Consider the following 45,670-nt stretch of genomic DNA (forward strand, 5'->3'; position numbering starts at 1 on the left):
ACCCGAGCCATCGCTGCCAAAGTCGCTGTTGTCCAGCAGATTGGCCACGACCGTCGCCTCGCCTTCCACCACGCTGGCTGCGACGTCATCCGCCTCCGGCTGAGCATCGGCCACCGCGATGTTGAGCGCGGCACTGACCGCACTGCCGTCGGTGTCTTCTGCGGACAGGATGATCGGCAGCGCTAAGCTGTCGCTGCCTGGCGCATGGTCCAGCGGTGCCAGTGGCGTGATCGTCACTTGGATCTGACCGTCGCCATTGCCGTCGATGTTGACGTTTTCAATGGAGACTTGCAGTACCGGATCGCCGTTCTCATCCAATATGGTCAGCAAGGTTCCGTTGCCAGTCACCTGCAGGTTATCAAAGTCGAGCGGCACCCCGTCCGAGCTCAGCCCCAGCGCTGCCAAGGCATCGGCGGTGGCTTGCAGATCAAAGCCGACGCTGTCCGGATCCAGTGGATCTGAGCCGCGCTCGATGGTGACGGTCTGGCTGTCGTCACTGCCGTCGTCGCTGATATTGAAGTCGGTCACGGCGGCGATCGGTGCCGCGCCATCGGCCAGGGTGAGGGTCAACGTCGCATCGTCGCCATCAAAGTCGCTGTCCTCCAGCACAAACGGGATCTCAATAACGAGATCGCCACCGCTGTGATCCAAGCCATCCACCGCCACAAAGGTGTAGCTGCCATCCGGCAGCACGTATAAGGTGCCTTCATCCACCGTGATGGCGTAGTAGCCGTCAAACGCCCCGCCCACCTCGGCGGTCAGGCTCGACAGCTCGATGCCGTTCACTTCGGTGATCTGCCCTGCGCCATCCGCGCCGTAATCCGCGTCCGGCGCGGCGCTGTCGGGATGATCGTTGAGGTTGCCGGAGATCTGACTACCTCCCTTAGCTTCAACCAACACCCCTATGATGTCAGCCGCAGTCGGGCGATCATCTGCAACAAACACATTGAGCACAGAGATCGTTTCATCGCCATCTCTATCTGTGATCAGAAACTCGATCGGAATAACAAGCCCGTTGGAGCCCTCTTCATGGTCAAGAGGGGCCAATTGAGTCACTTCCACTTTTAGTTGAACCGATCCGTCATTACCGACGATTGCCTCACCAAGTTGGATAGCAAATACGGGGTTACCATCAGTGTCAAAAATCGTCAGCTTCCCATCCACTACTGACAGCCTGGCTGTATCCAGAGCTCGTCCCGATGACGTCAATTGAAGTAACTGCAAGCTCCGAGCGATCGACGCAAGATCTAAGTGCAATGACTCGACGGAAAGAGAATCCGACCCTTTGTCGAAGGAGACCGTTTGTATGCTTGTCATACCGACATCGGAAACAGCAACATCCGCTATCGCACCGGTAGGATCGGCACCATCAAGCAAAGCCCAACTCAAAGTAGTCTGTGAAAATGCACCGTTCGTATCAGCAAAAAGTACCGAGATATCGGCAAAGGAGATGCTATCTGACGTGCTGTGATCAAACTCATCGATCGCAACAAAAATAAAGTCACCGTTGGCATTTAGATATAATTGACCTTCAGCCAAGTCAATCCGATAAAAGCCCTCATAATCGCCAGATATGGTAAGTGGATAACTAGATAAAGGTTGTCCGTTAACTGAGTCTAGAAACTCCAGTCGGTTATCTAATGCACCCGTTAGCTCCAGTAGATTCCCACTATTTGTCTGCCCTTCGACAACGGTAAAGTCGAGAGGTGTCAAATCGATAACCCGGGTTGAGTCCGCCTCCTGTGTTTCAAGCCGTTCTATTACCGGAGCCTTTGGCTGATAGAGCGTGTCATAACCAGCCTCCGCCAAAGTCGCCTTGGCCGTTCTAAGCACCCACGCGCCATCCGAGTGCTCACCACCCTGCGAGAGTTCCGCCGGAGGTGCGATAACATCTGAAGGGTCACCATCCATTTCGATAAGAGCAATAATATCATCGGGCGCTAACACCTTTGATTGTATAACCAACGAATCTGGCCGTTCCGACGAGACGACTTTGCAGTACTGACATGCTTCGAGCGTCAATGGCTCTTCCGCAGTGCCCAAATTGACCAAAGCCCCCTGACCAAGAATGACCTCAGTACCCTCCACCAAGACCATCCCTTCGACGAGCGGATAAAGAGTCTGATCAGCTCCCACATACAGAGCTTGCCCGTTCACGCTGGTAACAATAAGTGTCTTTTCCATGTGACTTCTCTTTAGGATCCATCTATTCAATAACTTAAAGGTAGCAACTACCTTTTAGTTAGCACGTTGAGACTTAAAAATTTATCCAAAGATTAGATGCTTCCGATGATCACAAAGAACAATTTATTCAGCAAACACGAGTCGAACCAAGTAATGTAAAGGCAAGACCCTTAAACAGTTGGATCGACACAATGCTTCTGTCCCCTCTGATGACGTTATGCATGGTTGGTTTGCTGTCTTTGGTATGCCAATGGGCAGCATTTAGGATGAAGTTGCCGGCGATCCTACCACTGCTACTCACCGGTCTAATATTGGGTCCTGCAACAGGGGCGCTCGACCTTGAGCAATTGTTGGGTGATCTGCTGTTTCCTATCGTATCACTGGCCGTAGCGGTGATCCTGTTTGAGGGCAGCCTTACGCTTAGGTTCAGCGATCTCCAAGATCAATCGGCAATGGTCCGCAACCTGGTCGGCCCCGGTGCCTTGATCACCTTTAGCCTCGCGGCCGTATCCGCCTGGTGGTTGATGGCCCTACCGGCCGGGATCGCCGCGCTGCTCGGTGCCTTAGTGGTTGTCACCGGTCCGACCGTCATCGGCCCGCTACTGCGCAGCATTCGTGCCACCCCCAAGATCGCCACCATACTGCATTGGGAGGGGATCTTGATCGATCCCATTGGTGCCTTGCTCGCCGTGCTGGTGTTTGAGTATCTGGTGGTCAGTCAGACCGAAGCCTGGCAGGTGTTTGCTCTAACCGTCGCAACCGGCCTGATGATCGGCGCCCTCTCCGGCGTGCTGATGGCGCAGATGCTAAAACGACGCCTGTTGCCGCGTTACCTGGAAACCGTCGGCACCCTACTGCTCATGCTGACGGCGTTTGGGATCAGCAATGAACTAATGCATGAGTCTGGCTTGTTGACCGTGACCGTGATGGGGATATGGCTGGCCAACACGCGCGATCTGGATCTCGAGCCGATCATTGAGTTCAAAGAAACCTTATCGATCCTACTGATCTCCGCTCTGTTTATTCTACTTGCGGCCCGACTGACCCCCGCCGATATCCGCTTACTCGACTGGCGTGCCGGGCTTTGGCTGGCTGGCTTACTGCTGGTAGCACGTCCCATTGCGGTTTGGTTGAGCGCGCTGGGCACCGACGTTACTCTCAAAGAGCGCTTACTCATCGGTTGGATCGCCCCGCGCGGGATCGTTGCCGCCGCCGTATCCGCCCTGTTCGCGCTGAAGTTGGAGCAAAGTGGGATCGCCGGCTCAGAGCCCTTGGTCGCGCTGGTCTTTATGGTGATCGTCGCGACCGTCATCTTACAAAGCGTTTTTACCGGTACCCTGGTCAAATGGTTGGGACTGCAGGCGCCGGATCGCAATGGCTATCTGATCTTTGGCGCTAACCCTTTCGCCACCGCCGTTGCCGAAGCGCTGCACAAGATGGAGGTGCCGATCTTGCTGTCCGACACCAACTGGGACAACCTCAGCAATGCCCGTATGCGTGGTTTGCCGGTGTACTATGGCAACCCCGTATCGGAGCATGCCGATAATGCCATGGATCTCTCGCTGCTGCGGCGGGTGCTGATCCTCTCCCCCTATCGCCAGCTCAATACCGAAGTGGCCTACCACTATCAAGATCTGTTTGGCGAAGACAAAGTGTATCGACTCGCGGAAAATGGCCGCGAAAAAAGCAAACGCAAGATCAGCCGGGATCGCCACCAGAAACTGTTTGGTGACGATGTGCGCTATGCCACGCTGCTTGGCACTGTGCGAGAAGGCGGGCAGATCCGCTCCACTCGGCTCACCGAGAGCTATGGCTGGGTGGATTATCAACTGGAGAACCCCAAAGCCATCATGCTGTTTGCCCGCAATGACAAGGGCAAGTTGCGCACCTTCACCGCCCAATCGCCGTTCGAGCCCAAAGCCGACTGGGAGATCCTCGCGCTCCACCCCGCCGGGGTAGGACTCGGCGAGGCGCCGTGAGGCGATCGCGCTAAAACCCCAAGCGGGGGCCACTCAGGCCCCCGCTTTAGCGTGCTGTACTACACCGGATTCGGTGTATCCACAAAACTCACGTCCAGTTCGTGTTCGGCGGCCAGATACTCGCCAAGCGCCTGGATCCCGCCCCGCTCGGTGGCGTGATGGCCACACGCAAAATAGTCGATCCCCTGCTCCACGGCACTGTGATAGGTGCGCTCCGACACCTCGCCGGAAAGGAATGCGTCGATCCCCGCCGCCGCCGCCTCATCAATAAAGTCTTGAGCGCCGCCAGTACACCACGCCAAGGTACGGATAGGCCGCTGGTGCCCAGGGATATGCAGCGGATCACGAGCCAATTTCGCACTGATCAACTGCGCCAGCTCGACGCCGGTCATGGGCTGCGCCAACTCGCCTCGCAGCACGAGGCAGGTCTCGTTTCCGGCCTCCAGGGGACGAACATTCTCCACCCCAAGCAACTGCGCCAACTGCACGTTATTCCCTAGGCCAGGATGGATGTCTAACGGCAGATGGTAGCCGATCAGATTGATATCATTCATCAGTAAGGCCTTTAATCGACGATGCTTCATCCCAGTGATCACCGCAGGCTCACTCTTCCAAAAGTAGCCATGGTGCACCAACAAGGTATCCGCGCCGGCTTGAACGGCAGCATCCACCGCATGTTGATCCGCCGTCACCGCCGTCACGATCTTTTGGATCGTTTGACGCCCCTCGACTTGCAACCCGTTCGGGGCGTAATCCTTCACCAACCATGGCTTCAACAGTCCATCCAGGATCTGGAGCAACTCTTCTCTTTGCATTTCACATCCTATCTCTAAAACAGCTCGTTACCGGTGCGCCGACCGGAAAAGTGCGCTTCCACATTATTCAGTGTGGTCTGGGCGATCTCCGTCAAAGCCTCTCGAGTAAAGTAGCCCTGATGCCCGGTCACCAAAACATTGTGATAACTCAGCAGCAGGCCAAATACATCGTCGTGCATCACTCTATCCGATAAGTCACGGAAAAACAGTTCGCCTTCTAACTCATAGACATCCAGACCTAAATAACCGATCTTACCTTGTTTCATGCCATCGAGTGCATCCTGCGCATTAAGCAATGCTCCCCTTGAGGTGTTGATCAACATTACCCCATCTTTCATCTGAGCAATGCTGGTTTTATCAATCAAGTGATAGGTCGATTCCATCAATGGGCAGTGCAAAGAGATGATATCGCAGGTGCGAAACAGGGTATCCAGTGGCACATAGTCCGCCAGGGCGGCCGCTTCATCATTGGGATAGGGATCATGGCACAACAGGGTTGAGCCAAACCCCCTAAGTGCCCGTAATGCTGCCAATCCGATCTTACCGGTTCCGATCACCCCGATCGTGGCCTGCTGCATGTTAAACCCCATCAAACCGTCCAGATCAAAATTGTGCTCCTTGACGCGGTTATAGGCCTTGTTGATCTTGCGGTTGAGCGCCAACATCATCGCCACCGCATGTTCAGCCACCGACTCCGGAGAATAACTGGGCACCCGCGAGACTTGTACCCCAAGCCGTTGCGCCGCCGCCAGATCAACATTATTGAACCCCGCGCAGCGCAGCACGATCAGGCTGATCCCCATATCCACCAGACACTGCAGTACCGACTCGTCGACGATATCATTCACAAAACAGGAAACGGCATCGTAACCCTCAACCAGCTTGACTGACTCGCGTTTCAATCGGGTCTCAAAGTAGTCCAGCTGCATCCGAGTTGGAGTATTGGCCCGATCCAGGAACGCTTTATCATAAGGTTTGGTGGAAAATACCGCGATCTTCTTCATAGTTTCCCTCCCGTTTTGGCTCCACCCGTGATGGTGCCGCTACGTGATCGGTACAATTGATGATGGATCCTAACCTTAGGCCGACTTTACTTACCCAACCACGTCAAAAGACCGTCGACTAATTCCACAAATGTCCAGCAAAGAACGTCCGCACTATGATCCTGTCCACGCGCTCCGCCGATCGGTTGAATATGCACCGCCTAAAGTTGAACCCAATCGAGCGAACACGTATTATTGCGCGCTGATATTTCAAGCAATCACAGTCGATCCCATGTCAAAACTGAACAAGGAAGAGGTGATCGCGCAGTTCACTGCCGCGTACCTCGCCAAAAACGGCCAAGAGCCGACAATCGAGCAAAAGGGCAGCTGGTTCAAAGTCGACGGCGGCAAATCCGTTCGTCTGGGTGATCTGGCCGAAATGGCCGCAGAGTTGGCTGGTGAAGCCCCTGCAGCCCCAGCCGCACCAGCCCCAAAAGCTGAGAAAAAAGCTGCGCCAAAGGCCAAACCTGCTGCCACCGCAAAAACCGTGGTAAAATCCAGCAAGGGCGGCAAAACAGCGAAACAGCTGTGGGCAGAAAAACTGGGTAAGGGCAACAAGCTCCCCCGCGGCCTATAAGCCAAGATCGCCGACCTTCTGGGTCGGCTTTTTTATGCCCGAAACAGACGCGTATCCACTCCAGCACCCCATCCTGCGTGATCTTCAATGGTTGCTCAGCTCACCTTGTCTACTACGTCCAACCGATCAGATCGCCAGCACCGCCTTTCTCCAGCAATTTGCCGCACCACTGCTGCCCCGTCTGCCTCTGCTCGAACGGCGGCTGGATGAACTGCTGCCATTCCTCAATCGCCAAGGCCGCTTAGGCCACTACTACGAACGACTTTGGCTGCTGGCGCTTAAGCTCCACCCCGACTATCAAGTGCTCGCGCATGATCTGCACATCAAAGCGGGCAGACGAACACTCGGCGCATTGGATCTGCTGATCGAACACCTCCCAAGTCAGCAGATAGAGCATTGGGAGCTGGCGATCAAATTCTATCTCGGTGAAGGTGAGACCCAAGCGCTCAACAACTGGATCGGCCCGGGTAGAAAGGACCGACTGGCCAATAAATTGGATCGCCTAACCCAGCACCAACTGCCATTAGCGTTCTCCTCGGCCTGTCAACAAAGACTCCAACAGCAACAATGGCGCATAGACCAGCAGCGGATCGTGGTTCAGGGTCGTCTCTATCACCCCGACGGCTCCCCCACCCTGCCAACACAGATCGCCCCAGACGCACTGCAGGGTCGATGGTACCCTCACTCACAACTGCCCAACCGACGATGGCTCAGCCTATCCCGATACGACTGGCTCGCCGCTCGTCCTGTCGGCGTCCTGCCCCAGTTCCAACCCACAGCAGCACTAAGTTGGCCGCGCCACTTGTTGGATCCAGGCAGCCAGGAACGCATCTTCGTCGTCCCCGATAATTGGTCGCAGGCGCACAGCTTCAACGCTGATACTCAACCAGAATGAGCGTCACGGCAGCACTATCCGCTCCGTGTTGAGCACCAAATGACGATAACGGCGTCTGCCCCCACTCCAACACGTGAAGATCGCGCTTGCCCCATGTCCGTCAAATCAAAGGCTCACCCGCAGGGCCTGCAACTCTCAGCCCGCTCCCCATCACGGAAAGATCTGCTCAGCGCCTGTCATCGGTTGTACCACTCACACTCAATGTTTCGCCATTGGCTGGTTGGAATGGACTGTAAGCAAGCAAGGCAATCTAACGAAACGCGATTGGCTCTAAAGCGAAATGCCCTAACGCGAAATGCCCTAATGCGAAGTGGAGTCCATTGTCGCCAGAATTGGAAGCGACTCGGCGGCACGGGCTCGTTGTTGTGATTGTTTAAAGGGGCTGTAGCTGAGTTAGCTTGGTCGAAATGTTTCGCCTGGTATCTCAACCTTTAGCATCGATTCGGGCTCCTAAGGCGGCAAGCTAAGGGGGGATCCCTTCTGCTATCCCTCGCTGATGCCGCGTTCAAGAAGGATGCCGCTGTGCTTGCCGCGACACACCAACGCTCGGCGGCCTAAAACGCGTTAACCCCGAACTTGGATATCGGGCTTCAACAGTGACTGAAGACACACTCTTTAACAGCGGTGCACGGTTCTTGCGCAGCAACGCCGCGTACCTGAACCACTGAGGGCTTCTGAGCTGGGTAAAAGCCAGATGTGGTCGGTTTTATTGCCATCATTCACTGAACCGCAGATACGAAAAAGGGGAACCCAAACGGGCTCCCCTTTTCAACTGGTTAACTTAAGTCAGACTTAGGCTTCCAGAGCTGATTTCGCTTTTTCTACCAGAGCAGCAAATACTACTTTGTCGAATACAGCGATGTCAGCCAAGATCTTACGATCGATCTCAACAGAAGCTTTCTTCAGACCGTTGATAAAACGGCTGTAAGACATGCCATTCTGACGAGCAGCAGCGTTGATACGGGCGATCCACAGCTGACGGAACACGCGCTTTTTCTGGCGACGGTCACGGTAAGCGTATTGACCAGCCTTGGTAACGGCTTGGAATGCTACACGATAGATGCGGCTGCGGGCACCGTAGTAACCTTTAGCTTGCTTGAGAACTTTCTTGTGACGAGCGCGAGCAGTCACACCACGTTTTACACGGGCCATATTTTAACTCCTAACCAGTTTATTAAGCGTACGGCAGCATGCGCTGCACGGAAGCTACGTCTACTTTAGCAACCATCTCACCCTTACGGAGTTGACGCTTACGCTTAGTGGACTTTTTGGTCAGGATGTGGCGCAGGTGTGATTGCTTGCGCTTGAAGCCGCCAGAGGCGGTCTTCTTGAAGCGCTTTGCAGCGCCTTTATTGGATTTCATCTTCGGCATGGAAGAAACTCCGCATTGTTAAGTTAATGAACTGCAAGGCGAACAAAAACAGCCGAGGCATGCCCCGGCTGGCTTGCTACTTGTATGCCTTACTGTTTCTTTTTCGGTGCGAGGACCATAATGGCCTGGCGACCTTCCATTTTCGGGAAGGCTTCCACTACGGCCAGCTCTTCTACATCGGCTTTAATCCGATTCAGAAGGTCAAAGCCCAGTGATTGGTGCGCCATTTCGCGACCACGGAAACGCAGTGTTACTTTCACTTTGTCACCGTTTTCCAAGAAGCCACTCAGGTTGCGTAGTTTTACCTGATAGTCGCCTACGTCAGTCCCAGGACGGAATTTAACTTCCTTAACCTGGATCTGTTTGGTTTTCTTGCGCTGCTCGTTGGCAGCCTTGCTCTTTTCGTACAAGAACTTTCCGTAGTCCATGATCCGGCAAACCGGTGGCTCGGCGTTTGGACTGATCTCAACCAGATCCATGTCTGCGCCAGCAGCCATTTTCAATGCCACATCCAGAGTCTGGATACCAGCCTGTTCGCCAGCGGCGTTAATCAGTCGCACTTCACGAGCACGAATTTCGCCGTTGATACGGTTGCGGTCCTTGTTCACAGGACCCTGCTTTCTTCCGCCTTTAATCGCTTATTCCTCCAGCATATTAAGACTACGGCTATTGATCTCTGCGGCGATGGAATCGGCGAATTGCGCGATACTCATCTTGCCCAGGTCAACACCATTTCTTGTACGAATTGCGATCTCCCCATTTTCCATCTCTTGATCACCACAGACCAACAGATAAGGGACTCGCTTCAAAGTATGTTCGCGGATTTTAAAGCCAATCTTCTCGTTTCTCAAGTCCGCTTTTGCACGAATTCCACGGTCATTGAGTTCTTCGACGACTTTTTGTACGTAATCTGCTTGGTTATCAGTGATATTCATCACCTGAACCTGAGTTGGCGCCAGCCAAGTCGGCAACTTACCAGCAAACTCTTCGATCAGAATACCGATAAAACGCTCAAGTGAGCCAAGGATAGCACGGTGGATCATCACCGGCACCTTGCGTGTGTTGTCTTCCGCGACGTAGCTCACATCCAAACGCTCTGGTTGTGGCATCGAGAAATCCAATTGAATGGTGCCACACTGCCAGGCGCGATCCAGACAGTCATGCAAAGTGAACTCGATCTTAGGGCCATAGAAGGCACCCTCGCCCGGTTGCAGCTCGTAGGACAAACCGTTGGCTTCGAGGGATTCGATCAAAGCCTGCTCTGACTTATCCCAGATCTCGTCGGAACCAATGCGCTGCTCAGGACGGGTGGACAACTTAACGGCCACCTCTTCAAAACCAAAGGTCTTGTACGTGTCGTACACCATCTTGATGCACGAGGTCAGCTCATCGAGGATCTGATCGTCGGTACAGAATACGTGGGCATCATCCTGAGTAAAGGAACGCACACGCATCAAACCGTGCAGAGAGCCAGACGGCTCATTACGGTGCACCAAACCAAACTCGGCCATACGATATGGCAGATCACGGTAAGATTTCAGGCCTTGCTTGAAGATCTGCAGGTGACCTGGGCAGTTCATCGGCTTGAGCGCGTAGGTACGCTTCTCAGACTCTGTCGCGAAGATGTTCTCCGCGTACTTATCCCAGTGACCGGAGCGCTCCCACAAGGATTGATCCATCACCAGTGGCGTACGCACCTCTTCATAGTCGTACTTGCGCAGCTGTTTGCGCATGTAGTTTTCCAGCTCTTGATAGATGGTCCACCCATCATTGTGCCAGAACACCATGCCCGGGGCGTCTTCTTGCCAATGGAACAGATCCAATGCCTTGCCGATCTTACGGTGATCGCGTTTGGCCGCTTCAGCCAGGCGGTTCAGGTGCGCTTTTAGCTGCTTTTTGTCAGCCCAAGCGGTGCCGTAGATCCGCTGCAACATCTTGTTGTCGGAGTTACCACGCCAATAAGCACCCGCGATGCTCATCAGTTTGAAGTGATGACAATGACGCATGTTCGGCACGTGTGGGCCGCGACACATATCAATGTACTCTTCGTGATGGTATAGGCCTGGGCGATCATCTTTGCTGATGTTTTCGTCCAAGATCTCGACCTTGTAGGTCTCACCACGGGCTTCGAAGGTGTCCCGTGCTTCCTGCCAGCTTACGGTCTTTTTGATCACGTCGTAGTTGGTTTTCGCCAGCTCCAACATGCGCTTTTCCAGCGCCGCAACGTCTTCTTCGGTCAGCTTGTGATCCAGATCGATGTCGTAGTAGAAACCTTTATCGATCACCGGGCCAATGGCCATTTTGGCTTCTGGCCACAGCTGCTTGACCGCATGTCCCATCAGGTGGGCACACGAGTGACGGATAAACTCCAGGCCCTCATCATCACGGGTCGTGATGATGGAAACCTCAGCGTCGCTCTCGATCATTTCGCAGGCATCAACCAGTTCACCATTAATGCGACCGGCCAAGCAAGCTTTGGCCAAGCCAGGACCGATGTCCTTAGCCACATCCATCAAGGAAACTGGGTTATCGAATTGACGTTGACTGCCGTCAGGAAGGGTAATTATTGGCATAATAACTCCATCAGTGGTAACCCATACCAAGGGCTACATGAGTGTAATTTTATTAGGAAAGATCCTTTGGATGCTTGGCCTTACTAGAGCTAAGTTCACCGCAAAGGAGGTCAAAGTGTATCGGCTCTTCCGATCCGTCTCAAGTCGACCCGCAGAGAAAGGGCACGATCCGTCGGTTCAATGGCTCAACACAACCCGTATTCTGCTGCCCCAATCACAACGGCCCGTGCTGACACGCCCAGTCCAATGCCGGCTCTGGCGCCCGACAAGCCTGGTTCAGATAGGCACGCCACAGCCGTTCATGTTGGGTTGGACGATAACGTTTCAGGAGGGAAAACAAGACGGCCGCACTGTTCCTATCCGCCTCGCTGCTGCGACCCCAAGGCAAGAAATGCAGTTGAAATGCCGCTAACACTGCGCGCGTTTGGTGATCGAGTTGACCGCTGCTCTCCAGTTGGTAGCCGTAGGCCGCCAGTCCCTGTTGCAGCAAAGTCAATGGCACAGGGACAACGGCAAAGACCTGTTGATAGTGGGCCAGTGTCTCGGCGTCATACCAGGCCCCGATCCCATGTTGATGCAACAAGGCCCAGGGAAAGGCGGAGCCGGGATCGCGTTTGCGCAAGGGGGCAATATCCGCATGAGCAACAATGTCGGTCGATGTGATCTGAGGATGCGCGGCCAATAGTTGCTGCAGCAATCGGATCAGCAACTGGATCTGCGCCGGGTCAAACGGAGGATCATCGCAATGCCAACGGCTCACGCCACCTTCGCTCTGCTGGCTTAACCCATGGACAGGACATTGAGGCCGATAGACCAACTCAATGCCGATGGAGGTATCGTTCAGATTTGACCGTCCCCTCCAGTGACTCTGGCCGGCGTGCCAAGCGCGCTCGGAGTCTGGCACCAACCGATAGATCGACAGCTCGGAGCCAGAGTGACTGGGATCGCCGGTTTGCGGGATCAGATAATGCGCGCTGACCCGACCATCATGGCGAAGCAACCGGGACGACTCGGCGAAGTCTTCCGCCGTATAGTGGATCACAATCGAGCGGATCCGCTGATCGTACTGGCTACTGGGTCGTTCAACCACCGGCAGCGAAGCACTGCACCCCCACAGCAACCACGTTATCAATAGGCTGTTCCAGAGCCCTCCCACCCTATTCCGCACCACCACCTCCTCCGTCACCCAGTATCGCGTCCCTATCCTCAGGTGTACTACCGACTGCACCGGCGTTCCGCCATGGCCTCTGTCTTTACCGCTTAGGTATATCGAGGAGGGAACTGTCTCGGCAATGACTCTGTCACCTCGCAGTAAAGATGTCAGATCAATCAAGCGCAACTTGGTGCTTGGCAACCTCAATACATGTCGTAAGATGAGATGAGCTTAGACAACAAAGGGATCCGGTTATGTGGAATGCGATCAGCCTTCAGATCAGCGATGCGTTGGGCCGCGACTTCAATATTAGCGCTCGGCACAGTGTGACCGGCGGCGATATTCATCAGGCCTATAAGATCGAAGATCATCACTGCGCTTTGTTTGTCAAAACGAACCACAAAGACAAGCTGGATCTGTTTGAAACCGAAGCACATGGCCTTAAATTACTGGCGCAAAGCCCGACATTGGTTGTGCCGGAAGTGATCACCACAGGGAAGAGTGCCGATCACGCCTTTCTGGCGCTGCAATATCTCGAGTTCAGTCCAGGAACCAAAGCTCAATGGTTCCAGCTGGGTGAGGATCTGGCCCGACTCCATCAGGATCATTGCCAGTCCCAATACGGTTTCGATGAAGACAACTTTATCGGCGCGACCGTACAGCCCAACAAATGGAGCAAGAATTGGTCCGAGTTTTTCGCCGAGCAACGGCTGGGCTGGCAGCTCAAGCTGGCCCAAGATAAGGGCCATCAGATCGGCAACATCGCGCTTTGGATCGATCGCTGCGCTGAAGCCCTACGTGGGCATCAACCTGAGCCGTCGCTGCTGCATGGCGATCTCTGGCGTGGCAACATGAGTTTCGTCGAAGGACGAGGCTGCCTGTTCGATCCCGCCTGTTATTACGGCGACAGAGAAACCGATCTGGCCATGACAGAGCTGTTCTCCCCCCTGCCCAGCGATTTTTACAAAGGCTACGATGCTGAATGGCCAATCGACAAAGGCTACCAGCAGCGTAAAGCTATCTACCAGCTATACCATCTACTCAATCATCTCAACCTGTTCGGCGGCAGCTATCTGCAACAGTGCCAGCAACAGCTAAGCGAACTGTTCTGTGACTGAGCCAAACAAGGTCGCGCTCGTGACCGGCAGCGCCAAGCGTCTGGGCGCCGCGATCAATCGAGAGTTGCATCAGCAGGGCATGCGCGTGCTGATCCATTGTCGTCACTCCACCACAGCCGCACACGCGCTGATGACCGAGCTCAACCGAGCACGCCCAGACAGCGCCGCCGTGATCACCGGCTCACTGTCAGAACCAACCCAGATAATCGCCATCGCCGAGCAAGCCATCGCCCATTGGGGCCGTATTGACCTGCTGATCAACAACGCCTCCGCCTTCTATCCCACCCCCATCGGCGAGATCGATGACTCACATTGGCACGAGATCGTCGGCTCCAACATGCAAGGGCCCTTGCTGCTCAGCCAAGCGTTATCCCGCGAGCTGCATCGACATCAGGGAGCCATCGTCAATATGGTCGATATCCATGCCCAGACTCCGCTAAAACAACATACACTGTATTGCATGGCAAAGGCCGCGCTGGTAATGATGACCAAGTCATTAGCACTGGAGCTGGCACCCGACGTCAGAGTCAATGGCATTGCCCCTGGGGCGATCCTTTGGCCCGAAGGTGAGATCGCGGAGCAAACCAAGGCACAGATCCTCAAGCAGGTGCCGTTAGCCCGAATGGGACGTGCGCAGGACATCGCGCAGGCGGTGCGCTTTTTGGCCTTGGATGCCCCTTACATCACCGGGCAGATCCTCGCGGTGGATGGCGGGCGTTCGCTGTCCCCACTGGAGGGAGCCTGACGATAATACCCAGGTGACGAGGAGGCTCAGCGATGAAACTGGGCAACAATCAACACAACATCATCTGCCCGCACTGCGGCCATCACACCCGAGTCGATGTGGACTCCAGCGGCGGCGATCAAGAGTTTTACCAAGATTGCAGCGCCTGCTGCAGCCCCATCCATCTGCGTCTGCACATCGATGAGTTACACCAGCAGGTGCAACTCTTTATTGACGCCGATGATGAGCAAAATTACTGAACGTCAACCTTGGCGTTGCGCCAATACTCGTTCGACGGTATCGACGATGGTCTGGGTTTGGCTGTCGATCTCGATATTGATCCGATCCCCAACTTGGCGCTCGGACAGGTTGGTCACGGCCAGGGTTTCCGGGATCAAGTGAAGATCAAACCCATCATCATAGATCGTACCCACCGTCAGGCTGCAACCATCGACCGCAACAAAGCCTTTATGCAGGATGTACTTCATCCACTGTGGCGCGACTTGCAAGCGAATACGGCAATTGGTCTCCGTCTCCTCCCGGGCGGAAACCACCGCGCAGGTATGGACATGACCGGAAACCAAGTGGCCACCGATCTCCTTGCCAAACGTCAGCGACCGCTCGATATTGACGTGATCGCCCAGCGCCAACTCTGACAAGTTGGTTAAACGCAGAGTTTCTTCCATGACGTCGAAAAAAACCGTATCATTTCTTACTCTTGTCACCGTCAAGCAAACGCCGTTATTGGCGATGCTGGCGCCGATCTCCAAATCGTTTAACAACCGCTCAGGCAGCGTCACCCCAAAGGTACGCAGTCCGGGTTGCTCTGTCATTTCGGTAATGGGCGCAGTGAGCTGCACGATGCCAGTAAACATTCTTCGTCTCGTTCCATACAAACTTCAGCTAGTGGCCGTACAAAATGCATAACTCGGGCTATCAAGTCAAAAAACTCGTGCAACTGACCTTGCCCGTCCTCGCAGCGCAAGTCGCACAAACCCTGATGGGCTTTATCGATACCGTCATGGCCGGTCAGATCAGCGCGGTGGACATGGCCGCCGTCGCCGTCGGCTCCAGTCTCTGGTTACCGATCATCTTGCTGTTTGCTGGGATCATCATGGCCGTTCCGGCGTTAGTATCACACCTGCATGGCGCCGAACAGGAGGATGAGATCCGCCCGCTGATCCACCAAACCCTCTACCTTGCCCTCGTCTCCTCTGTGATCGTTATGCTCCTGCTCGCCAACGCCAGCTGGGTGCTCGGAAAAATGAACCTAGAGCCGGAGCTTGAGCGTCTCTCGAGCGGCTACCTCAATGCCGTCCTATGGGGCGCGCCAGCCTTCCTGCTGTTCCAGGCATTGCGCAGCTTCACCGAAGGCATGTCCTGGACCCTGCCCTCGATGCTGATCGGCTTTATCGGCTTGGCAGTCAACATCCCTGCCAACTACATCTTCATCAATGGCCACTTGGGCATGCCCGCCATGGGCGGCGCCGGCTGTGGTGTCGCGACCGCGCTGGTGTTTTGGTCTATGGCGATCTCCATGGCGATCTACGTAACCTGGGGCAAGCGCTTCAAAAGGTTTCAGTTGTTTGAACAATTTGGAAAAGTCGACTGGGCCGTACAAAAGCGTTTGCAGATCCTAGGTTTACCCGTCGCTTTAGCGATATTCTTTGAAGTGACCCTGTTTGCCTTTGTCGCCGTAATGATCGCCCCACTTGGCTCCGTGGTGATCGCCGGCCATCAGGTCGCAGCGAACTTCTCTAGCATCATCTTTATGTTGCCACTCTCCATCGGGATCGCCGTCACCATACGGATCGGCTACTACTTAGGACGCGGTCAACCTGAGATCGCCAAGATGGTAGCCACCATTGGCGTACTCATGGGTCTGGCGGTCGCGGCTTGTACCGCGGTCCTCACCGTATTTGGCCGCGAGTTGATCGCCGATCTGTATACCAATGACACCGCCGTGATCGGACTTGCCGTACAGCTCATGCTGCTCTGCGCCGTATACCAGCTTTCCGACGCCGTCCAGGTCGTATCCACCGCCTGTCTGCGCGGCTACAAAGACACGATGCCGATCCTGTGGATCGCCTTCTTCTCTTACTGGATCATTGGCATGTCCGTTGGTTATGTCGTCGGACTCACTGACTGGTTGGTGCCACGCATGGGCGCCCACGGTTTCTGGATCGGCTTTATCGCCGGACTGAGTATCGCCGCAGTATTGCTGCAGTGGCGTCTGCGCCACGTCCAAAGGCGCCATGCCCAGTCGGTCGCCTAACCGCACGATGCGGGCCTGTACCGATCAGGCCCGCTCACGTTACCGCCAGCCTCTCTCCCGGCCTCACTGCACGGCGAAAGATGTCACCTTCGGTCGAGCGTTTTTTGCCCTCTGCCGCTTCCCACAATCTCAGTGACGCCAAACCACACCGCCACTACCTTGCACCCTGCACCCAACCTAAAGCCAAAAAAGCCTAATTCATCATCGGGTTGAGCAACAACTCAGCAATCGGGCACAACAAAGTGAAAATCCCCTTGCCAGCGCCCGAGGGGGTCATTACTATACGCTTCGTTGTCAACGACAACCCAGTGCGTCCGTAGCTCAGTTGGTTAGAGCGCTGCCTTGACATGGCAGAGGTCGGTAGTTCGAATCTACTCGGACGCACCAATTTTTGATTAGATTATTCTGATCCCTGCGTCCTTAGCTCAGCTGGTTAGAGCGTTGCCTTGACATGGCAGAGGTCGGTGGTTCGAATCCACTAGGACGCACCATACAATTCAAGATTTTGCGCCCGTAGCTCAGTTGGTTAGAGCGCCGCCTTGACATGGCGGAGGTCGGTAGTTCGAGTCTACTCGGGCGCACCATATTCGCTAGTTTGCTAGCAACACAAATTGCGTCCTTAGCTCAGCTGGTTAGAGCGTTGCCTTGACATGGCAGAGGTCGGTGGTTCGAATCCACTAGGACGCACCATCTTGGCAAAAAGCCCGCTCATCTGAGCGGGCTTTTTGTTTCCTGAGTTCTAATAGATCCTCAGCGTCGCGTGGCGTCAACCTTGGCCGTTTACCTAAGCAGGCTCAAACAACGGCATTGGCCATCAAGTACACTGATCAGGCCTTAAACCTGAGTCTCGCGGTCAATAAGCAAGAAGCTGAGCCTGGCGATACGCCAACTCATACGCGGCCTTCGGTGATGGACTATGACTGATGGTCGCTTGAGCCGGTATGGTCAAATACAACAAGATCGGCTGCGTTGTTAACCCAAGCTCTGGCCCGGGACGGCCGTCGTTAGCCTCATACACCTTCAAAGTTGCCGTGATAACAAGAGCCCGCGAGCGCTCTCGATCGAACAGGTAACCTAGGGTGTGCAGAGGGTAGCGCGGATCCGTATCCTCATACTCACTGCCTGGCGGCACAATAAAGAGGTAGCTGTAGCCCCTGCGGGCAAACTGGGGATATTCAACCCTCAACCCCTGACGATAAAACTGACTGTTGGCGTCATAAAATGGGGTGGTTTCGGTGTCATAGGCAATGATGGAGGCCGCGCTATCGCAACGTTCCTGTCGCGCCAATCGATGAGCGAAGCGATAGTAGGCACAGGCTATCTCACCCGCCATGGCTCGGAGCCCATGATATAGCTGCGGATCGCTCACAATATGATCCAACTCCCGCTGCTTTCCGTCAGTCAGGTTCATCGCCATAATGCGTCGCACCGCTCCGGACTGACGCACCTCTGGCGCAACCCAGCTCCGATCACTGATCGCCGCATCCAATAAAGGCTGATGGCTCACCTGTGGATACAACTTAGGATAGGCATGGGATAGAACCGGCTTGCCCGCCACATTGGCACAGAACATCAGTGCCACGAGCGCGACCCAAACATCCATTTTCGGCATCGCGTTTCGCTCCCTTGCGCTTTTTCATCAGCCTAAGCGGCGCTGCCCTGCCCTGTCAACGACCCGTTCAGCCGCCACTACCCCTCACGGGCGTGTTGGTGACTCCAAGTCCTGAAAACCCCATCGGGCAGTCTCTCCAACTGGACGGGAAAATGACGCAAAACCCAGTTCGATAGAACAAGCTCTGCTCCCGCGCCCCCCGATCATCGCTCAAGCCCCAACCCGATAACTGCCGACTTGACCAAGCGACTTTCCATTTGTTGGTGATGGGCCGTGATCGCGCGTTCGAAGCAGTGACCGTGCTCGGCAAAGCCTTGTGCCAGTTTGGCCTTAGGGATCCGATAGGCCTTACTGGCAAAACTCAGTGCTTGTCGGTAGCTGTCAAAGATCTCACCAAACACCTCAAAGCGGTGACGGTTGACCATCAACGCGGGGAACTTGGCACCATCCAGCTCAAATTCATAACCTGAAAAGTCCAGTCGTTGTTGGGTCTCTCGGCCCAGTTTCACCCCGGCTTGGATGCTGATCCGCAGATCGTCAGAGAGCTCTTCGACCTCATCGGGCTCCCACATCTGATACACCGTCAATGCCTTACTGTACTGCTTGGCGATCGCCTGTTTGGCCTTGTCGATCCGCTGATCGATGTTGGGCGCGCGCTCTCGGCGCAATGCCCGATAACACTCACTGCAGGCGGGGATCTCATAACCCTCGATCTCGCTGTCGAAGCGAGACAGGAGTTCGCTAAAAGCACCGGGATAGACCAGATCAAACTCGCTCGCATCACAGCCACAGTAAAAACAGGTATGAAACCGTGCTGGTGAAACAGCGTACAGTCGCAGACGTGACGACTCAGACATGGCAATAGGCCCCAGAAACAAAAACAACACGGGATCCTATGACAGCACGGCGCTGATGTCTCGCTCGGATCCCCCCTTTGGCGAACAATTGCTCACGCGCTCGACTCAGCGCCGCATCCACAATGGGATAATCACTTAATTTTACGGCTGTTTTGGTCGCTAACCGACAACATAGGCGATGTGCCTTATCCGCTCAGTACGCCGTCAAGGTAAGGGATCTATGCACCACAGTGACAAGTTTAAACAGTTTATTTCTGAAATAGAGTATGCGACCGAAGCGGCTCAGGATCAGCAGGAGCTGATCGAGGTGATCCACCGGATCGGCGATTACGATGGGGTGCTGCGTTTTGAGGATAGGACCATCCGTTGGGTCGTTGCGGCGCTCCTAGGGCTTTACCTACCACTCATCAGCTATGGGGTACTGCTCGGCGCCAACACGCTCTGGTGGTGCACCTTCATTGGGCTCGGCTTGACCGCCGCCAGTCTAAGCTACCTGGCACACAGCCGAAACGCCTGGATCAGTCGCTTGTCCGATCGGATCTTTTACAAAGATGCCCTGCTCAACGATACCTTATTGCCGATCGCAGTGGATGGACAGATCAAGGCCCACGCCTTGGCCGCCCGATTCGATGAATTCAAACAACGCGACCAAGGCCAGATCGCCGCTTGGTATAAAGGCCGGTTTGATGGCGAGCATTGTGGCTTCGACTACTCCCTATTCCAACTCCGTTATCTATCGGCACAGAAGCTGGACGCTGCAAGCGGCGAGGAGGATGACACGTTCGCCGCAAGCGAATGCTATCGCAGTGGCTTCATCCTGCAGTTTGATCAGCCCAATGGCCGGGCCATCTCCATCCACTCCCGAGACGAAGACCACTTCGGTGTGGTTGGCTACCAAACCGATGACCCCCTGTTCAATGCCCGCTATCAGATCGTCGCCGACGAGGACGAGGACGCCAAAACATTGCTGTGCAGCAAGGTCATTGAGCTGTTTAATGATCTCTACGAGCAGCTCGAAAATCCCCATATTGAGCTCAATACCAAGGGGGAGCTGTGTCTCTCCTTCGATGACAATGGCTTGATCCCCAGCCAACGTCGATTCGGTGTGGATACGCCCCAGGCCTTTGCCGAAGAGATCGCTAGCCACCTTGCCATGCCCAAACTCACCTATTCACTGGACCAACTGCAAGCGTTGATCGAGCTGATAAATGAGCGTAACCGCGCACCAACAAACTCAGAAGCGGCTGAGCGTCCACAAGACGCAGCGCAGTGCCTCAAGGCAATGGCGGGGATCCAACACTAGGTCTCGCTCAATAGCCCGGTATACCTGGCTATTCATTGCCTATCGCTTTGCCTTGTTCAGCAATTGACTTACAGTGGAGATCTGCCACTGAACTAGGACACAAGCTATGCGTATTGGGATCCTCGATTGCGACTGCGTGGAGCCAGCGCTCGCCCAACGATATGGCCAATACAGCGATATGTTTACCCGTGCGCTGTCACCCTACCCGCTGTCATTCTCGGTCTATCGCGCGCAGAGCGATCCGCTGCCGCACCATGGCGGCTGCGCCGGCTGGTTGATCACCGGCAGTCGACACAGCGTAAATGAGCCTTCAGACTGGATACTGCAGCTCGCCCGCTGGATCGGATTGACGTATCAAAACGGCGGTCGGATCGCGGGGGTCTGCTTTGGTCATCAGTTGATCGCCCACGCGCTGGGTGGGCAGGTCGCTAGGGCTCGGCAGGGCTGGGGAGTGGGTCCGTATGAGAATGAATGTGTCGGCTCAGCGCCTTGGCTGACCCCATGCTCCAAGCTCACCTTGCTCTCCTCTCATCAAGATCAGGTGACAAGGCTTCCCATCGGTGCTCACCGGCTTTACCGCTCCAATTTCTGCCCCAACTACAGTTTCGCCATGGGGGATCAGATCTTTACCCTGCAAGGACACCCCGAGTTTAGCGTTGAATACAACCGCGCCCTCGCTATGCGTCGACGCCAGTTGCTTGGGGAAGATGTATTCCTGCGCGCGCAGCGGGCCTTCGTAAAACAAACCGATGCAGAGACAGCGCTGCAATGGCTGGCCCAATTTTTCCTCCACAAACACGTCCAAGTCGACTCTACGCAGCTATCCCCTGACGAAGCGTGCAAAAAATGAGGCTTTTTTAGCCGGTCGTCGCAGGACCAGCCGACACTCGGCGAAAAGCCGCGGCAAAAACCTGACTTTTGATAAAGATCCGCTAAGATAGGCGGTTTTTACCATCGGACGCCAAACCATGACCGAACAAGTACAGATCCCAGCCGAATTGCAACAACTGATCTCCTACATGGAGCTGGAAGAAACCCAAGCCACCGGTCTGATGAGCATCTACCAAGCTATCGAAGCGCCTCTGCGTGAGAACTGGGATGCACAACCTCAAAGCGCACGGAATGTTGTGGAAAGCTTTGAACAGTTCCAAGCCATTGTCGCTTACACCATGGCAGGCCCAACCGCAGAGATGTTGGCCATGGTCGAGAAAAACGCCGAAGGCGAAGAGCGTGACGAAGCTCAGGCGGACGCCATGTTGCAGCAACTGTTTGCTCAGGGGATCAAGATGATGATCAAGGATCTAAAAGCAGCACGCCGTGACGCGGTCCTGCGCAACGAGTTCCTGGCCCCATTCCGTAAGTAATGTCGCCACTCTGCTTCGGGTCCCCCCGGAGCAGAGGCCTGACCAATCCTGCCCGCAGCGTCCAACCGCTATTCTGCCCCCTCTCCTTTGTTGTTGGACTCTAGGTCCTCGACCAGCACACGCCAGAAGCCTCAGCACAACGCGCACCGTGCCCCCCCCAAGGCCTCTGCCGTGCAACCACCACGAACTTCGCAAGAACCAAGGTGGATCATGAGATCCACTAACTAACCGCCCAATGATTAACCACACGTGGCCTTTAAACTTGGCCTTGTTACAAATATTGTTACAGTGTGTAATTTACAGCGACAAGCGTAGATCCACCAGATGCTGCTGCCAGGCATGCAGATCCTCTTTGCATTGCGTCACCGTTGCTTGGGTTATTGCCGCACCGGGCAAAGGCAGCTTACCTGAAGCTGCATCCCTGCCCTGCTGTCGCAACCAACGTCGGCCATAACGGGCAACCCGCTCGGCGGTAAATTGGTCAGACAGCAATGTATGCTGCCGAATGGCAGCCATCAGTTGGCTCGGATAGCGGTGTGGCATGGGTTTTTCACTATGGGCCGGTGCAGGGAAAACCCAGGGCGATCCCCCGGAGTTTCGACGTTGTTGGCGCAATAACTTAACGGCCGCAGCCGTCAAGGGAAGCAGCACCGGCTGACCCTGTTGATCCTGACTCCAGGCCACGGCCTTATCGAGATCCACCCCCTGCCACACCAATCGACAGAGTGCCGAAAAGGGCGTGAGCAGACTCAACTGCAACAGCAGCAGCGGCTTAATATTCTCATCGAGCGGTAGCCCCATTAACGCCTTCTGATAGCGCACCAGATCCACAGGTTGGATCGGCACCGTCGGTAACGTCACTCGAGAGACCGAAAGCCCTTCGCAGGGATCGGCCCAGTTTGACGGCAAACAAGCATATTGCTGCAGATCGGCAGCAAGCTTCCCCCGGTGCAAAGCAAAGAAATGACGCAAAAGGGTCAGGGCATGAGCCTTAGCCCTTTGCCCGTGACCGCCGCGCTGTTGGGCTTGCTCCCCCACCAGAGTTAAGCAATGCTCGATATCATCAAGGGTTATCGATAGAGGGTCGCGCTCTTGCCAACAGATCTCCACCCATCGCTCGAGCAGATCCCGCTCCTGACGCCAAGCCTTGCGGTGACTTCGCGCATATTCGCCATAGCGTGCCACCAACTCCGCCATGGTGGGGCCAGTTAAGCTTGGTTGAGCCTCGTTACCGTCGATCTGTTGCTTAAACGTTTGCCAAAGCGTCTGTGCCTGCGCAACCGACACTTCAGGAAAATAACCCAAGGTTCTCTGCTTGGTTGAACGGGCACCGGCTGGTGTATAGCGGCAGATCCATCGCCGCCGATGCTTACCTACCTTGAGGATCAGACCAGGACAAGAACCGATCGCAACATCCTGACTGGCCTGACGGCAATAGAGATCGTCGATCCCCGCCCGGCCTTCGATCTCCTCCTTCGCGTGCTTAACGATCTCTGCCACACGCCCCCGGATCCCGGTCGCTAAACATTGCTCCAACAGCAGTAAAACCTGCTGCTTGGGCGGCACCTTGGTCATGGCCTTCTTTCCTTGCTCTGTGCACACGTCACGATCTTTTCAGATCTTGCCTAAGATGCATAGAGGTAAAGTTGGCCAATCAGACCGGTTTTTCAAGAGTTTCCCTTGCACCCGGCAGCACAATGGGCAAGGATCCGCACAGCAATTATAAGGAGCAAACCATGTCTAACGCCTCACCAGAGCAGCAAGCATTCGTCGATGCCGTTGTCGAAACTCGAAAGATCTGGGTCTTGAGCGCCGATAGCGAGTACGTTGTCTGCGACTCAGTCGAGTTTGAAAACACCGACGTCATGCCTCTATTCTCCTCTCAAGATGCCGCCCAAGCCCTGTGCGTAGAAGACTGGGCCGACTACAAGGCTGTCTCTGTTGTCCTGGATGAGTTCTTTGAACAGTGGATCCCAAGCCTGGACGAAGACAATGTGATGGTTGGCCTTGATTGGAATGACGCCCTTGAAGGCCCTGAGTGTGATCCCTTCACCCTCGCCAAGCTCTTGGCCGACAAAGAAGCCTGACCGCCCTCATCAACACTCGCCCGTATGGCCTTTCGCCATGCGGGCGTTTCTTTATCTGCAGGCACAGCTTCACCTGTCACCCCTTCATTGGCAGTCTGCCGATCCCAGATCAGTTCTTACCCACCGCTCTTAATGCCATGCCAGCCGAAATCCATTGCATCACCACACGTAGCGTCCGAGGATCACTTTTGCACTGGTGGTGACACATTGGCGGAGTGGGTTAGAAACGCGCAGCGAACCCAGACTAGGGCTCAGCATCCCCGTCCCTCATGCTCTGTGACTTGAGGCTCGAAAAAGCCCGCATCCGTCTTCTAATGGTGCAGACAAAGATGCGGGCTTCGTCAAAGTTGGCAGAGCGGGGATCGGACCGCTCGCAAGCTCGCTCGCCGTCGTGCCTCCGGCGTCAGTCGCTGCGCGCCTGGCAAGCCCAGACTAGGGCTTTGCATCCCCATCCCTCATGCTCTGTGATTGGAAGATCGAAAAAGCCCGCATCATTTTGCAATGATGCGGGCTTCGCCAAATATGGCGGAGGGATAGGGATTTGAACCCTAGAGGGGCTATAAACCCCTGCCGGTTTTCAAGACCGGTGCATTCGACCACTCTGCCATCCCTCCGACGGACTGGGATAATAGGGGGTTCCCTGCTGGCTGTAAAGCCCCAATGTCTCAATTGATTACAGTTAGAACAATCTTGGCATCGAACGAACAATTTACCACCACACTGTGGCTTGCCGTGCAAACTTGCGATTAAGAAACCGTATTCTCCACGCCGGAATAGAGCCATTGTTGCAAAGGGGTTGAGCAATCTTGCTTGCTAAACCAATCCGGTTGGGCAAGCTTCAGCTCATCGCTATAACACTCGCCAACGGGGATCTCCAAGTCTTGCAACAACAAACGCAAGCGACCATTTCGTTGCTTTTTGGTCGACATCACATGCTCCGGGTTCACCAAGTAGCTGCGATGGACACGACATAAAACCTCAGGTGCAAACAGGCTTTCCACTTGGTGCAGATTAACCCGAAACAAGAAGCAACGCCCTTCTGTATTGAAAAGCTCTACATATTGATTGGCCGCCTTAACGTAGACACAATCATCGATAAGTTCGCGAATGTCGGCTAGGGCCCGAAAATCGGTTTTGCTGATCCGCCCACGATTCGCCGCGATCACCATATCTGCCGAACACGCGATCCAGCGATACATATCTTGCAATTCGCTGTGTACCACCAACGACGGGCCGTAGATCCTGCCGGAGAGAATATTCGAGCAACTGATCTTCCCGATCTCATCCAAGCGCTGCCGTTGCGACAGTGGCTTTCCGCGCCAGAACCAAACCAGCTCATGCAATGGCCAGACCCGATGGAAGGCTCTGGTCAGCTGCAACAGTTGCTCAGACGTCTCGTGGTTTGCCAACACACTGCTAAGTTCAACCATCAAGGCATACGCACCTTTAAAGTCACTTAACTCGGCCGCACCGCTTTGCTTTTCCAACACAGATTGATTAGCCATATCCCTAGCCTTAATAAACAGATGTACCCTGTATAACGAAGTCTAGTTGCAAAGCGGCTCATCAAAAGTGAAAAAACTTTCAGGCTGTTGCCCAACCATCTGGTTTAAAAGGAGATAATCACCATAGTTGAGGAAACAAAACGCGAGACAGTGAAACGCAGCATGCCGTAACGAACGCAGCGGAAGGTGTTAGCGGGGAGGAACACCGCCCTACCCGCCTTACATTGATGCCGATCAGCGAATGATCACATCCGGCGGGATCCCATTAACCACATCACCGACCCACCTAGACTCGGCCGCCGCTGACTGCTTGACCACTTTCAAATGCAAGCCGTGTTGAGGCATTAGCGATATCCTCTCATCTTGATCCGCCAGCACCTTGAAGGCAATGCGAATGGGTAACGACTGGGCCGCGCTGGTATGGCTGATCACCTTGACGCCGGACACCTTGAGTTTATTGTTGCCAAGGGGGTCAGCGGCAAGTCTTACGCGACTACCGTCAACCGAGACGATTTGATACAACTCAAACTTTCCAACAAGCAAGTTACTATCAAAGTCCACCCACCATTCAATCGACTCAATGCCCGCAGTCACGACCTCTAACTGGTAAATCAGTTCAACGAACTGGTGATCAGCGTGCACCTCATCGAATAGATCCAGTACCAAGCTGGAATGATCGATCGCGTCTGGAAACGCAACAGGAGTACTTCCGGCTTGAACCGCAACGGGAACATAGATGCAGCCTTTAAAGTCACTGCTGGGGACTTCTAGGGTCGTGTGCTGCTCCACCGGGGAAATGTCTTCGACTTGGCTCATTACTGCGTCTCCTTCGCTAAATTTATCAATCGCATTACACGTATCGAGCCCAAGCTCTGGACTCGGTTAAAACAGCCTTTGTTGTTGATACAGCGTATCGCTGATCAATGCAGAAAACACCGGATAGGAGTGGATAAGTTCCGAGTTCAGCCCCTTCTGCTTAGAGCGGTTCAACCAGTCAACCGCCTGTTTCCGCTCACCTATGCGTTCTAAGTATTCCGCCACACTGAATGCGGTCATCGCATTAATGTCCGATTGCAGCAGAACTTGCTGGTAATAATACGCCGCCTCGGAATCACGGTGTAGCATCTGGTTATACACCGCGATCTGGGCCATCAGTTGCCCGCTTTGCGGATACACCTGGAGCAGTTCCGAAGCCAGATCTACCGCCCGCTCGATACTCTTAACATAACGCGAATCATCAAACAGAATGGACTGAACTAACCCTAGCGTTGCCCAAGCCGTGTAGTGCCCAGGATTCAGTTCGATTGCTGCTTGGTAATACTTTAATGCCGCCTCGTAGTCGCCCACATAGAAGCTGGCCGTCGCCAGGCTGGCTAAGGTTGCATAGCTCTGCTCAAACTTAAGCACCTCTCGATAGTAATAAAGGGCCTTATCCATCTCATGCAATTTGAAGTGAACCGAGCCGATATTGGAAAGCACGATCGGATTCTGCTCTCCAAAACTGAGTGCATCTTGAAAGTGATGTTTCGCCGCCACATAGTCGCCCGCACGGTAATAATACTTGGCGATCTCGTTCGAAGTACGCCAAACCCGTCGCGGGTTTTCCAACACGCGTCTTATCGACTGCTCTGCTAACTCCGACTGCCCCGCAGCCCGATAGGTATCCGCCAGTTCGATCAGAACCCCTTCATGAGACGGTAAAATGCTCAGTGCCAATTTATACGCCGCTATCGCACTGCCCAGCCGCCCCTGTAGGCGACTGATCGCGGCCGATTCTATGTAGGAATAGACATAATTTGGATTTTGCTGAAGTGCCCTATTGGCCCAAAGATCGGCCTGGATCATATACCTATCCTGATTAAAGGCGTTGGCACGAAGGCGGTTTATCTTGGCAAGCAGCACCATAAAGGTGGCACTGGGGTTACGTTCATTGACGGCAAGCAACGCCTGTTCTGCCTGATCAAGCAAGCCTTCGTTGGCCAAAACAGGGTCATCTTCGAACTCAAGGACATTGGCAGCCGCACTGAGATAACGACGATAGGCGTCAGGCGAAGATACCCGATCCCGATCGGACAGCAGGCCGTTCACGCTGGGTGTGATCTGTAACGCCTCGCCCATAAAGTGTGAAAGATCTTTAACGATCAGATCAAGGCGATCCTGAGGATAGCGATCCGACCAATGACGAACCACTTTCGCATTGGACTTATCGATCAGGCTTAACTCCGCGATAAAGGTGCCCTCTTCAAGGGCACTGAGTGACAACTGCAATAACAAATTGGCGCCGTAAGCGGTGTTTGCCTGCTCAGCCACCCCTAAATAGCTGACGTTGCTTTCTTTAGCCGCTATCAGCTCCAATGCGTTTTCCAATTCCTCCGCCAAAACGCGTTCTAACTCAATCCCCTGCGGGGCCAGCAGCAGAGATAATTTCTGATGCGACGGTAGCACATAGTCAGAGGTCGCCTGCTGGCTAAAGCCCCATCCAATGATCACAAGCGCCAGCCCCAACAGCGCAAACGTTCGCCAACGACGCTGAAGGCGAGTCTGCGGGCTAAAAACCGCTCCAGTGCCTTGGCTCAACGCCCTAACGGCCTTGCAACGTTTGTCCGGCTCAACGGTTAACAGCGCCATCAGTATCGTTTCAAACTGCGCGGGGATCCGCGAACGCGCGACCGCCGGGTTTTGCGCCCACACAAACGCATTAACCTCTTCGATCCACCCGAGCTTTTCACACGCTTCGAGTAGAACCACCCCTAACGACCAGTAATCGCTCTCGCCACTGACGCGTTCACAACGGATCTGCTCAGGACTCATATACCGGGTGGTCCCTATGGGGATCCCCGTCTGCTCACTGCCATCTTCAACTAAGGTGGCGGCCCCAAAGTCCAGGATCCGCAGATCCCCATCGGGAAGCAGCATCAGATTGCCCGGCTTAATGTCCCTATGGACCACCCCCTGGCTGTGGGCATACGCCAGTGCGGACATGCATTGCTGCATCCACTGCAGCAACTGCTCTGGTACCGGCGTATCATGGGAAAAAAGCTGATCCAAGGTCTGACCTTCGTAATAGGCCATCACCATCACATCCTGCCCGTGAGGCCCTTCGATCAAACCGTACACGGTGCCGATATGGGCATGTTCCAGTTTGCTGGCCAGTTTGGACTCTTTGGAGAAGCGGTCTCGAGCCGACTCCGACAGATACTGTCCTGGCGCCAAGAACTTCAGTGCAACATCCCGCTCCAACTTGGCGTCAAACGCCTTATACACGACGCCCATGCCGCCAGCACCCAACAGGGCGGTCACGTAAAAATCACCAACCTGACTGCCGATCAGTTCGAGTGGGTCATCATCCGAGGCGCCGCCCCCCCCAAACAATCCCTCAGACAGCTCACTAAAGAATGCCGCTCCGGTTTCTGTACTGGCCAGCAGTTCGCTCAGTTCCTGGGCTATCTCCGTCGGCAAGGTGCTGAGCCATTGTTGACGCGCTCCGGGCGCCATTGCCATGGCTTGTTCAAACAGCGCCTTAATATCGCCATTTTGATGTTGCGAAGACAATCAACACACTCCTTGTTAGCCCCAGCCGCACGTCAGGTTAATCACGGCTGATATGCTTATGCAGCCACGCCTGTGCAAACGTCCAATCCCGCTTAACCGTCGCGGCAGAAATGCTCAACGCCTCCGCGCACTCATCCACGGTCAATCCGCCAAAGATCCGAAACACCGCAACATCGTGCTCTCGCGGGAAGCGACTTTCAAACTGCCTTAACGCCGCGTCGATCTCGACCATTTGATCCAGCCTCGACTCAGGGAACATCGCCTCGATATCGAGCCCGTCCTGATCGCGCTTTCCTGCCTGTTTTTGCCTGAGGTAATCGATCAGAACATGCCGCATAGCACGACTGGCAGCCGCCAGAAAATGCTGTTCATCAGTGTACACCTGCTCCTTCCCGGCCATCTTTGCGTAAACCTCATGGATCAACGCGCGAGAATCCAAGGTCGCGCAATGGGGCATCCGACTTTTTACCCCGCGAGCCCGCTGCCGAAGCTGTTGATACAGCATCGCCACCATTTGAGGCGTACTCAACGCACCTTTGCTTTCCCCTTCCGAAACGTTCTCTCGTTCTACCATTTCTACCTGCTGTGCTGCGCTGACTGCATCCACATCATTACTAAGTTCAATAACCTATGCTGCCACACTTCACATGCCCACCGAAAGCACAACAACTCATTTACATGCAATTCTGCGTCAACATTCAGGTTTGAACACGCCCCAGATCAACCGCGCAGCAAACCAACAAACCAGCAAACAGCGTCTCGACCGTCGACCCAGCTAACAAAGTCAGGCAAAACTGTTGGACACCTCCACTCTATTCTCTAAAATTCAGCCTTTTTAGTTTGGCGTGCTTTACGCTGAACTGGATGTTTTTTGCTGCCACACGGCAGCCTCTCTCCTAGGGAACTCGCATGATCCACGTTTTTGGCCACCAAAGCCCCGACAGTGACAGTATCTGCAGCGCCGTGCTCGCTGCCCATTGGCTCAATGCCCGTGGAAAATCCGCCAGCGCCTTCCGTCCTGGTGACGCCAGCCGAGAAACTCAATTTATCTTTGAGCAAGCGGGTTTAGAGCTGCCGGCCGTTTTGCCGACGCCCCTGTCCGACCAACAGGTGTACCTGGTCGATTTCTGCGAAGCGGAGCAGGGCCCAGAAGGTCTGGAAAATGCACAGCTGATCGGCCTGGTCGATCACCACCGCATGGGCACACTGACCAGCCGTGGGCCACTGGAAGCCTGGATGATGCCACTGGGCTCTACCGCATCCGTGCTGTTCGAACTGTTCCAGATCCATCAGGTTGAGCTGTCCCAACAGCACGCCGTACTGATGTTGGGTGCCCTGCTGTCCGATACCGTTGGTCTGAAATCGCCAACCACCACCGCCCGTGACGTTGAGCTGGTTGAGCTGCTGACGCCGATCGCCAACATCGATGTGGATCAATTCACTGCCGAGCTGCTGGTCGCCAAGACGGATCTGGCCGGGATGAGCGTGGACGAGCTGTTGAACAAAGACGTGAAGAGCTTTGAGTTTGGCGGAAAGTCTCTGACCGTTGCTCAGCTTGAACTGGCTGACTTTGCCCAAACCGACGCATTCGAAGCGGAAATGACCGACAACCTGACTGCCCGCGTGGCCGCCAAAGGGATCGACGTTGCCGTCCTGATGTTGACCAATATCCGTACCGAGCAGACCCGTCTGCTGGTCGCAGGCCCGGCAGCACAGATGCTGCGCGACGCCAAAGGCGACGAGCTGGTATTCGAAAACACCTTGAGCCGGAAAAAGCAGATGCTGCCTTGGCTCAACCAGGTGTTCACGGCCTAAGCTCCCTATCGCAATCGAAAAGGCACCCATGCGGGTGCCTTTTTTGTTCTTCGCTTGCCGTTCTCGCCATCCATACCGATCGCGCCTCGCGATGAACCGCATTGGCTCAGCGGTATCGACCACCAATACGCGTGGTGGCTTTACCCGCCATGGCAACCAGTCCGCGCTCAGTATTGGCATGACATAAGGCGATCGCCAGCGCATCCGCCGCATCCGCTTGCGGCGTACCGGGCAGCTTCAACAGATTCTTCACCATATGCTGGATCTGCTCTTTCTTGGCCCCACCCGAGCCAACCACCGCCTGCTTGATCTGAGTTGGGCTGTATTCTGCCACCGGCAATTGCTGATTCATTGCCGCGACGATGGCAACGCCGCGAGCCTGACCCAGCTTTAACGCCGAGTCAGCATTGCGTCCCATAAACACCCGCTCGATGGCGAACTGGGTCGGTTGAAATTGGCCGATCAGCTCACCCACACCGTCATAGATGATCTTAAGTCGTTCCGGTAGATCGCCCTCAGGCAGCCGAATGCAGCCGCTGCCCAGATAGATAGAGCGGCCCCCGGTGATCTGAATAACACCGTAACCGGTGATCCGCGAGCCGGGATCGATCCCCAGGATGATGCTCACCCTTAGCCCAACTGCGCCATGACGTCGTCGGAGATCTCACCGTTGTGGTAGACCTCTTGCACGTCATCGTTGTCTTCCAGCACATCGATCAAGCGCAGGAATTTTTCAGCGGTTTTCAGATCCAGCTCGGCCTTGGTGGCTGGGATCATGGTGACCTCGGCGTTCGCCGCCTCAAAGCCAGCAGCGTCCAACGCGTCTTTGACGTCACCAAAGGCGTCTGGTGTGGTCAACACGTCGGCGGATCCATCATCGCCCATCTCCACGTCTTCCGCCCCCGCTTCCAGCGCCGCGTCCATCAAGGCTTCCTCATCAAAACCCGGCGCGTAGGAGATCATGCCGGTTTTGGTGAACAGATACGCCACGCTGCCATCGGTGCCCAGGTTGCCGCCGGACTTGGTGAACGCGCTGCGGACATTGGAAACGGTGCGATTGCGATTGTCGGTCATGGTTTCCACCATTACCGCAGTGCCGCCCGGGCCATAGCCTTCGTAGATGATGGTTTCCAGTGCCTGCCCATCGAGCTCACCGGCGCCGCGCTTGACCGCGCGCTCAACGGTATCGCGCGGCATGTTATTGGACAGCGCTTTATCGATCGCCGCGCGTAGGCGGGCGTTGGATGCAGGATCCGAGCCCCCTTCCCGCGCAGCGACGGTGAGTTCCCGGATCAACTTAGTGAAGATCTTACCGCGCTTGGCGTCCTGCGCCGCCTTGCGATGTTTGATGTTGGACCATTTACTGTGACCGGCCATGTGATTCTCCTTGTTCTATCTCTAACCTACCGTTTAAGCACCGATAAACAAAACCCGGCACAGGGCCGGGTCTTGGGATCGAGTTAAACAGTGGCGTTACGCTTGTTGTTCTTTTTCGATCTTGGCGATACCCAGCTCGAGCAACTGCTCCGGGTTAGCATGGCCCGGCGCATTGGTCAGCGGACAGGCTGCAGTGGTGGTCTTCGGGAAGGCCATCACTTCACGGATGGACTCAGCGCCCACCATCAGCATCACCAGACGATCCAAGCCAAAAGCCAGACCGGCGTGTGGTGGCGTACCGAACTTCAATGCGTCCAGCAAGAAGCCGAACTTCTCCTGCGCTTCTTCATCGGAAATGCCCAGCACGCGGAACGCCGCTGCCTGCATGTCGGCTTTGTGGATACGCACAGACCCGCCGCCCACTTCGCAACCGTTCAATACCATGTCGTAGGCATCGGACAAGGCACCATCAGGGTTGGCTTCCAACTCTTCCGGGGTCATGTCACGTGGTGCGGTGAATGGGTGGTGCAGCGCGTAGTAACGGCCGTCCGCTTTTTCAAACATCGGGAAGTCAACCACCCACAGTGGGGCCCAACCGTCGGCAACCAGATCAAAGTCCTCACCGGCCTTCAGACGCAGCGCGCCCATGGCATCGGTAACAACCTTGTCGCTGTCCGCGCCAAACAGGATGATGTCACCCGCTTCGGCGCCGTTGCGCTCAACGACGGCGTTGACGATGTCATCGGACAGGAACTTAGCGATAGGAGATTGAACGCCTTCAATACCGTTACCGGCTTCGTTGACTTTCATCCAAGCCAGCCCCTTGGCACCGTAGATCCCGACGTACTTGGTGTACTCGTCGATCTGCTTACGGGACAGGGAAGCACCGGTTGGAATGCGCAGAGTGGCAACACGGCCTTCTGGATCATTGGCAGGACCGGCGAAGACCTTGAACTCAACGTCTTTGAGCAAGTCCGCTACGTCCACCAGCTCCAGCGGGTTACGCAGATCCGGCTTATCGGAGCCAAAACGACGCATCGCTTCTGCGTAGCTCATGTGCGGGAACTGTGGCAGATCCACGTCCATCATCTTCTTGAAGGTGGTGCGGATCAACGCTTCGGTGGTCGCCATCACTTCTTCGGCGCTCAAGAACGAGGTCTCGATGTCGATCTGCGTGAATTCAGGCTGACGATCGGCGCGCAAGTCTTCGTCACGGAAGCACTTTACGATCTGGTAGTAGCGATCCATACCGGACATCATCAGCATCTGCTTGAACAGCTGCGGCGACTGTGGCAGTGCAAAGAACTGACCTTTATGGGTACGGCTAGGCACCAGGTAATCGCGCGCACCTTCTGGCGTGGCGGCGGTCAGGATCGGGGTTTCCACGTCCATAAAGCCTTCGCCATCGAGGAAGCGACGCACCTCAGAGGTGAACTGGGCACGAAACTTCATCTTCTGTGCCATCTCAGGACGACGCAGATCCAGGTAACGGTACTTCAGACGCTGCTCTTCGCTAACGTCGGTGTTGAAATCGATAGGCAGCACGTCGGCCTTGTTGATGATGGTCAACTCTTTGCCGAGGATCTCGATCGCACCCGTGGTCATGTTTTTGTTGATCTGGCTGTCCGGGCGCAGGCGCACCAAACCTTTGACCTGTACACAGTACTCGGCACGCAGGCTGGATGCGGTGGCAAACGCCTCTTCCAGATCCGGATCGTATACTACCTGCACGATCCCTTCACGATCGCGCAGATCGAGGAAAACAACCCCACCCAGATCGCGGCGGCGGTTCACCCAACCGACCAGGGTAACTTCTTGCCCGTTCAGGGCTTCTGTGACTTGTCCACAATAATGGCTGCGCATCGACAGCTCCTGTATCTAAATGCGAGGGGCGAAGAGACAACGCCCCTTCGCTGAAATCTGACAAAGGCGGCATTATAAAGAAAAGTCCGGGCAATCAGAAGCACCGAACCGACAGCGGGCGTGAGATCGGTGGCATATCACGCAACTCGATAGCCACTTTGGCCATGCTTGCCCGCTTTGAGCATCGAATCGTGCGCGGCGCGCAACAATTCAACGCCATCTAGGCCGTGCTGGGGAAACAAAGCGATGCCGATGGTCAGGTCCAGTTTGCTGCCCGTCTCCTGTTGCAGGTGCGCTTGGGTCACCTCAATGAGGGTCTGTGCCACTTGCTTGGCCCCGTCGCTGCCCAGCACGGGATCAAGCAGTACCACAAACTGATCCGGCTCTAATCGCGCCAAGGTATCGGCTCGGCGCAATCCCCCTTGCCATTTCTGCGCCAAAGACCGGATCAACGCGTCGCTGCCGTCATTACCCAGCTTCTGACTCAGGCCATAAAAATGCTCAAGCCGGAGCAACAGCAAGCCAAGATCGGTTTGATTGCGCCCGTGCCGCGACAAGGCATGGCGAAAGCGGTCGTCGAACAGTTGCCGGCCAGGCAAGCCGGTAACGGGATCAAAATGATCCGGACTGTTTAACTGCACCTCGATGATCTTGCGGTGCCAACGCTCACGCCGCCATAACAACCAAAACACCACGCCAGCGATCCCCAGCACGGCCCCCGCCGCGATCATCAGTCCATCATTGAGTGCATTGTCTTGCGCCGCCGACACGGAGATCGGCAACAAGCTCAGCGCCAGCGAAAGTGCAAAATTACGGTTCTGATCCATCTCTTCCCCTTAACGATCCAGATGAAAACCTGCTAATTCATCGAATTCGGTACAAAATTAACCAGTAGAACGTCAGTTAGCTCAGCCAGCCTTGCTGCCGACGACGGCCGGGCGTTAAAATCCCCGCCTCATTTATCAGGACCCCGCTATGACCGCTAAGCAAGACCGGATCTTCTCTAAACCCCTGTCAAAGGTCGGCGATTTCCGTTTCGACGATAAAGTTGCCTCGGTCTTCCCCGATATGATCTCCCGTTCGATACCCGGTTACGGCGAGATCCTGACCACCCTGTCGCAACTGGCCGGGCGCTGTGTTCAGGCCAACAGTCAAGTGTACGATCTCGGTTGCTCACTGGGTGCGGCCACCATCGCCATACGCCGAGGCATTCAACAGCCCGATGTAAAGATCATAGCCATTGATAATTCAGAGGCCATGGTAAAACGCGCACAAGACCACCTTCAGGCCTTTGTCAGTGACATTCCGGTCGAATTAATCTGTGCCGACATTCGCGACGTCACCATAGAGAACGCCTCTCTGGTGGTGCTGAACTTTACCCTGCAGTTCCTGGCACCGGACGATCGTGATGCCTTGATCACAAAAATCTATCAGGGCCTCAAGCCCGGTGGTATTTTGGTCGTATCGGAAAAGCTGGTGTTCGAACAGCCGAAGATCCATGAGCTCCTGTATGACATCCACCTGGACTTCAAGCGGGCCAACGGCTACTCCGAGTTAGAGATCAGCCAAAAACGCACCGCACTGGAAAATGTGATGAAACCGGACAGCCGAGAACAACATCAAGCCCGTTTTGCCCATGCCGGATTCGCAGAATCTGAGCTTTGGTTCCAGTGTTATAACTTTGCCTCCATGGTCGCGATCAAATAATGGACTTTAGCAGCTTCTTTAAACGCATTGCCGGTAGCCGCCTGAATCACTGGCTGGAAACCGCACCGAGCCAACTCGCCGAGTGGCGCAAATACCATCGCAACGGCCAGTTCTCGAAGTGGGAAAAGGTCCTTGCTAAACTGCCCGGTACCCCACCCGCCTGGTTCGATATCCAAAGCCAGGTGGCGTTTGGCCAAAGCGACGAGCTCAACGACGGCGAACGGAAAAAACTGCATAACCTGCTTAAATGCCTGTGCCCTTGGCGCAAGGGTCCGTTCCACCTGTACGGCATTCACATCGATACCGAATGGCGCAGTGACTGGAAATGGGATCGTCTCAAGCAACACATCTCGCCACTTAAACACCGCACGGTACTGGATGTCGGCTGCGGCAGCGGCTACCACATGTGGCGCATGCTGGGCGATGGCGCCGATCTCGTGATCGGGGTCGATCCGTCTGATCTGTTCCTGGCCCAATTTGAAGCGGTCCGCAAGCTCAGCGGCGGCAACGACGACATTCACCTGCTGCCACTGGGCATTCAGCAACTGCCGCCTTTGCACGCCTTTGACACCGTCTTTTCCATGGGCGTGCTCTACCATCGCCGCTCACCGATCGACCACCTGTTTCAATTGCAAGATCAGTTGAAGCCTGGCGGGGAACTCGTACTGGAAACCCTTGTCATTGAAGGTGATGAAAATCAGGTGCTTGTTCCGCAAGATCGATACGGTAAAATGAATAACGTTTGGTATCTACCCTCGGCCAAAGCGCTGATGCTTTGGCTAGAGAAGTGCGGATTCGAACAGGTTCGTCAGGTCGATGAGGATGACACCAAACTGGACGAACAACGCGCCACCGACTGGATGACCAATGAATCCCTGGTGGACTACCTCGATCCGAATGATCACAGCAAGACCATTGAAGGCTACCCCGCGCCCAAGCGCGCTATCATCATTGCTAACAAAGCCGGTTAATACATTGAAGGACATAAAGCCCATGACTCGCCATACTCTGATCGCCCTTACCACTGCTGTAGTGCTCAGCGGTTGTGCGCAACAGCCCCTTCCGGCGACCAGCGAACAACTGACCAATGCGATGGACGTTCAGCTCGCGCGCATTGAAACCGCAATGGTCCGCCGCTGCGAACAGGAACAGTTGCATCAACAGGCACACAACGACTACCAGAACCAGATCGTGGGCGAATTGGTGGGCATGAACGCCGGATTGACCGCGCTGGCTGCCAACATTCAACAACCCGCACCAGAGTGCCCTGAGGTGGCCGATCCCCTGACCGATAAACTGGTCCTGGGCGAAGTGGAGCGCGTTTACGTCCAGGAAGTGGGCGAAGCCTTCGAGGCCCGCGTCGACACCGGCGCCGCCAGCTCCTCCATCTCTGCCGCCAACATCCGTTTGTTTGAGCGTGACGGCAAGCAGTGGGTCCGTTTCGAGATCCCAACCAACGGTGATGTCGCAGAAGATGCACCGGACGCCACCATCGAAGCGCCGATCTCCCGTTTCGTTAACATCAAGCGTGCCTCCAGTGCAGAGCCTGAGCGTCGTCCGGTGATCATAGCCCGCCTCAAAGTGGGTGACTATGTCGCGGAAACCGAGCTGAACCTGACCGATCGCAGCCACATGGAATACACTTTGTTGCTAGGACGTAAGTTCTTCAAAGACATTGCGGTTGTCGATGTAAGTCGCCAATATGTTCTCTCCGGTGCCAACGGCCAATAAAAGGAATCTGTCGTGTCGCGCAAGCCATTTTATTTCCTTATCTTTTTGCTGATCGCCAGCGGCTTCGGCTACAACCTCTATCGCCACAAGGTCGACCACATCCCGTTCTTCCCCGGCAGTGTGCAAACCACGTGGACCGTTGAGGCCCGGATCACCTATAACGCCAATGGCCCAGTTGAAGCCACTTTGGCTTTGCCGACCGATCCCGCCTTTACCCTGTTATCGGAGTCCGCTGCCTCACCCGGTTATGGCCTGTCCATGACCGAAGATCAAAGCGGGCGCCGCGCCACCTGGACCACCCGCAATGCCAGCGGTAGCCAGGAGCTGTATTACACCGCCAATCTGGTGCCCAACGGCTATGACCTGCTGGACGATCACGCCACCGAGTATACCGTGCCCAATCTGGTGTGGGACGAAGGGTTGGATACCGCCGCACAGACGGTGATCGCCAAGGCGTGGGATCAGAGCGCCAACAACCGCTCGTTTGCACTGCAATTGGCCAAGTTGGTCGCCAACCCAGAGCAGCAGCAGAACGTCGCCTTGCTGCTGGCGCGTTACGAGCCTGCCGCACTGCTTAACCGCCTGCTGCAAACCGCTGGCGTGCCGTCGCAGATCGTCTACGCACTGAATCTGGAAGATGGCCGCCGCCGCCAAGCGTTGCGCGCCTGGGTCGAGGTTCAAGACGGCGAAAACGGCTACCTGTTTAACCCGGAGAGCGGAACGGAAGGCCGGCCAGACAACCTGCTGCTGTGGCAACGCCATGGCAACTCGGTACTCGAATTGACCGGCGGCAGTAACTCCAGCGTCACCTTCTCGATGATTGAAGACACTCGTCCGGCTCTGGCCACCGCCTTGGACATGATGTCGGCGGCGGCGCAAGAACGTGGACTGTCGCTGTATAACCTGCCACTGGAAGAACAATCCCTGCTGCGCGGGCTGTTCCTGATCCCGATCGGCGTACTGGTGGTGGTGTTCCTACGGGTTCTAATAGGCCTGAAGACCTCCGGCACCTTTATGCCGGTGTTGATCGCCCTGGCCTTTATCCAGACCAAGTTGCTGACCGGCTTAGTGGGCTTTTTGTTGATCGTCGCCTGCGGCTTGGTGCTGCGCTCGTACCTGTCCAATCTCAACCTGCTGTTGATCTCGCGGATCTCAGCGGTGGTGATCCTGGTGCTGGGCATTATCGCCGCCTTTACCCTGCTGGCCTTTAACTTCGGCCTGACCGAGGGTCTGACCATCACCTTCTTCCCGATGATCATTCTGGCTTGGACCATCGAGCGGATGTCCATCCTTTGGGAGGAAGAGGGGCCGAAAGAGGTCTTTGTGCAAGGCGGCGGCTCGCTGCTGGTCGCGGTGATCACCTATCTGGCGATGGATAACGATCTGGTTCGCCACTGGGCCTTTAACTTCCTCGGGATCCACCTGATCGTCCTCGCGCTGATCTTAGTGATGGGCCAATACACCGGCTATCGCTTGCTGGAGCTGCGCCGTTTCCGCCCGCTCGCTGAGGACAAGCAATGATCTTCTGCGATCCGCGCCGCCTAAGAAGCCGCGGCATTATGGGGATGAACCAGCGCAACATCTCCTACATCGGCCGCTACAATCCGCGTTCGCTGTACAAGCAGGTGGACGATAAGCTGATCACCAAACAGCTGGCACTGAAAGCCGAGATCGCCACACCGGATCTGATCTCGGTGATCAGCGAGCAGCATGAGATCAGTGATCTGGCGCAGCGCTTGGCTGGTCAAACGGGTTTCTGCATCAAGCCCGCACAGGGCTCTGGGGGCAAGGGGATCTTGGTGATCACCAAGGTCGAGGACGGTAAGTTCTTCAAGCCCTCCGGTGGCGAAGTCAGCCTCAGCGATATGGAGCGTCACTGCTCCAATATCCTGGCGGGTCTGTTCAGCCTCGGCGGGAAGAACGACGTGGCGGTGATCGAAGCCTTGATCCGTTTCGATCCCGTGTTCGAAGGGATCTCCTATGAAGGCGTGCCGGACATTCGCCTGATCGTGTTCAAAGGCTTCCCGGTCATGGGCATGCTACGCTGCTCGACCCACGCCTCCGACGGCAAGGCCAACTTACACCAAGGCGCGGTGGGGATCGGCGTGGATATCGCCAATGGCCAGGCGATCCGCGCGGTGCAATACGACGAGCCGGTGCAACTCCACCCCGACACCAGTAAAGATCTGCATGCGGTGCAGGTGCCACACTGGGATCGACTGCTCGAGCTGGCGTCCGGCTGCTATGAGATGTCTGGCTTGGGTTATTTGGGGACCGATATGGTGCTGGACAGCGAGCGAGGACCGCTGCTGCTTGAGCTTAACGCCCGACCGGGTCTGGCGATCCAGATCGCCAATGATCAAGGCTTACTGCCCCGCCTCCGTAAGATCGAAGCGCTGGGCGACCAAACCTTCAGCGTCGAAGAGCGCATTGCCAAAGCCAAGGAGTGGTTTGGTGGTCAGGCGCCGAACTGAGTCAGCCAAGCCCCACCTCAACGCCCTGATCCTGATCGGGGCGTTTTTCTCTGCCAGCGCCGCCGCAGACACCCTGCTCGACTACTGTTTTCACCAGATCGCCGGGATCCAAGCCGAGCCCGCCCCTCGTCAACGTCTCGCCCAATTGCGTCTGCTTCAGGATCAGCTGCAACTTTCCTCCGAGCGGTTCGACAGCGTCGAGATCGGCCAATGTGCCTACCAACTGCGTCAAGCCCTAGCGCCGCTGATCACTCAGGCAACCGCCTCAACCGAGCAGCTCAATGCCACCGCGCAACTGCTCCACCATCAGCGCCAGCCGCTCAAGCAGCTCACCCTAACCGATCCGCGCTGTTTGCACGGCACGCCCCATGAAGCCCCCTTTACGCTGGATCTCAGCCCCAGTGCCGTTGTCCCCTACCTGCGCGGCGCCGAGCATGAAGGCTGCCGCCGCACCGTATGGCGACGATACCAGTCCCGTGGCTATCCGGATAACCGCACCTTGCTTGAGGCGCAGATCGAGGCTCAGTGGCAGCTTGCCAAACAGGCCGGTTATCGCGATCCGCTCAGTCAGCAACTTAGCTCCGTGCCGCTCGGGCAACACGTCGAAAGACAAGACTTTCTCGACTCACTCACGCCCGATCGGGTGCAGCCAGGTTGGCAACGCTCCGCCGCGCCGCCCCAGCCCTTAGCGCGCCCAGCCGAGCAACTGGCCCGCCAGACCTTGGAGGCGCTCAGCCAGGCCATGGCGTTGACCCTAGTCAGCATCGACGAGCAGCAATGGCAACTCTGGTCGGACAAACGTCTGTTGGGCTACGTGTCACTCCACCAGGCAGAGCACAACGCACGCCGGATCTTGCAGAATCACTGGCTCGGTCACAGCCCGGCGATCATCGAACTCCACTATCGCCAAAGCCCTTGGCACGCTCAGCACTGGTGGCAATGGGTACGTACCGTCGGTACCGCACTAGGACAAGCTCACGGACAGGAGATCGATCATCCCAGCCCCAATCATGGCGAGCTAGGCCGCGCCTTGGCATTAGAATGGGCGCGCCAACCCGAGTTTCAGCGATCCCTGCTGGGCCAACGCGTCACGGCCCCACCTCGTTACCCAGCCAGCCTGTTGATTGAAGCCCAATTGGCACTGGCCCTCTGGCAGCAGCCCAAGCTCAACGACGGCGTCCTGCAGACACGCCAAACAACGCTTTATCAGCGCTACCTGCAGCAAAGCCCGCCATCGGAGCTCTGGCCCTGGTACAGCAGTGAGCGGATGGTCTTTCAGCCAGGAGCCCTGATCCAGCGCCTGTATTTAACCCAGCAGGCGCAACGCTGGGTGAGCCAACAAACGCAGACCCGCACGGAGCTAAAACCCGCATTGCCATCGTCCTTCCCCTGGTCGAGCCTCGCCGCAACGACCGACGGCTCAATCGACTAGCGCCGCCTCAGGCACCTGCAAGCAACGCTGCAGTTGCTGTTGTGCCTGCTCGAAGCCGTCGCGCCCAGCGGAAAGCCCTTCCGCCGCCACGACCGTAACATCGTCAATGCCGACAAAGCCAAGCACAGTTCGCAGGTAAGGATCCTGATGATTGGCCGCGGCCGCTGGCGCTCCCGCCGCATAGCGACCGCCCCGCGTCGCGATGATCAAGCCGCGCTTACCGTGGAGCAAGCCTTCCGGCCCATGCTCGGTATAGCGAAACGTGACGCCGACCCGGCAGATCAGATCGATCCACGCCTTCAAGCCGGACGGAACCGAAAAGTTATACATCGGCGTGGCGATCACCACCTCATCGGCGGCCTGCAGCTCAGCCACCAATTGATCAGACAAGGCGATCAAACGCTGCGTCGCCTCATCGCGCCGATCCGGCTCGGTATAGAACGCCGTTACCGTTTCGATATCCAGATGTGGCGGCGGAGCGGCCCCCACATCCCGTTGGATCACCCGTCCCTGAGGGTGGATAGCCAACCAACCCGCTTGAAGCTCTGCGGCTAATTGGCGGCTATGGCTGTCATCTTGGTTCAGGCTAGCGTTGACGATCAGAAGCGTTTTCATCTGGGCATTCTCTCTCTTGTGACGTTGAGAACAAGAATACTTGCAACAGGTAGAAACAAAATCGCACAATTTAGCTAACATCTATCGAAAAAGAAGAACGTTATGTACCGTCCCCACACCACACTGGAGCAGTGGCGCATTTTGCAGGCCGTGGTCGATCACGGCGGCTACGCCCATGCCGCCGCCGCACTGAACAAGAGCCAGTCATCGTTGAATCATGCGGTGGCCAAGCTGCAACAACTGCTGGGTGTCCCTCTGCTCGAAGTGAAAGGCCGTAAGGCACAGCTAACCCCACAGGGCCGAGTGATGTTGCGCCGCTCGCGCGCGTTAACCCAACAGATAGAACAACTGGAGATGTTGGCCATCAACCTCGAGCAGGGCTGGGAGCCGGAGATCGTGATCTCCAAAGAGATCCTCTACCCCACCGAAGCGCTCCACTGCGCATTGCGCCAGTTCTATCCTGAAAGCCGTGGCACCCGGATCACCATCATAGAGAATGTTCTGAGCGGCACCAGCGATGCCATTACTGAGCGCCGATGCGATCTGGCCATCAGCGCCCGCCTGCCCGCGGGCTATCGTGGCCACCCACTGGCACTGTGCCGCATGTTACTGGTGTGCCACCCAGACCATGCGCTGGCGCACGAGCACACCATCGATGAAGCCCGGCTGATCCAAGAGCTGCAGCTGGTTATCAAAGATACCGGCAGCGAGGCGGACAAGGAGCTGGGTTGGTTGAAAGCGGAGCAGCGCTGGACCTTCTCAAACTTCCATGACGCGATCGCCATGTTAAAGCAGGGCCTGGGCTTCTGTCGGATCCCCGAAGCGATCGCCCAGCCGCACATCGACCAAGCGCACTTGGTCCATCTGCGCCAAGCCAAACTCAACACCTCGCTGCTGCCGCTCTCTCTGGTGATCCCCGATCCGGATCAGCTCGGTCCGGCAGCGCAGCGATTCGCCCAACTGCTGATCGCGTCAGCGCCGCTAGGCTCAGCCGAGCCCGGGTGAGCCTCGCCGAATAGCAACACTTCATAAACGGTGACCCAGTTGTCAAATTTTGGCATTCCGTGTAAAAGATCACTTAGTTACAGGCGACCTGTTACCGCCTGCCAACACCAAACGGATAATAATTTATAAGGGAGTGCATGGATGAATTGGCTCACGGAACTGGTCGCACAACTCAATGGGATCGTTTGGGGGATCCCAATGCTGGTCTTGATCCTCGGCGTCGGTCTGTACCTCACCCTCGGCCTGGGCTTTATGCCGATGCGCAAACTCGGGCTCGGGTTCAGTCTCCTGTGGCAAGGCCGCAGCGAAGGCGGTGACAAAGGGGATATCAGTGCCTTTAACGCCCTGATGACCTCGCTGTCGGCCACCATCGGAACCGGTAATATCGCCGGCGTGGCAACCGCCGTGGCCATGGGCGGTCCAGGGGCGCTGTTCTGGATGTGGTGCACCGCACTGGTGGGTATGGCCACCAAGTATGCCGAGGCGGTTCTGGCGGTCAAATATCGAGAAAAAGGCGACAACGGCGAATACGTCGGCGGCCCGATGTACTACATCAAAAACGGCCTCTCCAGCAAATGGGGTTGGCTCGCCACGGCCTTTGCCCTGTTCGGCTCCATCGCCGGCTTTGGGATCGGCAACGGCACCCAATCCAACTCCGTCGCTCAGGCTTTAGAAGCCAATTTCTCGATCTCCCCTACCCTCTCCGGCATTGTCTTGATGCTGTTGGTGGGTGCCGTACTGATGGGCGGGATCAAACGCATCGCCGTGGTTGCTGGCCGGCTCGTACCGCTAATGGCGGTGTTCTATGTCACGGCTGGGTTGGCGGTTCTGGCACTCAATCTGCCTCAAGTGCCCGCCGCCATCGCCCTGGTGATAGAAAGCGCCTTTACCCCAGTCGCGGCCCAAGGCGGGTTTGCCGGTGCAGCCGTGTGGATGGCGATCCGCTTTGGGGTGGCCCGTGGTGTCTTCTCCAACGAAGCCGGCCTTGGCTCCGCCCCCATCGCCCATGCCTCAGCCAAAACCAACAACCCGGTACGGCAGGGACTGATCGCCATGCTCGGCACCTTTATTGATACCATCATTGTCTGCTCCATCACCGGTCTGGCTATTATCCTCACCGGCGTCTGGGACAGCGGCACCAGCGGTGCCGCCCTCACCACCATGGCGTTTGGCCAGTCGATCCCGTACGGCAATGTCATTGTCTCTATCTCACTGGTGGTCTTCGCCTTTACCACGATCCTAGGTTGGAGTGTCTACTGCGAGCGCTGTGTCCATTACCTGCTGGGCGAAAAGGCCATCAAACCCTTCCGTCTGGTGTTTACCTTGGCCGTTCCCGTCGGTGCCGTTGCCACCTTAGACTTCGTCTGGTTACTGGCTGATACACTCAATGCCATGATGGCGATCCCCAATCTGATCGCGCTATTGTTACTCAGTCCTGTCGTCTTCAAGCTGACGCGGCAATACTTTAGTCAGAAAGAAGCTGGCGTCGACAAGGCCAACAGCACCACCCCGTCGGCGTGATCCCACCGGCCCGGTCTTTACCGGGCCACACGGGGCATGCCAGTTAAGGCCGGGCGGCTCAACGCCTGCGCGGCCCAACGGAGAACCGACCATGCGGATCATCGCACTGCTTTGCCTCGTTATCAGCCTCTCAGCCTGCACGCTGTTTGCCGATCGAAGCGACCAACAAGAGGCCGTCTCCAGTAGTCTGATGCAGTACCTCTATCCCCAGACCAGCGAGCGGCGCTCACAACACCCGGTTACGCCCACCATCCCGCAGCCAGCCAACGTCGGCATCGCCTTTGTCTCCAGCCAAGATCACGCAGACGCGATCAGCCCAGAGCAGGCAACCCAGCTGCTCGAGCAGATCCGCCATCGTTTCGCCCAGCAACCCTATGTCGGCCGACTGGAGCTGATCCCCAGCAGCGCTCTTAACGGCAACCCAGGTTTCGATGGCTTACGCCATGTCGCGCGACGCTATGACGTCGACTTGATGGCACTGATCGCCTCTGATCAGATCCGCCAGCGCGGCGAAAACCCTCACGCCGTGTCATATTGGTCCATCGTCGGTCTCTATAGCTTTCCCGGCAATGAAGCCAGCGTTCGCACCTTTGTCACCACCACTGTTATCGATGTTGCCAGCGAGCAATTGCTGTTTCATGCCTCAGGCCTGCACCAAATCCGCGACAGCGACGATACCGACATCGATAACATCCCTGCAGCCGGCGCACAGATAGGATCTGCACAAGCCGCCGACGATATGCTGAGCACGCTGGATAACGAACTCGAGCGCTTCAGCGCTCGGATGGGGCAGCAGCGAACCGGACAGATAGAGCCGGGTGCGGGCTTTGGCAGCGGCGTCCTCACGCCGATCCCCTTTGCCGCCCTGCTGTTATTCGGTTTTGCCCGTCGACGTTCACGCCGTTAAATCGTCCACTTGCACATAACGGAACACGGCGGGCCTAGCGGCATCGCCCCGAAGCGGGAACCCTTCTTGACACTCGGGCTCAATGAACTCCTCAGCGGAGCAGGTTAAATAATACCAATTCCATTATCTATTTGGTCAGTCTGGCCCATTCCCTGCTGCACAGATGCCGCACTTGTTCTGCATCTTTTCGAAAGCTGTTCCAAGCATCTGCAACCTGGTCGACAATGTGGTCATA

The 45,670-nt window shown here is 55.9% G+C and carries 42 protein-coding genes and 5 tRNA genes; 25 read left to right on the forward strand and 22 right to left on the reverse strand.

The features are described from left to right. On the reverse strand, positions 1–2,184 hold a 2,184-nt coding region (locus tag ABEA08_RS07155), incomplete at its 3' end, for a hypothetical protein (RefSeq protein WP_345334607.1). Between the two features lie 191 nt (positions 2,185–2,375). Here ABEA08_RS07155 and ABEA08_RS07160 point away from each other — a divergent pair. Further along, on the forward strand, positions 2,376–4,163 hold the full coding sequence (locus ABEA08_RS07160; protein ID WP_345334608.1) for a cation:proton antiporter: 1,788 nt from the start codon (positions 2,376–2,378) through the stop codon (positions 4,161–4,163). Between the two features lie 59 nt (positions 4,164–4,222). On the opposite strand, the gene ABEA08_RS07165 is transcribed toward ABEA08_RS07160, so the two are convergent. Next, positions 4,223–4,978 carry a Nif3-like dinuclear metal center hexameric protein gene (locus tag ABEA08_RS07165; protein ID WP_345334609.1) on the reverse strand — a complete coding sequence of 252 codons (756 nt, stop codon included), beginning with the start codon at positions 4,976–4,978 and terminating at the stop codon, positions 4,223–4,225. Positions 4,979–4,992: 14 nt separating this feature from the next. Then, on the reverse strand, positions 4,993–5,982 hold the full coding sequence (locus ABEA08_RS07170) for a 2-hydroxyacid dehydrogenase (protein WP_345334610.1): 990 nt from the start codon (positions 5,980–5,982) through the stop codon (positions 4,993–4,995). Between the two features lie 130 nt (positions 5,983–6,112). On the opposite strand from ABEA08_RS07170, the gene ABEA08_RS07175 reads away from it, so the two are divergent. Both ABEA08_RS07175 and ABEA08_RS07180 read left to right on the forward strand, forming a co-directional pair. After that, positions 6,113–6,598, forward strand: coding sequence for a hypothetical protein (locus ABEA08_RS07175; protein ID WP_345334611.1), 486 nt, complete (start codon positions 6,113–6,115; stop codon positions 6,596–6,598). Between the two features lie 34 nt (positions 6,599–6,632). After that, the gene (locus ABEA08_RS07180; RefSeq protein ID WP_345334612.1) at positions 6,633–7,493 is read left to right on the forward strand and encodes a DUF1853 family protein; all 861 of its coding nucleotides are present in this window, start codon (positions 6,633–6,635) and stop codon (positions 7,491–7,493) included. 792 nt (positions 7,494–8,285) lie between these two features. Here the strand turns inward: ABEA08_RS07180 and rplT are convergent. The 5 genes from rplT to ABEA08_RS07205 all read right to left on the reverse strand — a co-directional run bounded on the left by rplT (position 8,286) and on the right by ABEA08_RS07205 (position 12,570). After that, the gene (gene rplT / locus ABEA08_RS07185) at positions 8,286–8,645 is read right to left on the reverse strand and encodes a 50S ribosomal protein L20 (protein ID WP_345334613.1); all 360 of its coding nucleotides are present in this window, start codon (positions 8,643–8,645) and stop codon (positions 8,286–8,288) included. Between the two features lie 22 nt (positions 8,646–8,667). After that, positions 8,668–8,865: a 50S ribosomal protein L35 gene (rpmI, locus tag ABEA08_RS07190; protein WP_345334614.1), complete on the reverse strand. Its 198-nt coding sequence runs from the start codon at positions 8,863–8,865 to the stop codon at positions 8,668–8,670. A gap of 89 nt (positions 8,866–8,954) precedes the next feature. Continuing rightward, positions 8,955–9,500: a translation initiation factor IF-3 gene (gene infC / locus ABEA08_RS07195; protein WP_345334647.1), complete on the reverse strand. Its 546-nt coding sequence runs from the start codon at positions 9,498–9,500 to the stop codon at positions 8,955–8,957. 3 nt (positions 9,501–9,503) lie between these two features. Then, on the reverse strand, positions 9,504–11,438 hold the full coding sequence (gene thrS / locus ABEA08_RS07200; RefSeq protein ID WP_345334615.1) for a threonine--tRNA ligase: 1,935 nt from the start codon (positions 11,436–11,438) through the stop codon (positions 9,504–9,506). Positions 11,439–11,652: 214 nt separating this feature from the next. Further along, positions 11,653–12,570 (reverse strand): N-acetylmuramoyl-L-alanine amidase, encoded by a 918-nt coding sequence (locus tag ABEA08_RS07205; protein ID WP_345334616.1) that lies wholly within the window; start codon positions 12,568–12,570, stop codon positions 11,653–11,655. A gap of 275 nt (positions 12,571–12,845) precedes the next feature. On the opposite strand from ABEA08_RS07205, the gene ABEA08_RS07210 reads away from it, so the two are divergent. Genes ABEA08_RS07210 through ABEA08_RS07220 form a run of 3 tightly spaced genes read left to right on the forward strand, consistent with a single transcriptional unit; the run spans position 12,846 to position 14,693 of the window. Then, positions 12,846–13,709: a fructosamine kinase family protein gene (locus ABEA08_RS07210; RefSeq protein ID WP_345334617.1), complete on the forward strand. Its 864-nt coding sequence runs from the start codon at positions 12,846–12,848 to the stop codon at positions 13,707–13,709. Then, entirely contained in the window at positions 13,702–14,454 is a 753-nt protein-coding gene (locus tag ABEA08_RS07215) for a pteridine reductase (RefSeq protein ID WP_345334618.1), read from the forward strand. The genes ABEA08_RS07210 and ABEA08_RS07215 overlap by 8 nt, the downstream gene beginning before the upstream one ends. Before the next feature lie 32 nt (positions 14,455–14,486). Continuing rightward, positions 14,487–14,693, forward strand: a complete 207-nt coding sequence (locus tag ABEA08_RS07220; RefSeq protein ID WP_345334619.1) for a CPXCG motif-containing cysteine-rich protein — start codon at positions 14,487–14,489, stop codon at positions 14,691–14,693. Between the two features lie 3 nt (positions 14,694–14,696). On the opposite strand, the gene ABEA08_RS07225 is transcribed toward ABEA08_RS07220, so the two are convergent. Continuing rightward, positions 14,697–15,308, reverse strand: coding sequence for a riboflavin synthase subunit alpha (locus ABEA08_RS07225; protein WP_345334620.1), 612 nt, complete (start codon positions 15,306–15,308; stop codon positions 14,697–14,699). Positions 15,309–15,352: 44 nt separating this feature from the next. Between ABEA08_RS07225 and ABEA08_RS07230 the strand changes: the two genes are divergently transcribed. The 5 genes from ABEA08_RS07230 (at position 15,353) to ABEA08_RS07250 (ending at position 17,398) form a co-directional block, all read left to right on the forward strand. Beyond that, positions 15,353–16,708: an MATE family efflux transporter gene (locus ABEA08_RS07230; RefSeq protein WP_345334621.1), complete on the forward strand. Its 1,356-nt coding sequence runs from the start codon at positions 15,353–15,355 to the stop codon at positions 16,706–16,708. A gap of 310 nt (positions 16,709–17,018) precedes the next feature. Further along, positions 17,019–17,095, forward strand: a tRNA-Val gene (locus ABEA08_RS07235). Positions 17,096–17,122: 27 nt separating this feature from the next. Further along, a tRNA-Val gene (locus tag ABEA08_RS07240) sits at positions 17,123–17,199 on the forward strand. Between the two features lie 16 nt (positions 17,200–17,215). Next, positions 17,216–17,292: transfer RNA gene (locus tag ABEA08_RS07245), tRNA-Val, on the forward strand. A 29-nt stretch (positions 17,293–17,321) separates the two neighbouring features. Further along, positions 17,322–17,398: transfer RNA gene (locus ABEA08_RS07250), tRNA-Val, on the forward strand. A 163-nt stretch (positions 17,399–17,561) separates the two neighbouring features. Here the strand turns inward: ABEA08_RS07250 and ABEA08_RS07255 are convergent. Both ABEA08_RS07255 and ABEA08_RS07260 read right to left on the reverse strand, forming a co-directional pair. Then, on the reverse strand, positions 17,562–18,320 hold the full coding sequence (locus ABEA08_RS07255; RefSeq protein WP_345334622.1) for a hypothetical protein: 759 nt from the start codon (positions 18,318–18,320) through the stop codon (positions 17,562–17,564). 203 nt (positions 18,321–18,523) lie between these two features. Further along, positions 18,524–19,177: a hypothetical protein gene (locus ABEA08_RS07260; protein WP_345334623.1), complete on the reverse strand. Its 654-nt coding sequence runs from the start codon at positions 19,175–19,177 to the stop codon at positions 18,524–18,526. Positions 19,178–19,397: 220 nt separating this feature from the next. Here ABEA08_RS07260 and ABEA08_RS07265 point away from each other — a divergent pair, with 220 nt between their 5' ends. From ABEA08_RS07265 to ABEA08_RS07275, 3 genes are all read left to right on the forward strand, one after another. Beyond that, positions 19,398–20,480, forward strand: coding sequence for a hypothetical protein (locus tag ABEA08_RS07265; RefSeq protein WP_345334624.1), 1,083 nt, complete (start codon positions 19,398–19,400; stop codon positions 20,478–20,480). A 106-nt stretch (positions 20,481–20,586) separates the two neighbouring features. Continuing rightward, positions 20,587–21,330 (forward strand): glutamine amidotransferase-related protein, encoded by a 744-nt coding sequence (locus ABEA08_RS07270; protein WP_345334625.1) that lies wholly within the window; start codon positions 20,587–20,589, stop codon positions 21,328–21,330. A gap of 118 nt (positions 21,331–21,448) precedes the next feature. Next, positions 21,449–21,844 carry a DUF3069 domain-containing protein gene (locus ABEA08_RS07275; RefSeq protein WP_345334626.1) on the forward strand — a complete coding sequence of 132 codons (396 nt, stop codon included), beginning with the start codon at positions 21,449–21,451 and terminating at the stop codon, positions 21,842–21,844. A gap of 297 nt (positions 21,845–22,141) precedes the next feature. Here the strand turns inward: ABEA08_RS07275 and ABEA08_RS07280 are convergent, their stop codons facing one another. Then, on the reverse strand, positions 22,142–23,419 hold the full coding sequence (locus ABEA08_RS07280; protein WP_345334627.1) for an integrase arm-type DNA-binding domain-containing protein: 1,278 nt from the start codon (positions 23,417–23,419) through the stop codon (positions 22,142–22,144). Between the two features lie 161 nt (positions 23,420–23,580). Here ABEA08_RS07280 and ABEA08_RS07285 point away from each other — a divergent pair, with 161 nt between their 5' ends. After that, positions 23,581–23,931, forward strand: coding sequence for a DUF2750 domain-containing protein (locus ABEA08_RS07285; RefSeq protein ID WP_345334628.1), 351 nt, complete (start codon positions 23,581–23,583; stop codon positions 23,929–23,931). A gap of 523 nt (positions 23,932–24,454) precedes the next feature. Here the strand turns inward: ABEA08_RS07285 and ABEA08_RS07290 are convergent. From ABEA08_RS07290 to ABEA08_RS07310, 5 genes are all read right to left on the reverse strand, one after another. Next, positions 24,455–24,545, reverse strand: a tRNA-Ser gene (locus ABEA08_RS07290). Between the two features lie 132 nt (positions 24,546–24,677). Then, positions 24,678–25,436: a LytTR family DNA-binding domain-containing protein gene (locus ABEA08_RS07295; RefSeq protein ID WP_345334629.1), complete on the reverse strand. Its 759-nt coding sequence runs from the start codon at positions 25,434–25,436 to the stop codon at positions 24,678–24,680. Between the two features lie 234 nt (positions 25,437–25,670). After that, entirely contained in the window at positions 25,671–26,252 is a 582-nt protein-coding gene (locus ABEA08_RS07300) for a hypothetical protein (RefSeq protein ID WP_345334630.1), read from the reverse strand. 66 nt (positions 26,253–26,318) lie between these two features. Continuing rightward, positions 26,319–28,988, reverse strand: a complete 2,670-nt coding sequence (locus ABEA08_RS07305) for a protein kinase domain-containing protein (RefSeq protein ID WP_345334631.1) — start codon at positions 28,986–28,988, stop codon at positions 26,319–26,321. A gap of 37 nt (positions 28,989–29,025) precedes the next feature. Continuing rightward, positions 29,026–29,562, reverse strand: coding sequence for an ECF-type sigma factor (locus tag ABEA08_RS07310; protein ID WP_345334632.1), 537 nt, complete (start codon positions 29,560–29,562; stop codon positions 29,026–29,028). Positions 29,563–29,897: 335 nt separating this feature from the next. On the opposite strand from ABEA08_RS07310, the gene ABEA08_RS07315 reads away from it, so the two are divergent. Continuing rightward, positions 29,898–30,803, forward strand: a complete 906-nt coding sequence (locus tag ABEA08_RS07315; protein ID WP_345334633.1) for a manganese-dependent inorganic pyrophosphatase — start codon at positions 29,898–29,900, stop codon at positions 30,801–30,803. A gap of 106 nt (positions 30,804–30,909) precedes the next feature. Here ABEA08_RS07315 and ruvC read toward each other — a convergent pair whose 3' ends face one another. The 4 genes from ruvC to ABEA08_RS07335 all read right to left on the reverse strand — a co-directional run bounded on the left by ruvC (position 30,910) and on the right by ABEA08_RS07335 (position 34,870). Next, complete coding sequence (ruvC, locus tag ABEA08_RS07320) at positions 30,910–31,431, reverse strand: crossover junction endodeoxyribonuclease RuvC (RefSeq protein ID WP_345334634.1); 522 nt, start codon at positions 31,429–31,431, stop codon at positions 30,910–30,912. A gap of 2 nt (positions 31,432–31,433) precedes the next feature. Further along, on the reverse strand, positions 31,434–32,180 hold the full coding sequence (locus ABEA08_RS07325) for a YebC/PmpR family DNA-binding transcriptional regulator (protein WP_345334635.1): 747 nt from the start codon (positions 32,178–32,180) through the stop codon (positions 31,434–31,436). A 96-nt stretch (positions 32,181–32,276) separates the two neighbouring features. After that, entirely contained in the window at positions 32,277–34,043 is a 1,767-nt protein-coding gene (gene aspS, locus ABEA08_RS07330) for an aspartate--tRNA ligase (protein ID WP_345334636.1), read from the reverse strand. 137 nt (positions 34,044–34,180) lie between these two features. Next, complete coding sequence (locus ABEA08_RS07335; RefSeq protein ID WP_345334637.1) at positions 34,181–34,870, reverse strand: diguanylate cyclase domain-containing protein; 690 nt, start codon at positions 34,868–34,870, stop codon at positions 34,181–34,183. 148 nt (positions 34,871–35,018) lie between these two features. On the opposite strand from ABEA08_RS07335, the gene cmoA reads away from it, so the two are divergent. The 6 genes from cmoA to ABEA08_RS07365 are packed head-to-tail and all read left to right on the forward strand — an operon-like array spanning position 35,019 to position 41,387. Beyond that, complete coding sequence (gene cmoA, locus ABEA08_RS07340; protein WP_345334638.1) at positions 35,019–35,750, forward strand: carboxy-S-adenosyl-L-methionine synthase CmoA; 732 nt, start codon at positions 35,019–35,021, stop codon at positions 35,748–35,750. Further along, a complete protein-coding gene (gene cmoB, locus ABEA08_RS07345) occupies positions 35,747–36,721 on the forward strand; it encodes a tRNA 5-methoxyuridine(34)/uridine 5-oxyacetic acid(34) synthase CmoB (RefSeq protein ID WP_345334648.1) in 975 nt (324 codons plus the stop codon). Before cmoA ends, cmoB begins: the two co-directional genes overlap by 4 nt. A 22-nt stretch (positions 36,722–36,743) precedes the next feature. Next, positions 36,744–37,481, forward strand: coding sequence for an ATP-dependent zinc protease family protein (locus ABEA08_RS07350; protein ID WP_345334639.1), 738 nt, complete (start codon positions 36,744–36,746; stop codon positions 37,479–37,481). Between the two features lie 12 nt (positions 37,482–37,493). Continuing rightward, positions 37,494–39,002 carry an inactive transglutaminase family protein gene (locus ABEA08_RS07355; RefSeq protein WP_345334640.1) on the forward strand — a complete coding sequence of 503 codons (1,509 nt, stop codon included), beginning with the start codon at positions 37,494–37,496 and terminating at the stop codon, positions 39,000–39,002. Next, positions 38,999–39,955 (forward strand): alpha-L-glutamate ligase-like protein, encoded by a 957-nt coding sequence (locus ABEA08_RS07360; protein ID WP_345334641.1) that lies wholly within the window; start codon positions 38,999–39,001, stop codon positions 39,953–39,955. Before ABEA08_RS07355 ends, ABEA08_RS07360 begins: the two co-directional genes overlap by 4 nt. Beyond that, positions 39,936–41,387 carry a hypothetical protein gene (locus ABEA08_RS07365; protein WP_345334642.1) on the forward strand — a complete coding sequence of 484 codons (1,452 nt, stop codon included), beginning with the start codon at positions 39,936–39,938 and terminating at the stop codon, positions 41,385–41,387. The genes ABEA08_RS07360 and ABEA08_RS07365 overlap by 20 nt, the downstream gene beginning before the upstream one ends. Here the strand turns inward: ABEA08_RS07365 and ABEA08_RS07370 are convergent. Then, positions 41,376–42,002, reverse strand: coding sequence for an FMN-dependent NADH-azoreductase (locus tag ABEA08_RS07370; protein ID WP_345334643.1), 627 nt, complete (start codon positions 42,000–42,002; stop codon positions 41,376–41,378). The genes ABEA08_RS07365 and ABEA08_RS07370 overlap by 12 nt on opposite strands. Positions 42,003–42,104: 102 nt before the next feature. Between ABEA08_RS07370 and ABEA08_RS07375 the strand changes: the two genes are divergently transcribed. The 3 genes from ABEA08_RS07375 (at position 42,105) to rhlP (ending at position 45,435) form a co-directional block, all read left to right on the forward strand. Further along, complete coding sequence (locus tag ABEA08_RS07375; RefSeq protein ID WP_345334644.1) at positions 42,105–43,007, forward strand: LysR family transcriptional regulator; 903 nt, start codon at positions 42,105–42,107, stop codon at positions 43,005–43,007. 141 nt (positions 43,008–43,148) lie between these two features. Further along, entirely contained in the window at positions 43,149–44,528 is a 1,380-nt protein-coding gene (locus ABEA08_RS07380) for an alanine/glycine:cation symporter family protein (RefSeq protein WP_345334645.1), read from the forward strand. A 91-nt stretch (positions 44,529–44,619) separates the two neighbouring features. Further along, entirely contained in the window at positions 44,620–45,435 is an 816-nt protein-coding gene (gene rhlP / locus ABEA08_RS07385; protein WP_345334646.1) for a rhombotarget lipoprotein, read from the forward strand. Positions 45,436–45,670 lie beyond the last annotated feature (235 nt).

This window comes from Ferrimonas pelagia (assembly GCF_039543565.1).
Classification (GTDB): domain Bacteria; phylum Pseudomonadota; class Gammaproteobacteria; order Enterobacterales; family Shewanellaceae; genus Ferrimonas; species Ferrimonas pelagia.

Bases quoted from the DNA above. Each gene is read 5' to 3' on its own strand.
- ABEA08_RS07175 (WP_345334611.1), top strand. From the start codon at position 6,113: ATGTCCAGCAAAGAACGTCCGCACTATGATCCTGTCCACGCGCTCCGC.
- rplT (WP_345334613.1), bottom strand. From the start codon at position 8,645: ATGGCCCGTGTAAAACGTGGTGTGACTGCTCGCGCTCGTCACAAGAAA.
- ABEA08_RS07295 (WP_345334629.1), bottom strand. From the start codon at position 25,436: ATGGCTAATCAATCTGTGTTGGAAAAGCAAAGCGGTGCGGCCGAGTTA.
- ABEA08_RS07210 (WP_345334617.1), top strand. From the start codon at position 12,846: ATGTGGAATGCGATCAGCCTTCAGATCAGCGATGCGTTGGGCCGCGAC.
- ABEA08_RS07325 (WP_345334635.1), bottom strand. From the start codon at position 32,180: ATGGCCGGTCACAGTAAATGGTCCAACATCAAACATCGCAAGGCGGCG.
- ABEA08_RS07315 (WP_345334633.1), top strand. From the start codon at position 29,898: ATGATCCACGTTTTTGGCCACCAAAGCCCCGACAGTGACAGTATCTGC.
- rpmI (WP_345334614.1), bottom strand. From the start codon at position 8,865: ATGCCGAAGATGAAATCCAATAAAGGCGCTGCAAAGCGCTTCAAGAAG.
- ABEA08_RS07335 (WP_345334637.1), bottom strand. From the start codon at position 34,870: ATGGATCAGAACCGTAATTTTGCACTTTCGCTGGCGCTGAGCTTGTTG.
- rhlP (WP_345334646.1), top strand. From the start codon at position 44,620: ATGCGGATCATCGCACTGCTTTGCCTCGTTATCAGCCTCTCAGCCTGC.
- ABEA08_RS07170 (WP_345334610.1), bottom strand. From the start codon at position 5,982: ATGAAGAAGATCGCGGTATTTTCCACCAAACCTTATGATAAAGCGTTC.
- ABEA08_RS07350 (WP_345334639.1), top strand. From the start codon at position 36,744: ATGACTCGCCATACTCTGATCGCCCTTACCACTGCTGTAGTGCTCAGC.
- ABEA08_RS07225 (WP_345334620.1), bottom strand. From the start codon at position 15,308: ATGTTTACTGGCATCGTGCAGCTCACTGCGCCCATTACCGAAATGACA.
- ABEA08_RS07270 (WP_345334625.1), top strand. From the start codon at position 20,587: ATGCGTATTGGGATCCTCGATTGCGACTGCGTGGAGCCAGCGCTCGCC.
- ABEA08_RS07370 (WP_345334643.1), bottom strand. From the start codon at position 42,002: ATGAAAACGCTTCTGATCGTCAACGCTAGCCTGAACCAAGATGACAGC.
- ABEA08_RS07255 (WP_345334622.1), bottom strand. From the start codon at position 18,320: ATGCCGAAAATGGATGTTTGGGTCGCGCTCGTGGCACTGATGTTCTGT.
- ABEA08_RS07300 (WP_345334630.1), bottom strand. From the start codon at position 26,252: ATGAGCCAAGTCGAAGACATTTCCCCGGTGGAGCAGCACACGACCCTA.
- cmoA (WP_345334638.1), top strand. From the start codon at position 35,019: ATGACCGCTAAGCAAGACCGGATCTTCTCTAAACCCCTGTCAAAGGTC.
- ABEA08_RS07280 (WP_345334627.1), bottom strand. From the start codon at position 23,419: ATGACCAAGGTGCCGCCCAAGCAGCAGGTTTTACTGCTGTTGGAGCAA.
- ABEA08_RS07220 (WP_345334619.1), top strand. From the start codon at position 14,487: ATGAAACTGGGCAACAATCAACACAACATCATCTGCCCGCACTGCGGC.
- ABEA08_RS07380 (WP_345334645.1), top strand. From the start codon at position 43,149: ATGAATTGGCTCACGGAACTGGTCGCACAACTCAATGGGATCGTTTGG.
- thrS (WP_345334615.1), bottom strand. From the start codon at position 11,438: ATGCCAATAATTACCCTTCCTGACGGCAGTCAACGTCAATTCGATAAC.
- ABEA08_RS07375 (WP_345334644.1), top strand. From the start codon at position 42,105: ATGTACCGTCCCCACACCACACTGGAGCAGTGGCGCATTTTGCAGGCC.
- ABEA08_RS07310 (WP_345334632.1), bottom strand. From the start codon at position 29,562: ATGGTAGAACGAGAGAACGTTTCGGAAGGGGAAAGCAAAGGTGCGTTG.
- ABEA08_RS07285 (WP_345334628.1), top strand. From the start codon at position 23,581: ATGTCTAACGCCTCACCAGAGCAGCAAGCATTCGTCGATGCCGTTGTC.
- ABEA08_RS07260 (WP_345334623.1), bottom strand. From the start codon at position 19,177: ATGTCTGAGTCGTCACGTCTGCGACTGTACGCTGTTTCACCAGCACGG.
- ABEA08_RS07275 (WP_345334626.1), top strand. From the start codon at position 21,449: ATGACCGAACAAGTACAGATCCCAGCCGAATTGCAACAACTGATCTCC.
- ABEA08_RS07180 (WP_345334612.1), top strand. From the start codon at position 6,633: ATGCCCGAAACAGACGCGTATCCACTCCAGCACCCCATCCTGCGTGAT.
- ABEA08_RS07360 (WP_345334641.1), top strand. From the start codon at position 38,999: ATGATCTTCTGCGATCCGCGCCGCCTAAGAAGCCGCGGCATTATGGGG.
- aspS (WP_345334636.1), bottom strand. From the start codon at position 34,043: ATGCGCAGCCATTATTGTGGACAAGTCACAGAAGCCCTGAACGGGCAA.
- ABEA08_RS07165 (WP_345334609.1), bottom strand. From the start codon at position 4,978: ATGCAAAGAGAAGAGTTGCTCCAGATCCTGGATGGACTGTTGAAGCCA.
- ABEA08_RS07230 (WP_345334621.1), top strand. From the start codon at position 15,353: ATGCATAACTCGGGCTATCAAGTCAAAAAACTCGTGCAACTGACCTTG.
- ABEA08_RS07160 (WP_345334608.1), top strand. From the start codon at position 2,376: ATGCTTCTGTCCCCTCTGATGACGTTATGCATGGTTGGTTTGCTGTCT.
- ABEA08_RS07265 (WP_345334624.1), top strand. From the start codon at position 19,398: ATGCACCACAGTGACAAGTTTAAACAGTTTATTTCTGAAATAGAGTAT.